We start from the raw sequence: 57,671 nt of genomic DNA on the forward strand, positions 1-57,671 counted from the left end.
AAGATGACACAAAGTCACTAGAAATTATGCAAGCACTATATAAAGGTATTCAAGCACCGTTCTTTCCTACAAGTTTAAATGAGGCGGAAATGATTAAATATGCATCTAATGCGTTTTTGGCTACGAAAATATCTTTTATAAATGAAATTGCTAGAATTTGTGACGCTTATCACATTGATATTACTGAAGTAGCAAAAGGAGTTGGGTATGACTTTCGAATCAATCCCCATTTTCTTCAAGCAGGACTTGGTTATGGAGGATCCTGTTTTCCAAAAGATTTAAATTCATTAATTTACACAGCAAATAGTAAACAAGTACCAGTCCCTATTTTACAAGCTGTACAATCTATCAATTCGACACAAGTAGATCTCTATATTGAAAAAATCAAAAACAATTTAAAAAATCCTTCTTCAAACAGATTAACAATTTTAGGGATTTCCTTTAAACCAAATACAGATGATACACGCTACTCTCTCTCTGTAACACTTATTGAAAAATTAATTCCGCTCGGTTACGAAATTCACGCCTATGACCCAATAGCCCTTCTCCCTTCTCATATGAAAAAACAAGTTACACAACATACTGAATTGGAACCTTCTATTACAAATTCGGATTGTATAATTATTGCCACAGAATGGGACGAATTTAAAACACTTGATTGGCAACAAGTAAAAAGATTAATGCGCGGATGCAAAATCGTTGATGGCCGCAATTGTATTAAACAAAATGAAATAGTAAAACACGGTTTACAATATATTGGGATTGGTCACCGATAAATACTTCGTAGGAAATGGGAGTTCTGGATAACCAGAACTCCCATTTCCTACGAAGTTGAATATCCAGCGTCTATCCCCTTTTTATCAATTGCTCAATATAAATAGCACCATTTCCCTTTGACTTTTATATAGGTTTCACCCATTTCCCAATATAGTTCTGCTCTTTTGTTTTTCTTCTTCCAAATTTGATAGATAAGTTTTTCCCCTCCATGAACCCATCGCATAATGGTTGTTGGCTGAACCGAGATGCTACCTTCCTTCAGAATTTCAGATATATCACGATAACTTAAAAAAACAACAATAGTTATGTAATTAAATTCCATTAATATTTATAAATAACTAGTCCAAAAAAATATATATGCATATCATGTTATAGTAAAGAACTTAGGAAATCCTAAAAAGGAGGCATTCTCATGTTTGAAGATAAATCTAAAATAAATTACCCATATGAATTTACCGAAACTACAACAATCCCCATAAAAAACCCAGTTTATAAACAATACAAAAACGGCACAGGTACACATAATTTTCCAATAACAAAACATTACAAAGAAAAAGTTCTATATACTGAAAAAATTAATAATAATAAAAACAAATAATTCTATAGAGCATCATTGCGACCATGCACAGTTACGTTTTAAGTAGTGTCTAAATCCTAATTTTGCAGCTCACACACCCTTTAAAAAGGAGAGTTTACTGGAAAACTTTCCTTTTTAAAAGTGCTGATATACCGTGCTTTTTTTATTCTTAGTAGGATTTGATAACAGGATAAAGTAACCATAGCCAAGAAATTAATTCCTTCAAAAATGAATACATACTAAAAAACAATATACCTTTATAGCCTCTTAAATACTCTTTCCAATTCTTATTTCAAAACTAAACTGCTTCACACTCATTGAACAATAACAAATCTACATAAAAAAAAGAGAGCAACTAATTAATCTGTACCCTTTGTAAAGGACATTTTTAAAAAAGTTAGGCAACATCAAGAAGATGATTTCTGTATCCAACAGGAGTCATCTTTTTTAAATTCCATTGATATCTATAGTGATTATAGTACGTCATATATTTCTTAATCTCTTGTTTCAACTCAGTAAAAGACTCGCAAGGTTTTATATGTGCTTCATCTTTCAGATGACCAAAAAATGATTCTTGTGGAGCGTTATCCCAACAGTTCCCTCTTCTTGACATAGATTGTCCGAGCTTTAGCTTTTTGACTAATTTTTGGTAGGTAGGGCTTGTGTAGTGGGCTCCTTGATCTGAATGAATATATGCACCTTCAGTCAATCGAATCTTCTTATTCCGTTTTAGTTTATGAAGAGTTGTTATTACGAGGTCTAATGTCATCTGTTCTGAAACATGGTAAGCTAAAATTTCATTGGTTGATCCATCTAAAATTGTAGATAAATAAGCTCTTTTATTCTTACCGTAAACTAAATAAGTGATATCTGTAAGAAGCGTTTTTCCTGGGGTGTTTTGTTTAAATTCTCGATTTAATTGATTCGGCACTACTCGATGTTCTTTTGAAGCTTTCAGCATTCTTTTATAAGGATTTGCTTTCCGAATCGGACAGACAATCTCATATTTTTTCATGATTCTACGGATACGCTTTAAATTGTAGACAACTTGAAAATGACCCACCAATGTCATTTTTATTTGACGAGCCCCTTTCTTTCGATTTCTAAATCGAAGTGCTTTTAATATGATTTCTTTCACGATTTCATCTTGATTGTTCTTTTGTTTCCGTTGTTCTTGAGATGAAATGGAAAAATAATTATAGTATCCCGAACGGGATACACCAGCTACTTTACACAAATAACTCACCATATTTCTTAAGTTATATTTTATGATGACAGAACGAATCAGGATATATTTCTGACTAGGTGATAACGTTATTTCCTTCTCATCCTCCCTTCCATAAGTTTGATCTTTTTTAACAATTCATTTTCTGCCTTTAGTAAGTTCCGTTCGGCTTCTAAACGAGCATACTTCTCTTCTAACGTAAGCTCTCTCTCAAGAGTTCTTCCCGCGTTTTGGGTGCGTGTATCTCGCAAACCAAATACACCATTTTTTCTGTAAGCAGCACGCCACCTACTTCCTGATGACATAATTCGTTTCATTCCAATCATATCTATATCAAAACCACATTCTTCAAAAATATTTCGAGGTAGTTTTCCTTTCTCATTTTCCTCAATAAAAATACGCTTAAATTCATCTGTATAAGTGATACCTTTCTGACTTACAGATTTTATGTAGGGGTTATTTGATAGAATTTGAATGTCTCTTTCTGTAAATAGCTTTTTTGTCATTTTGAACTTTCTCCGATCCCAATTTTCTCTCATTATACAAGAAATACCCTATAGAATAGACTTTTTTTTCAGTGTCTATTCTATAGGGTACATTTTAAATTACGGTTGCTCCCTTTTTAATCTAACTTTATCTTTATTAAATCCAAAACATTTTAGAAGAAAGCAATTTCCCCTACATAACCCTCTTAAACATCTTCTCCAACTCATAAGTAGAATGATGCACAAGAATCGGTCTTCCGTGCGGACATGTATATGGGTTTGTCGTCGTACGAAGTTCTTCAAGTAAAGCGAATATTTGATCGTTCGTTAAATATTGATTTGCTTTAATCGATGCTTTACAGCTCATCATGATGGCTGCTTCTTCTCGTAGTTTTTTAATATCTACTTTTTTTAGTTTGACAACTTGCTCCATCATTTCATCGATGATTTCTGTTTCTTGTCCTTTCGGGAACCACGTTGGGTGCGAACGGACGATAAAGGATTGATGGCCAAACTGCTCTAAAAATAGTCCAACTTTTTTTAATTCTTCTAACTGCTCTTCGACACGTAAAAATTCGGTAAGAGATAAATCAATACGGTACGGTACAAGTAACTCTTGCACTTCTTGCGTAACTCGTCCCACTTTATCACGGAAATATTCATAATTGATGCGCTCCTGCGCTGCGTGCTGGTCGATCATGTATAACCCTTTATCATTTTGAGCAAAAATATATGTTCCGTGCATTTGTCCAATTGGATAAAGCGGTGGTAAGTCATTCCCGTTCATTTCAATCTCTTTTATTCCCCCAACTTCTTCTTCCAATTCCTCTAACTCAAAGTCCTCTTCATTACTGTTCCATGATTTTTCTTCTCGAATCGGTTCTTCGATTATCGGTTTAGTAGTAGTTGGTTGCCAGCCTTCTTCTCTTACAAGTGACTGTGGTGGCTGCCATTCCTGCTTCGGTGGTTGCCAAAGTTGCGCTGGCTGTTTTACAGCCGTCGTTGTTTCTTCTTGTTTCTCATCCATTCCAGTTGGTAAAACGATGTTTGGCACCTGTGGTTCTTTCGGTTTTGTATGCTCAAACTGGAATTGCCCTTGCACACTTTCGTCTTTTTCTTTTTTCTTCGTTGTTACTCCAGCATCCGGAATAAGCTGTATTTTTTTAAATGCATCTTGTAACGTTTTTTCAATAAGCTGCAGTAGTTCTTGTTCCTTACTAAAGCGTACTTCTAATTTTGCTGGATGTACGTTGACATCAACAAGCATTGGATCCATTTCAATTGATAAGAAGCCGATTGGGTATCGTCCGATTGGCAGTAACGTATGATATCCTTGCTGAATTGCTTTCATTAATACGAAATTTCGAACGTAACGGCCATTTACAATCGTTGACATATAGTTACGAGACGCTCTCGTTACTTCTGGTAATGTTACATAACCTTTAATGGTAAAGTCTAGAGACTCAGCTTCAATCGGAATCAGCTTCTTCGCAACTTGAATGCTATAAATCGATGCAAGTACTTGTCTTACATCACCGTTTCCTGATGTATGAAGCAATTTCTTTTCATTATGAAACAGTTTTAGCGATACTTCTGGATGTGACATTGCAATACGATACACGATATCTGTAATGTTCCCAAGCTCTGTATGAATAGTTTTCATATATTTAAGGCGCGCTGGTGTATTAAAGAATAAGTTTTGTACTGTAATATCTGTTCCTTTTCGGCTCGCTGTTTTCTCTTGTCTTATAATGTCTCCACCTTTAATAATAAGGTGTGTACCAGGCGCATCACCTGTGCTTGTGATTAATTCTAATTCACTTACAGAAGCAATACTCGGCAGGGCCTCTCCGCGGAAACCGAGCGTTCTTATACGAAATAAATCATTTTCATCTTTAATTTTGCTCGTTGCGTGGCGTTCAAATGCAACGATACAATCTTCTTCTGCAATGCCATCTCCATTATCAATGATGCGAATTTTCGATAACCCAGCTTCTTCTAAGTGGATTTCAATAGATGTACTATTCGCATCGATGGAATTTTCCACGAGTTCTTTTACAACTGAGGCAGGGCGCTCTACTACTTCCCCTGCCGCAATTAAATTAGAGAGTTGATCATCGAGTTTGCGAATTTTCCCCATCTACTTACTCATCCTTTCTTTAACTTTTTCTGTAAACGATACAGTTCGTTCATCGCTTCTAAAGGCGTCATATCGAGTAAATCAATCTTTTTAATTTGTGCAAGTACTGCCGTTTCTTTTTGATCGAGCACAGGCTTGTCTTGTTTTTTCGAAGACTGTTCTCCTCCAAAGAAAGATAGTTGTGATTCTTCGTCTGTCTCTTCTTGTATTTTTGCCGGTTCTTCTTTTACAACAACTGGTTCTGGAGCAACTTCTTGCACTTTCACTTCTACTCGTTTCGGAATAATAATTTCTTCCTGTCCTTCTAGTTGCGCTAACACTTCTTTCGCGCGAGCGATTAAGCTCTCTGGAAGCTCAGCAAGTTGAGCAACGTGAATTCCGTAACTTTTATCAGCCGCTCCATCTTGAATTTTATGAAGGAACACTACTTTTCCATTCTCTTCAATTGCTGAAACATGTACATTCTTTAGTTGGTCTAAATTTTCTTCTAACACCGTTAATTCATGATAATGTGTAGAGAATAATGTTTTCGCACCAATTTGGTCATGAATATGTTCAATGATTGCTTGTGCAAGTGCCATACCATCGTACGTAGATGTACCGCGTCCAATTTCATCGAATAAAATTAAACTTCTTTCTGATGCATTTGCAATTGCATTTTTCGCTTCTAACATTTCAACCATAAATGTACTTTGACCTGAGATTAAATCATCTGCTGCACCAATTCTCGTAAAGATTTGATCGAAGACAGGTAATACGGCTTCTGTCGCTGGTACGAAGCAACCAATTTGTGACATAACAGTAACAAGTGCTAATTGTCTCATATACGTACTTTTACCAGACATGTTCGGTCCTGTAATTAAAAAGACATCCATCTTCTCCGGCATAATACAATCATTCGGTACATACAATTTCCCGTTCAATACTTTTTCAACGACAGGATGACGACCATCTTTAATAAAGATTTCGCGCTTAGTTGTTAAAACAGGTTTTACAAACTGCTCTTCTTCACTAACTGTCGCAAAGCTTTGCAGTACGTCTAGTTCACTAATTACTTTCGCTAAATGTTGTAATTTCGGAATAAATACTTTTACTTCTTCGCGAAGTGCTGTAAATAAATCGTATTCTAATTGTACAATTTTCTCTTCTGCTTCTAAGATTAATGTTTCTTTTTCTTTTAGTTCATCTGTTATGAAACGTTCTGCATTTGCAAGTGTTTGTTTACGCTCATAGCGCCCTTCTGGAAGTGCTGCAAGATTCGCCTTCGTCACTTCAATGTAGTAGCCAAAAATACGGTTGTACCCAATTTTTAATGATTTAATCCCTGTAATATCACGCTCTCGTTTTTCAAGCTCAGCGATCCACGTTTTTCCATTTTTACTAACGTAACGATATTGATCAAGCTTGTCATTATAACCATCTTTAATAATATCTCCATCTTTAATAGAAAGCGGTGGGTTTTCTTGAATACTTCTTCCTAGTAATTCAGTTAAGCCCTCACATGGATCCGCACCTTGAATTAACCTTGCTGCATAAGCATTATCTAAAAGACTAATCGCTTCTAAAATAGCTGGTACTTGCAGTAAAGAACGTCTTAACTGTAATAAGTCCCGTGCATTTACATTACCAAATGCAACTTTCCCTGCTAAACGCTCTAAATCATATACTTCTTTTAACTTTTCTTTTAAATCTTCACGTAAGAAGTAATCATTTACAAACGTTTCAACCATTTCTAAACGCTCTTCAACTTTTTCTTTCTGGATAAGTGGACGTTCCATCCACTGTTTTAACATACGCCCACCCATAGCCGTTTTTGTTTTGTCTAATAGCCATAATAATGAGCCTGTCTTTTCCTTCGTGCGAAGAGTCTCTGTTAACTCTAAATTGCGTTTTGAATGCACATCAATTTTCATAAATTGATTCGTGTAATAAATTTCTACTGGTTGCAAGTGATCTAACGAACGTTTTTGTGTTCTTATCACATAGTTAAATAAGCGTCCAATTGCTTTAATTAATTTTGCTTGGGAAACATTTTTCACAAGATGTTCTAATCCTTCTGGAATAGTTATTGCATCTTCATACGAAATCGTCATTTTTAATGTTTCAGTTAATTTATTTAATTCATCTTTTGAAAATGTAGAATCTACAACAATTTCTTTTGAACCAGTTGCATACACTTCTAATAAAATATCTTCTACTGAACCTGTTAACAACGTCACTGTATTTTGTCCAGTCGTTAAGTCATTGCAAGCTAGCGCATAAGATCCATCTTCGAAATGTGTTAATGCTGCTAAGAAGTTATTCTCTTTCTCGTCTATTGTACGCCCTTCCATCATCGTTCCTGGCGTAATTAGTTGTACTACTTCACGGCGCACTACACCTTTAGCTGTTTTTGGATCTTCCACTTGCTCACAAACAGCTACTTTATATCCTTTTTCAACAAGTTGTTCAATATAATTTTTAGCTGCATGATGCGGTACACCGCACATCGGTATACGATCACTACTACCACCATCTCGGCTCGTTAATGTAATTTCAAGTTCATGAGCTGCTTTAACCGCATCCTCAAAGAACATTTCATAAAAATCACCTAATCGGAAAAATAAAAAGGCATCTTGATAGTCTGCCTTAACCTTTAAGTATTGCTGTATCATAGGCGTATATTGCGTCATGTCTTTCCTCCATAATTCTTACATAATAATCTATATTCATATATGTCACACTTCACGGACACCCATATCTCCTATTCCAGGAGTCTTTCCTCATTATAGCACATTTCATAAGGAATCATGGTCATTCAGCACCACTTATGTACTGTAAAAAGCTAGGAAGAACTTCTCCCTAGCTTTCTCTTACTCTTCTTCTGCGTCAACGATAAAGTTCGGATCTAATTCTTCAAACTCATCATCATCGACTTGGAAATCCTCGTCTGATTCTACGCAACCTTCAGGATTTACACTTACACAAATTTTCGTTTCCCCAACTACTTCTGTTACAAATTCACGTTCTACCGTCACAACAATTTTATTACCATTTGGCGATACAAGAGCTTCTAAACAATTTGGTGGCTGAATTACACGAGCGATAATTTCTAAATCGTCACCAGAAAAGTTTTTGTCACGATAACCAATGCTTACTTCATCATTGTAGTTAACACGTTCTGTTACAACTTCAGTCTTTGTGTTTCCATCAAATGAATACCAAGTGTTTACATCATAGAAACCTTCAATTTCCACATGTTTCCCATTCTTTCTCGCTTCGTACGAATGGTTAATTACCCAGCACCCTAAAATACTTGTTGGCTCATTATTCGATTCACATGTATGCGTTGACTTTGTATACTTACGTCCTTTTCCAACCACTGCTTTTGTAATAATCTCTCTAAATTCGGACATTCGTAACCCTCCTCAATCACTATTCACTTAATCATATGCGTGACAATAGCGGAATGTGTCATTCTTTTTTTTGAGAAGAATTTACAATATAACTCACTAAAAAAAAGAGATGTCAATAAGACATCTCTTTAACAACCACAATTTCCTTTTTTACTTTCTACCGCTGCACCAGTTTCACCCTTCAATACATCGCCACCAGTTGAAACTAATATTTCATCTGTTACATTGTTAGAAATGGTACTAGCAACTAACTGTAGTAAGTCATTTACATATGTTTGTGAAGATTTAAACTCCTGTACAACTGGGATATTATCCAACTTATCTTGAAGCGCATCAATTTCAGCTTCTACTTTTTTCAAAGCTTCCCATTTCCCATAATGTTGCAAGTTTACTGCTTGTTTTTGCAAAGCTTTTATTTCATCAATTGCTCGCTTTACATTTTCATTTTTATGAATTTGTGCTTCTGCTCGCTTAAAAAAATCGACTTCTTCTGTTTCAGAGATCATTTTTGCTAATTCTTTCGCTTGCTCAACAATTTCATCTTTCGTATATACTTTCATCTATTATTTCACCTCAATCGGTTCCTTAACCAATTCCCCGTTAAGAGACCAAGTTTTTGCTTCCGTTACTTTTACTTTCACAAGCTGACCAATTAAAGATTTTGAAGCAACAAAGTTGACAAGTTTATTCGTACGTGTGTATCCTGCAAGTACTTCAGGGTTATTCTTACTTTCTCCATCAACTAATACTTCTACAATTTGTCCTATATAGCGCTTATTCTTATTAACTGCATATTCATTCACTAGTGTATTTAAGCGTTGTAATCGCTCTTTCTTCACTTCCATCGGCACATTATCCTGCATTTTTGCAGCTGGTGTACCTTCACGCGGAGAATAAATAAATGTAAATGCCGTATCAAATCCTACTTCACGATATAACGACATCGTCTCTTCAAACTGCTCATCCGTTTCATTTGGGAAACCAACGATAATATCAGTCGTTAGTACTGCATTCGGAATGGTCTCTTTAATTTTTCGTACAAGCTCTAAATAGTGTTCTCTCGAATATTTACGCGCCATAATTTTAAGCATATCTGTACTACCAGATTGAACTGGTAAGTGGATATGTTCTACTAGGTTACCACCTTTTCCAAGAACATCAATTAAATGATCATCAAAATCACGTGGATGGCTTGTTGTAAAACGAATACGTGCGATATCGATTTTACGAAGTTCATCCATTAAATCGCCAAGACCATATTGTATATCTTCAAAGTCTTTACCGTATGCGTTTACGTTTTGTCCAAGTAACGTAATTTCTTTATAACCGTTCGCAGCTAAATGGCGAATTTCTTTAATAATATCTTCTGGACGTCTGCTGCGCTCTTTTCCGCGTGTATACGGTACAATACAATATGTACAGAACTTATCACAGCCATACATAATATTTACCCAAGCTTTAATATCACCACGACGTACTTTCGGAAGGTTTTCAATTACATCCCCTTCTTTTGACCAAACTTCAACTACCGTCTCTTTTGAGAACATTGCGTCCTTTAAGATATACGGTAATCTATGAATATTATGTGTACCAAACACCATATCTACATGCTGATTTTTTTGCATAATTTTATTTACAACAGATTCTTCTTGAGACATACAACCACATACACCAATTAAAAGATCCGGATTTCTTCGCTTTAATGATTTTAAATGACCAAGTTCACCGAACACTTTATTTTCAGCATTTTCACGAATTGCACAAGTATTTAATAAAATCACATCTGCCTCTTCAGTTGAAAAAGTTGGCTCATATCCAAGTGTTGTAAAAATCCCAGCCATTACTTCTGTATCATGTTCATTCATTTGACAGCCGTATGTACGAATGTAAAACTTTCTTCCTGCGCCAAAATTGCGGAACTCTTCAGGTAAGCCAAAATCTCGTTCAATTTTAACTTCTTCTTTCCCACGCTTTTTCGCCAATTTCAAGGAAGGTGGTTGGTATACACTTTCAAAGTATTTACTATAATCTTTCTCTTCTTTTTTCGTAGAGGAATTTGCTTGTCGACTTGCTAATCGTTGTTGCTCGTTCATCGGTAATCTCCTTTCACCCTTAACTATACACACTCTGTAGTCCATTTTAATGCGCTTAGCCCCATCTCAATGATGTTAGATAGCTTGAGAGATAACTTGCCCTTTGAAACTTGAGTAATCGATCTAATCATCCGTAAGAATGAAGTCTTCCCCACACAAATAGACATTCCCTTTTATTATTTCATCTTGTCCTATTGAAAAGCATATTGCTTTATCCCTATACACATTATCATAGTATAGAGCCTTTAGCCAACTTTAACGAAGAAGAAGCCTTATCCTATATTACATTTCACAGTTAATGAACATGCTATTTTTATACAACGATTTATATATTATTTTATCATTCTGAATTTTCTAAGTAAACAAATCTATTAATTATTTTTATTCACTCAAAAAGAAGGTTGCCAAGTGGCAACCTTCTCTCCGATCATTACATAAATTCAGCAACAAGCTCATCAAACATTTTCTGATCCATATTTAAATCAGCTTGCACTAAAGGCTTTTCACTATAGTCTTTTACAAGCTCTTGGTAAGAAGGCTGCTTTGTATTTTGATAAATTAAACCTGTTACTAACCCGTTCTTTTCCATTAATGTTTGCATAGCCATCATGCGGTTAGATGGATCATATCCTTCTACTGTACTTAGTTTCGTTAAATTCTCTTTAAACCAATCATAAGTATTTACTTTATTGTAAGTAACACATGGACTAAATACATTAATTAATGAAAAGCCTTTATGGTTAATACCAGCTTCAATAATTTGCGTCAATTCTTTTAAATCACTTGAAAAGCTTTGCGCCACAAATGTCGCACCAGCTGTTAAAGCCATTTCCATAACATTTAGTGATGGTTCAATTGAACCTTGTGGTGTACTTTTCGTTTTAAATCCAGCTTCACTACGTGGTGAAGTTTGACCTTTTGTTAATCCGTAAATTTGGTTATCCATTACGATGTACGTAATATCAATGTTACGACGAATAGAATGGATCGTATGTCCCATACCAATCGCAAAACCATCACCGTCACCACCGGATGCAATAACTGTTAAATCACGATTTGCCATTTTCACACCTTGTGCAATCGGAAGAGCACGTCCGTGAATACTATGCAAACCATATGAATTAATATACCCTGAAATACGACCTGAACAGCCGATACCAGAAATAACAGCTAGCTCATCTGGATTTAAACCAACGTTAGCTGCCGCACGCTGAATCGCAGCCTGCACCGAGAAGTCTCCGCAACCTGGGCACCAGTTTGGTTTTACACTGTTACGAAAGTCCTTAAATGTTGCCATTTAATACAACCCCTTTTTTACATTCGTTGTAAATCTCTTTCGGCAAGAATGGATTTCCATCGTATTTTAAAAGATTAGAAATTTTCTCACCATTGCCAAGATTCATTTTCATAATGTTAGCAAGCTGACCAGTTGCATTGTTTTCTACTACTACAACACGCTTCGCTTTTTTCACAAGTGGATCGATTTCAGCTGTTGGGAACGGATGAATTAAACGTACATGGGCATGGTTTACTTTCATTCCTTCTTGTTCCAAACGCTGCATTGCCTCTTCGATCGCACCACGAGTTGAGTTAAAGCCAACTAACAATACGTCTGCGTCATCATGCTTAGCATTTTTGTAAATAGGGGTATTAAACTGCAAGTTCGCCATTTTACGGAAACGTTTGTCCATTTGATCTTTACGATTTAACGCTGATTCAGATGGTTTACCCGTTTCATCATGTTCTACACCTGTAACATGGTGAATACCATTTTTCATACCAGGTAAAACACGTGGTGAAACTCCATCTTCTGTTACTTCATAACGCTTGAAGTATGCTTTATTTTCACGTTCTGGTAATTCTATTTCTAAATCAAGCTTACCGCGACGAATTTCAACTTTATCTAACTTAAGTGGTTCTACTGTTTGCTTTCCTAAAGAAAGCTGTAGATCTGTTAAGAAGATAACAGGCACTTGATATTCTTCTGCTAAGTTAAACGCTTCTACAATATCATAGAAAGCTTCTTCAACTGTACTTGGCGCCATTACGATTTTTGGAATTTCACCATGCGTTCCGTAAATCATAGCCATTAAGTCAGACTGCTCTTGTTTTGTTGGTAAGCCCGTACTTGGACCACCACGTTGTGTATCAATGATAACTAGTGGTGTTTCAGTAATACCTGCTAAACCAATTGCTTCCATCATTAATGAAAGACCAGGACCAGCAGATGCTGTTAATGTACGAACACCAGCGTAGTTTGCACCGATCGCCATTGTACAAGCTGCGATTTCATCCTCAGTTTGGATTACTGTTCCGCCGACTTTCGGTAACTTTTTAATTAAATATTCCATAATTTCAGATGCAGGTGTGATTGGGTATGCGGACATAAAGCGAGCACCACCAGCTACCGCACCAAATGCGATTGCGTCGTTTCCAATCATAAACATGCGTTTCTTACCATCAGCTTTTTCAAGCTGCATCATGTTTACTTTCTCACCAAGCAATTCTTTCATATATTGAGAGCCGCGTTTAATTGCTTCCATATTCTTTTGAACGACTTGCTCCCCTTTACGACCAAAGATTTCTTCAACAACCTCTAAATAAGCTGTTTCGTCTAACCCTAATACCGAACTAGATGCCCCAACAGCAACCATATTTTTCATTAATGATGTGCCTAACTCTGAAGCAATATCTGTAAACGGTATCACATATAGATTTACATCTGTATTATCAGGTATTGTTGGATTAAATTTCGCATCCGCAACTACAATTCCGCCCGGACGTAGTTCGTGGAAGTTAAAATCAATTGTTTCTTGATCAAAAGCAATTAAAATATCTAAATCATCTGAGATCGCGCGTACTTCTGTTGTACTTACACGAATTTTATTATTTGTATGGCCGCCTTTAATACGTGATGAGAAGTGGCGGTAACCGTATAGGTAATATCCTAATCGGTTTAATGCAATACAGAAGATTTCCCCTGTACTTTCAATTCCTTCACCTTGTTGGCCTCCAACTTTCCATGAAAGTTGACTAATCATCTCCTACACCCCTTTTGGCTGCATTCATTGTAGTGTATTTTTTTACAGTATTAGTTTAGCATTTTTTATGCAAATAAACTACAATGGACGCAAATTATGCCTCTTCTGATTTCCCTTAATCTTTAGTATAATGCTATTTCGTTCACCATTCTAGTATTAGGTCTTAAAAAAATCAATAAATTACCGCGAGTAAAATTTATTTTTTCTGATTTTTTAGAAATTAATAATCAGAAAGTAATACAGTCAATAAAATTTTTATACAAAAAATGCTCTACCATTGATTCACTATACTTTTTACAAAGTTGGTTAATTATATTTTCATAATCCCTATATGCTTCTACACCTACAACAGTTTCTAAAATCCCATCAAAATCAGAACCAAACCCTATATTTTTTTCTCCACCTAATGAACAAATATATTCCACATGCCTTAATATATCTGCTATATTCGCTTGTCTTTCATTCGTTAAAAACTGTGGTACGAAAGTAATACCAATAATGCTATTTTTCTTTATAAGAGCTCTTATTTGTTCATCGGTTAAATTGCGTGGATGCCCACAAAGTTGATAACAGTTTGAGTGAGATGCAATTGGGTTTTCAGCAATTTCTATAACATCCCAAAAGCTTCTTTCATTTAAGTGAGACACATCCGTCCATAAATGTAACGTATTAAGTTCTTGTACAACCTGTCTACCAAATGTAGTTAAACCTGCCCCACGTGCCTCTAGCGCTCCATCCGCTAACAGATTGGCATAGTTCCATGTCAATCCAAAGGAACGTACACCTAAGCGATAAAACAAACGTAATTTCATCGCTTCTTTTCCAATTGCTTCGCATCCTTCTAATGTTAATAATGCTCCAATCTCGTCCTGTTTTAGCATGTTAATATCGTTTTTTGTCTGAATAAACTTCATTCCTGGTAGCGATAAAATTTCATTATGAAAAATATCTATCATTTGCAGCGCAACTTCAAAACGTTTTTCATACGCTACTGTTTCTGGTACATATATAGCAAAGCATTGTATACTTCCTTTTCTTTTCTTTAATTGTTCAAATGTAATATGTAATTGTGAATCGTTTTGAAAGTCTTTTTTCCCCTTTGCACTCCATAACTGAAAGAGTACATCGCAATGCGCATCAAAAATTTTCATTTTCATTCCTCCATTACAAAAACAACCTGTTTGCATACATGCAAACAGGTTGTTTCAACTTAACGAGGTTCTACAATTAATTTTATTGCTGTACGCTCTTCACCATCAATCATAATATCTGTAAACGCTGGGATACAAATCAAGTCCAAACCGCTAGGCGCTACAAATCCTCTTGCAATTGCTACTGCCTTTACCGCTTGGTTCAATGCACCTGCACCAATAGCTTGAATTTCTGCTGTTCCGCGTTCGCGAATAACACCTGCAAGTGCACCAGCTACAGAATTAGGGACCGACGTTGCTTTAACTTTTAATATTTCCATTCCGCGTTTCCTCCTCGTTTCTATAAAAAGTAATAGCAATTATTTCACTTTAACTTATATTCACGAGGAATGACACGTATTCCTGCTAAATCCCTGTAATTTTTCTAAAAAATTAAAATATAAAAAATTCTCTAACTTTTCGTTAAAAATCAATCAAAAAACGGCTGGTCATCATTAATTAAAATACGCTCAATTTTCTTCGCTTTCCCTGTATTAGGATCCACATCAATTAACACTGCACTTAATTGCGTTCTACCATTCGTCACTTCAAAACGTACTGGTAAGTTCGTTAAAAACTTCTTCAATACCGCTTCGCGATCCATACCTAAAATCCCATCATATGGGCCTGTCATACCAACATCTGTAATATAAGCTGTTCCGCTTGGTAAAATACGATTATCAGCTGTAGGAACGTGTGTATGTGTACCTACTACCGCTGTAGCACGACCGTCTACGTACCAACCTAACGCCTGCTTCTCACTTGTTGTTTCAGCATGAAAATCAACAAAGATAATGTTTGTACGTTTTTTTGCAATGCTGATCAACTCATCCACTTTACGGAATGGACAATCGATTGGAGGAAGGAAAGTACGTCCTTGTAAGTTAATAACTGCAACTTCTGTTCCATTACAATTTACAAAGATAAGCCCTTTTCCCGGCGTCCCTTCTGGGAAGTTAGCTGGTCTTGCAAGATATTTTGCATCATCAATAAACTCAAATACTTCACGGTTATCCCAAGCATGGTTTCCAAGCGTAACCGCTTGTGCCCCGCACTCTAAAAAGTTTCGATATATTTTTTCCGTAATTCCACGTCCACCCGCAGCATTTTCTCCATTAATAATTGTTACTGTAGGTGTATATTTTTTCTTTAAAGCCGGTACGTACTGTTGAATCATGTCTCTACCAGGAGATCCTACTACATCCCCAACAAATAATATTCTCATATGTCTTACCCTTTCTATGTACTACATTTTTTATTACCATACTATAACGTGAAGCTATTTTCTTACAACAGTTACAATTTATCTATTATAAGTTTCTTTCACTTGCATACTGCTCATAAAGTGAAACTATAATCAGTGGGGCGTTAACGGGCAGTTTATCCCCCACCTAATTTCTTTGCTCAAGCCGAATTTTGAGGTGGGAGTTTTACTACCCGTTAACGCGGGATAAATAGTTTTTTTATTTTACCCAATTCCAACACAAAAAAATAAAGTGGTGTTTCACCACTTTATTTTGCGTATTCCACTGCACGTGTTTCACGAATAACAGTTACTTTAATATGTCCTGGATAATCCAGTTCATTTTCAATACGTTTTCGAATATCACGAGCTAAACGATGAGCTTCTAAATCATCAATTGTATCTGGTTTTACCAGAATACGAACTTCACGTCCTGCTTGAATTGCGAAAGATTTTTCTACGCCTTCATAAGACTCTGAAATTTCTTCTAACTTTTCAAGACGACGAATGTAGTTCTCAAGCGTTTCACTACGAGCTCCCGGTCTTGCAGCTGATAATGCATCTGCTGCAGCAACTAGAACTGCAATGATAGAAGTTGGTTCTGTGTCACCATGGTGAGATGCGATACTGTTTATTACAACAGGATGCTCTTTATATTTCGTTGCGAGTTCAACACCAATTTCAACGTGACTACCTTCTACTTCATGATCGATTGCTTTTCCGATATCATGTAATAGACCAGCACGTCTTGCTAGTTTTTCATCCTCACCAAGCTCCGCTGCCATAAGTCCAGTTAAGTATGCAACTTCCATAGAGTGTTTTAAGACGTTTTGTCCATAACTTGTACGGTATTTTAAACGACCTAAAATTTTAATTAAATCTGGATGTAAGCCATGAACACCCACTTCAAACGTTGTTTGCTCTCCGACTTCACGAATATACTCGTCCACTTCACGTCTTGATTTTTCGACCATCTCTTCAATACGCGCTGGGTGAATACGTCCGTCCTGTACTAGTTTATCAAGAGCGATACGAGCTGTTTCACGACGAATCGGGTCAAATCCAGATAGAATTACCGCTTCTGGTGTATCATCGATAATAAGGTCAATACCTGTTAACGTTTCTAACGTACGAATATTACGACCTTCACGTCCGATAATACGTCCCTTCATTTCGTCATTTGGAAGATTTACAACCGAAACGGTTGTTTCAGCAACATGATCAGCTGCACATCTTTGCATTGCAAGAGATAAAATCTCTTTTGCCTTCTTATCCGCTTCTTCTTTCGCGCGAACTTCACTTTCTTTTACCATAACGGCAATTTCATGAGAAACTTCACTTTCCACTTTACCAAGAATAATTGCTTTCGCTTGTTCGCGGGTCAGATTGGAAATGCGCTCTAATTCTGTTTGTTGCTTTTGAACTAACTCTCCCACTTTGCTTTCCAACTCTTCAATCTGTTGTTGTTTCGCTACAAGAGATTCCTCTTTCTTTTCTAACTGTCGCTCGCGCTTATCGAGCGTTTCGTCTTTACGATCAAGGTTCTCTTCTTTTTGCATTAAACGATTTTCTTGTTTTTGTAATTCGCTTCTACGGTCACGAATTTCTAATTCAGCTTCTGTACGAAGTGTATGAATTTCATCCTTTGCTTCTAAAAGCGCTTCTTTCTTAAGTGCTTCAGCATCACGATTCGCTTCGTCTAGAATACGTTTTGCTTCATTAGCTGCACCATTAATCTTCGCTTCAGCAATAGACTTTCGAACAAAAAAGCCAACAACTGCACCGACTGTTGCAAGCAAAATGGAGATGAGTATCCAAACTGTACTACTCATGATTTCACCTCCCCTTGCTATGAATGAAAAAAGACTGTCGGCATGTACATTGAATTACAACGTACAGCAAAGACCGTCGTCCCGCTTTTTTAAGGGACTTTCTTCATTTCACAATTAAAATGTCATATTATTATTTCGGCAAGATTTAAGTCTTACTCCGAATATTACTTCTCTTCTTGAGAAGAGTGTATCGTATATAAGAAAAAATATACATTCTCATTGTATCTATCGCAATTTTCATTGTCAAGCGTTGTCTACTTTTACTTTCTTTACCTTCAGCCCTGAATCTTATATGGATTAAAAAAACAGACGGCATATTATCCTGGAAAACCTTAGAAAATCCCAATTCATTCACTTAAAATATATGAATATTCCCCTTTACACATAGCCTTTTGGACAGAATAAATATTTTATCTCCAGCTATATACAACGCTTTCATAGTGGATTAAAAAATAAAAGACACGGTCCCGTGTCTTTTATTTTTTAATCTTGACGAGTTGAATCTTCCGTGTCTTCAACACCAGAGTTTTCACCAATTCCGTGATGTTCACGAACAAAGAAGGCAATTTCCTCTCTTAAATCCGTATTCTCTTTTAAGAATTGCTTCGAATTTTCACGACCTTGCCCTAAGCGTTCTTCATTATAAGAGTACCAAGCACCGCTCTTTTGAACGATATCAAGTTCAGAAGCCATATCTAAGATTTCACCTTCTCTTGAAATACCTTCTCCGTACATAATATCAACTTCAGCAACGCGGAATGGCGGTGCTACTTTATTTTTAACTACTTTTACTTTCGTTTTATTACCAACGATGTCATTACCTTGCTTTAATTGCTCAGCACGACGTACTTCAAGACGGACAGTTGAATAGAATTTCAACGCACGACCACCTGGAGTTGTTTCTGGCACTATCTATAGATTTTCCATTTCTATAGTCCGGACTATCTCTTCATCTCTTTGCAGAGAGCCTTGCACTTCCAGCAGTAGCCTATCATCTGCCGTACCCTACTCAGTTAACTAAAAGTCCTTTTCGGTAGTCTCTACACCTTCCCCATATAACTATGGAGCTTGGCACGGTATTACCCTAATAAAATGGTGGGCTTCACCGTTAGCAACTATATGAATAGTTACACCCTTAGGCAATAAGGTTCACAAGGTTTTTTAACATGCTATCACTAGCAAGGGAAACCCAGAGTAAACTCCTTAATCTTTTGCAAGACTTTTTCTTTATTTGCTAACTCTTCTTCATGTATAACGAGATATTTATAGCAGCTCTCTTGCATAAATAAAAGTTTTCTTTTATCTCGTTCTTTTATTTTTTTGAGTGAGTGTGCCCATTTCCCATGGACATCTAAACAATATTTTCTACCTAAGTAGAAATCAATAGACCACTTATCGATTCTTTTTTGCTTAATGAATGCCAGATTTAAACTTAACAACATCTGTTCAACTTGTTGTTCAAGTAAAGTATCATAGTTTTTCTTCCTGACCCTCATATTAAGTTCTTTTCTTCTTTTAGCAACACACGTATCGGATACGCCATACTTAACAGCAATTTCAACATGTGATAAATATGGATTTCTCAACTCTTGTTCAACTTCTGCGGTTTTAGGCAAGTAAATTTTCCTGTGTCTGGTTCTTTTAATTCCAAGTAACTTTAAAATTTCACCTACTCGCCTTTCATCAAGATTAATTTCTTGACCTATATCTCTCAATTTTCTATCCGCATGTATCACAATAAAATCCACTTGCCATTGTTCTATGTTTCGATAAGTTCTATTTCCAATTGTCACTGCCACTTTAATCTCTCCTTATAAGAAATTCCTTATAAAGACTTAGTCGAAGAAGACAAATAAAGATTCAAGTACATTACTTTGATTAAGCAACTTGTGATTGATTTCCGAACATAACCCCAACTTTTTCACGAATTTGGTTGATAAAGATTGCGATTGTTTTTGATTTGTTGATTGCACCTGAAAGTTTACGAAGTGCTTGTGACATTAAACGTGCTTGTAAACCAACGTGAGAGTCACCCATGTCCCCTTCGATCTCAGCTTTCGGTACAAGAGCTGCTACAGAGTCAATTACGATAATATCAACCGCGCCACTTCGTACAAGTGCTTCTGCGATTTCTAGTCCTTGCTCCCCTGTATCAGGCTGTGATAATAGTAATTCATCTATGTTAACACCTAATTTTTGTGCATATACAGGATCCATTGCATGCTCCGCATCAATGAACGCTGCTTGTCCACCTTGACGCTGTACTTCCGCGATTGCGTGTAATGAAACTGTTGTTTTACCTGAACTTTCAGGTCCATAAATTTCAATAACACGACCACGTGGGTATCCGCCTACCCCTAGTGCCACATCAAGTGCTAAAGAACCACTTGAAATTGTAGAAATTCTACGCTCCGCTTGTTCTCCTAATTTCATAATTGAACCTTTACCGAATTGCTTCTCTATTTGTTTTAACGCCATATCTAATGCCGCTTGACGATCGCTCATTCAAAATTCCTCCTTAACTAAATTGCTAATCTTATTATACCTATTTTCAATTCAATTTGCCAACAAAAATCGAACATTTATTCGATTTTTTTATTTTAGATCGAATAAAACTAGGTTGTCCAACAAAAAAAACTAGAAGAAATTTATATCTCTTCTAGCTTTTTAAATAAATGATAAAATCCATATTTTGTAGAGCGTTCTCTAATTTGTTGACGACTTCCACTTAAATTAAGCGAGAAGACTACAGCTGGTTCATCTTTAATCGCCAATCCAATAAATACGGTTCCTGGTTCTTTATACTCTGAAGCATCCGGTCCTGCCACCCCAGTGAAACTAATCCCGATATCTGCTTTTAACAGTTTCTTTACATTTTCAGCAAGATAACGAGCACACTGTTTACTAACCGCGCCGTCAGTGCGTAACACTTCTTCAGGCACATGTAAAATTTGTTGCTTCACATCATTTTGATAACAAATGACACCGCCTTTAAATACAGACGAGACGCCAGCATTTTCTGTTACTTGATTTCCAAAAAGACCACCTGTTAAACTTTCTGCACATGCTAAAGTTAACCCTTTTTCCTTCAATAGCCTTATTGCCTTGTAATGAAGGAAATCTTGGTCATATCCGTAGAAAAATTCTCCTACTCTTTCTAAAATCAAATCTTCCACATACTGAATCAGTTTCTCCGCCTCATCAGCATTTTGATGTTTGGCAGTTAAACGTAATGTCACTTCTCCATCATTTGCGAGTGGTGCAATGGTTGGGTTCGTTTGACCATCAATTAAATCTTGAACTTTCACTTCTAATTGAGATTCCCCAATACCAAAAAAACGAAGAACACGAGAATAAATATTTTCCCCCGTTGTAAACTTACATAAAAAAGGCTCTACGTAACTTATATACATCGGCTTCATTTCTTTTGGTGGTCCTGGTAATAAAATATAAACTTTTCCGTTCTTATTTAACCCCATACCAGGCGCCATACCGTGATCATTCGCAAATACAGTCGATCCATTTAAAACGAGCGCCTGCTTTTTATTATTCTCCGTAAATTCACGGCCTGTACGCTTAAAATAATCGCTTATCGATGTTAATGCCTTTTCATCATACACAAGCTCTTCATCTAAATTAGATGCTATTGTTTCTTTCGTTAAATCATCTTTTGTCGGTCCTAATCCACCTGTAAAAATGAGCATATCAGCTCGTTCTTCAGCCAATTCAATTGCCTTCTGTAATCGCTTGTTATTATCCCCAACAACAGTATGGTAGTACACGTTAATTCCGATTGAAGCTAACTTTTCAGATAAAAACTGGGCATTTGTATTTGCAATTTGTCCAAGTAATAATTCCGTTCCAACCGCAATAATTTCAGCATTCATCCCAATTCCCCCATAAACTTCTATTTTGAGTTTACAAAAGCATCTTTATTTTTCCAGAAATAATCCCATCCTGAAATAACGGTAAAGAATAATGCAATCCATATGAAAATATCTGCAACTGGAATATGAAGTAAACTTAACGGTACATCATGTAATAAGTATGCTGCAATCGCAATAATTTGTGTCCATGTCTTAATTTTCCCTAGCTGATTTGCTGCAACTACTTCCCCTGTCCCAGCAAGCACAAGGCGTAAACCTGTTACTGCAAACTCACGGCTTATAATTACAATAACGATCCAAGCAGGTACATATTGCATCTCTACCAATGTGATAAGTGCTGCAGAAACAAGTAATTTATCTGCTAACGGGTCAAGAAATTTCCCTAAATTCGTTACAAGATTATATTTTCTTGCATAATATCCATCAATCCAATCTGTAGCTGAAGCAATTATAAAGATTAGTGCTCCTACTAAATGTTGAATTGGTAAATTGACATCACCAATTGTATATGAGCCCCAGTTAAAGGGCGCTAGCATAATTACCATAAAAATTGGAATTAAGCAGATTCTAGATATTGTAATTTTATTTGGTAAATTCACAGCTATTCCTCCATCATGTCAAAAACATTTGTTCATTGAAAAAAGTCATCGAAGCGATGACTGTTATTGCGCAGGTTGCCCTATCCCTTGGTTTTTTATCACCAATCTTTGGTGATATTCTTTTTCTGGATCTAATGGGAAAGTAACCACTTGGCCATTCAGTTTAATTTCAACATTCGGTGCACTTCCAATATTAAGCCGCACTTCTTTTACTGTTGATAAATCACGTTTTTCTGTTTGACCACTTTGTACTGTAGTGTTTAGAATTTCGTTACCCGCATCATCTTTAACATCTACATAGCTTGCACCCTTCGCTGAAATTTCCAGTTCTAATGTTTTATTATTATGAATTTCCAAAGTAGATACCTTACCACTCGTTCCAACTACCTTCACTTCTTGTTGTCCAGTTGGTTGCACTGGTTGTTCCTCTTTCTTTGGCTCTTCTTTCTTTGGCTCTTCTTTTTTTGGTTCTTCCGCTTTCACTTCATCTTTCTTCGTATCTAGCGGAGAATCTTTTGCTTTTTGAACTTCAATTTTCTCACTTTGAGCATTCGGAACTTGCCTATCATCTTTTCCAGTTAACGCTTGAATAACAAACCAGACTACCACTCCAAATGCGATTACTAACAACACAATCAAAATTTTTGGCATATGATCTGCAATTGGCCATGATGAAGATTTTTGCATTGTTTCTTGTGTTTTTTGTCCAGTTGATACTTGTGGAACTTCACGATTTTCAGATTGTGGTATCGTACTCTGATATTCTACAAGCAGTTCCTCTCCATTTAATCCAACAGCATCTGCATATTGTTTAATGAATGCACGCGCATAAAAAGCTCCTGGCAACACATCATAATTGCCTTCTTCAATCGCTACTAAATGGCGTTTTTGAATTTTTGTAATCTCATGCAGCTGATTAATAGATAAGCCTTTCGCTTCTCTTGCTTCTGTCAGCTTTTGTCCTAATTCCGTCACTACTAACACCTCAATATTTCTTTAAAAGTCGAACATAGAGAAATTGTTTTTCGTACCTTGCTCAATTTCATCTACTAAATTATATTGAATTTCTTCATCATAATCGTTACGCAATTCGATAATATAATCAAAATCATCCAATGTGTATTCTGACTGACTCACAAACACATCCGGATGTTCCACAACTTTCGTTGCAGGCAATCTCATGATTTCACGAACGAGCTGCCAGTGTCTTTCATTGGCACGCTTTGTCGACACAATTCCATCTAGTATGAAAATATTATCGTCGCTATACTCATCTTCAATCAATTGGCTACGAACAGTTTGCTTAATGAGAGTAGACGATACGAATAACCATCTCTTATTTGCACAAACACTTGCGGCAACAATAGATTCTGTTTTTCCGACACGAGGCATTCCTCGTATCCCAATTAATTTATGACCTTCTTTTTTCATTATCTCCGCCATAAAGTCTACAAGCAATCCTAATTCATCACGCACAAATCGAAATGTTTTCTTATCATCTGCATCTCGTTGTATGTACCTACCATGTCTAACTGCTAGCTTATCTCTAAGCTTTGGCGGACGATATTTCGTTACCGTTATATTATCCATCGTATTTAAAATTGATTCAAGTCTAGAGATTTGTTCTTGATTATCACACATAAGCAAAAGTCCACGTCGTGCATTATCTACACCATTAATTGTGACAATATTGATGCCAAGCATACCGATTAACGAAGAAACGTCACCAAGTAAGCCAGGTCGGTTTTTATGTATTTCATATTCAAAATACCATTCAATCATCCAAGATCACTCCCCTACGCTTACTTTACACCTACGTACTATATTATATGATTTCACCTTAATAGGGAAGCTAAATGTATAATCTATTCCTCCTAATTACTATACAAAAAAAGTAGAGAGGAGCTTCTCCTCTCTACTTTTACTTATGTTGTACAAACTTCACCATTAAATTTGCGATTGTATGTTGCTCTTGTTCATCAGCAACTTTCCAAAGCTCAGACAATAATTTTTCTTGATCGTTGCGCGCTTCTACTTCATTTGCTAAATAATCACCAACACGAAATGCCATATCTGATACGGCACCACCATCAAGCCCTTTTCCCCCCGCTTGTTCTAAACGTTCTCCTAAAAAGCTCTTCCACTGATCAAAATTATCTAACACTGACATGTTTAAGCACCTCACTATTGAGTAATAGAATCATGCTTAATTTGTGCATTTTTTTATTTTTTATGTAAGAAATTTTTAGCAATGCCAACCGCCATTCACTCCGATAATTTGCCCCGTAATATAAGAAGCTCCTGGCGAAACGAGGAAGGAGACTGTTTTTGCTACCTCTTCGGGTAGTCCTATTCTACCTAATGGAATATCTTCAGCAATTTCATTTTTATCATCTTCTGAAAATGCATGTAACATTTCTGTTTCGATTGCACCTGGCGCTACCGCATTAACGCGCAATCCACTTAAAGAAACTTCTTTCGCTAAAGCCTTCACATAAGAATTTTGTGCACCTTTTACCATTGAGTACAGCACCTCACAAGATGCTCCTATTTGCCCCCATATGGATGAAATAATGACAACATTACCACTTCTCCGCCCGATCATCGGTGGAAGCGCCATCGATAAAAGTCTATATACACTCTTCACTTGAAGCTCCACCATATAATCTAATTCTTCATTCGTAACATCTGTTACTAATCCAAAGATACTCTTTCCAGCTGCGTATACAATAACATCAATAGGATGTTCAATTTGTCCCCACAATTCCTCCGCTCCATCGATAGAAGCTAAATTTGCTTGCACAGGAATCACTGCATCAAATTCCTTTTGTAACTCCCTTACCTTCTCTTCGCTTTTATTGTAATGAATATAGACTGTATAACCATCCTCGATTAACTGCTTCGAAATAGTAGAGCCAATCCCTCCGCTTCCTCCAGTTACTAATGCATACTTTTTCATAAATTCCCTCTCTTATCTTTTTATGTATAAATAAATAATACCCTCATCTTACCATTTGGCAATAACCAAACGTTAGATGAGGGATATAGATACTGCGTTTTTCATTCACATATTACTTCACTTTTTTGGTAACACTTGGCAGACACTCATTTTCTCTTCAATTAATAATGTTTTTGCTGCTTGTTGTAGGTCTTGAACAGTTAATCCTTCTAACACTGTAAGAGCATCAAATAAACTAGATTCATTAAACGCATATCGTGTAAACTGATTTGCAATATATTCAGGTGAATTCAACGATCGTAAAAATCCGCCAATTTTCTTTTTCTTCACCCGTTCCAGCGCAGTCTCATCTAACTGATCATAATTCGTTTGTAGTAAAATACCTTTTAATCGCTCTGCCAATTCATCAGGGTGCTTCGTATCTCCACCAACCATTGCAAAACCGAAGTTATTTTCTTCAGTATAGTCATACGAGAACGAATCATCAATAAGACCTTCATTATATAAAGATTCGTAATGAACTGACCCTTTTCCAAATAAATAATCTAAAAGTAATGTAAGCGCAATTTCTTGTTTTAAAAGGGCTTGCCCTTTTTCTTTTAAATTCGTTGCCTTAATACCAACTAAACATTTTGGAGTTTGGACAGGCATTGAAATAATCTTTTTCTTTTCATTTACTTCTTCTGGTTCCTCTTCAAAAGAACGAACGATTTCCGGTTGATTTTCGTAATCTTTTTTCGCTTGATTTTCACGAACTAAATCCATTGTTTTTTCAGGATCAATCGCTCCAACAACAAATAATAACATGTTGCTCGGATGGTAAAAAGTCTCATAACATTCATACAGTAGGTCTTTTGTAATTTTACTAATAGACTCAATCGTCCCTGCAATATCAATTTTAATTGGATGTTTCACAAACAAACTATCGATTAACCCAAAGTACAAACGCCAGTCTGGGTTATCTTGGTACATTTGAATTTCTTGACCGATAATACCTTTTTCTTTTTCAACCGTTTTTTCAGAGAAGTACGGTTCTTGTACAAAGTCTAACAACGTATTTAAATTTCTCTCTACATTTGATGTACAGGAAAAGAGATAAGCGGTTCTTGTAAAAGATGTAAAAGCGTTCGCTGAAGCACCTTGTTTACTAAACAATTGAAACGCGTCATGGTCCTCTTTTTCAAACAATTTATGCTCAAGGAAATGAGCAATTCCATCTGGTACACGAGTCATGTCTTCTTTTCCAAGCGGAACAAATGTATTATCAACAGAGCCGTACTTCGTCGTAAATGTTGCAAATGTTTTGTTGAAGCCTTGTTTCGGTAAGATATATACGTCTAATCCATTCGGAAGTTTTTCATAATATAGCGTCTCTTTTAATTGCTCATACACAATTTTCTCCATTTATTCTCCCTCCGTTCCATGTAAAAAGTAAATTGTATCTAGTTCAATATTATTAGCAACTTTCACAATCTCTTCTTTCGTCACGCTTTCTATGCCCGTTAGCCATTCTTCAACTGGACGCGTACGCTCTGAGATTACCCCGTGATAAAGCATTTCAACAAAACCACGTGGTGTATCAATTGCCTCTAAGATTTGATTTTGAATTACACTTTTCGTTTGCTGAATCTCTTCCTCTGAAAAATCACCGCTTTGCATTGCTTTCATCTGTTCTTTAATAATTTCAACAGCTTTTTCAAAGTTCTTCGCTTCAATCCCAGACATAACGAAGAGCAAACCTTTATGACTTTCAAATCTCGATGCTGCATAGTACGCTAAACTATTTTTTTCACGGACATTTACGAATAACTTCGAATGAGAAAACCCTCCAAATAATCCGTTAAACAATTGTAATGCAAAATAATCTTCATCTTTATACGTAATGAATGTGCGATAGCCGATATTTAATTTACTTTGCTTTAGTTCTTGTTTTTCAACAATTTCTTTTTCTTCATTATTTCGTTTATGAAGAAGTACATTTCTTTCTTTCACAACACGAGGTGAAATCGAAAAATACTTATTTACAAGCTCCACAGCATCTTCTGAAATGTCACCAATGATATATAAATCCATTTCATCTTCAGCTAACACTTTTTGATAATATTGATACAAACTTTCATTTGTAATAGAAGCAACACTCTCTTTTTTCCCATTTGCACTTAAGCGATATGGTTCTACTTTGCACATTTCTTCAATTAAACGCTCGTTTGCATAACGCATTTTATCATCATAAGTAGCTTCAATTCGTTGCAAGAGTGCTCGTTTCTCACTTTCTACAATAGAAGATAGAAAACCGTCCCCTTCTGTTGCTGGATGTAAAACAATATCAGATAACATAGAAAGCGCCTTTTCAAATAACGGTGGTGCATCGCGTAAATATGTTTCATTTGCAATGTCTACATAAATAGAGATGATATGGTCTTCCCCTTTTTTACTTACATCTACCGCTAAAGAAGATCCATATAATTCTTCTAAATATTGACGAAGACGAATTACAGAAGGCAGTTTTTCTGTCGCACTTTGCAATACGTACGGCAATAGAGCACGCTCTGTCACCGTCTCCTCATTTAAAGGTGCTTTAAAACGAAATACAAAGGTATTTGTTTTAAATTTATCAGTCGGAATAATATGTACTCGCAAGCCACCTAATTCATGCAGTTGCTGTTCCATTAGTTTCATTAATAGCCCTCCTTTACGTATGTAGGAATATTCCTCTTCAATATACAGTTTTTAGAAATAAAAAATCAACTTTTCTTCCTTATTATGCTTACATTTGATTCTTTCTAAAAACTTTAATATGTAAGGAACATAGTAAAATTCCGTATTAAATATATTCTATGTAAAAAAGCCCGCACTAATGTGCGAGCTTTTCTTATACTTTCTAAATACTCATCGTTTTCCTTTTTCATAAGGCGTTCCTAATGCTTTCGGAGCTTCAGATCGTCCTACAAAACCAACAAGTGCTAATATTGTAAATACATACGGTAATATCGTTAAGAATACACTTGGAATTTCTTTTAATACAGGAATGGTACCACCTGTTATCCCAAGTGATTGAGCAAATCCGAAGAACAGCGCCGCTCCAAGAGCACCAAGTGGATTCCATTTACCAAAGATCATAGCTGCTAGCGCCAAGAAACCTTGTCCAGTAATTGTAGCACCTGAGAAGTTACCAGAAATCGACATTGCGAAGACCGCACCACCCACTCCTGCAAACATTCCAGATATACAAACTGCAATATAACGCATTTTATATACATTAATCCCCATCGTATCTGCTGCCATTGGATGTTCACCAACAGCACGAAGACGAAGACCGAACGGCGTTTTATAAATAATGTACCAAACAACAAAAGCTAAAATAATAGCAATATACGATGTTAACGGTACATTTGAGAAAAAGATTTTCCCGATTACCGGAATATCCGAAAGTCCTGGAACATCGATTTTTTCAATTCGGTATTGAATAAAATCAGTCTGTCCTTTACCAAAGATTTTCTTAATCGCAAATACTGTTAAACCGAGGGCCAAAAAGTTAATCGCTACCCCGCTTACTACTTGATCCGCGCGGAATGTAATGGATGCTACTGCGTGAAGAAGTGCAAATAACCCACTACCAATAGCTGCAAATAATAGTGCAATCCAAGGAGTCATTGCTCCCCACGTATCACCCATTAATAACGTTGTAACGATACCAGTAAATGCACCAAATAACATTAAACCTTCTAATGCTATATTTACAACTCCAGAACGTTCACTGAACACTCCACCTAACGCCGTAAAAATAAGTGGCGCTGCCGTATATAACGTACCAGTCACAAGAATGGCTAAAACATCTAAAAAGCTCATTTATTTTCCCTCCTTGCTCATGCGTGTAAGTGCCCAGCGTAAAACATAACTGCAAGCAACAAAGAAAATAATACATGCGATAATAACATTAATTAACTCAGAAGGTACATCTGCTTCAAAATTCATTTGTGGGGCTGCACTTTTCAAACCACCGAACAGTAAAGCCGATAATAATATACCAAATGGATTATTCCCTCCAAGAAGAGCTACCGCAATCCCATCAAATCCAATACCTGTAAACGAAGACATCGCTGTCATGTTTTGGAATGTACCAAGCCCTTCCATAGCACCACCAATCCCTGCAAACGCACCCGCAATCGTCATAGATAGCACAACATTTCGAGAAACTTTCATCCCCGCATACTGAGAAGCATGTTGATTAAATCCAACAGATTTCAATTCGTATCCCAATGTGGTTCTATCCAATAAGAACCACATAATAATCGCAATTAAAATCGCTACGATAATTCCCCAGTGCAAACGAGAACCATCCGTTAAAGAAGATAACCATTCAGAAGATAATGAAGCACTAGATTTTATGTCATACGATTTCTCATTCGCCTCATGTAAAAAGCGCTTAATTAAATCATACGTCACATAAAGTGCAATATAATTCATCATGATTGTTACGATTACTTCATTTACTTTAAATTTCCCTTTCAAATATCCCGGGATAAATCCCCACAAACCACCAGCTATCGCCGCTACTAAAATTGACAACGGAATATGTAAAATTGCCGGTAATGATACTGCATATCCAAACCAAACAGCAGCAAGCCAACCAACTAATAATTGCCCCTCTACTCCGATGTTAAAAAGACCTGTACGGAATGCAAATGCCACAGAAAGTCCTGCTAACACAAGCGGAATCATCGTACGTAATGTCTCACCAATTGCTTGCGGATTTCCAACCATTCCTTCCCAAAGCGCTGCATACCCAACAATTGGATCATATCCACTAACTAACATTACAATGGCACCAACAAGTAAACCAAAAATAACGGATAATACAGGAACTAAAATGTTAATTGTTCGCTCCGTTAAAAATTTTTTAGCCATTTGTATTCACCTTCTCTTTCTCCGTTCCGCCAGCCATCAACAAACCAAGCTGTTGTTCATTTGTTTCTTTCGCATCGACAATTGCTACAATTTTCCCTTCATATATAACAGCAACTCGATCACTTACATTCAAAATTTCATCCAGTTCTAGCGATAGAAGTAATACTGCTTTCCCATTATCTCTCTGCTCGATTAATTTTTTATGAATAAATTCAATCGCACCTACATCTAAACCACGTGTTGGCTGTGCCGCAATTAATAAATCCGGATTACGATCCACTTCACGTGCGATAATTGCCTTTTGCTGGTTTCCACCAGATAGTGCGCGAGTTAAGGTTTGTTCACTAGGTGTACGTACATCAAACTGTTCAATAAGCTCTTTTGCTTTTTGTGTGATTTTACTAAAGTTTAAAATCCCTTTCTTTGAGAATGGGTTTTTATAGTACGTTTGCAAAACTATATTATCTCTAACAGAAAAATCAAGCACAAGCCCGTGTTTATGACGGTCTTCTGGAATATGACCAATTCCTTCCTCTGTAATTCTTCGAACAGGCCAATTCGTTATTTCTTTTCCTTTAATTGCAATAGAACCTGACTCAACTTTTCGTAAACCAGTAATTGCCTCTATTAATTCACTTTGTCCATTTCCATCAATCCCTGCAATACCAACGATTTCTCCTGCACGAACAGTTAAGTCAAGGCCTTTTACAGCAGGTAATTGGCGTGCATCATGAACGACAAGATTCGCAACAGACAGAACCTCCTCTTTCGGTTTGGCCCCTATTTTTTCTGTTTTAAAATTCACTTGACGTCCGACCATTAATTCTGCAAGTTTATGTTCATCCATTTTCGCAACGTCAACTGTACCAATTCCTTTACCTTTACGAATAATTGTGCAACGATCGCAAACTTCCATAATTTCTTTTAATTTATGTGTAATAAGAATGATAGATTTTCCTTCTTGCACAAGCTTTTTCATAATTTGAATCAACTCATGAATTTCTTGAGGAGTTAACACTGCAGTCGGTTCATCGAATATTAAAATCTCCGCACCACGATAAAGCGTCTTTAATATTTCAACCCTTTGCTGCATCCCAACCGAAATATCTTCAATCTTTGCATTTGGATCAACAGCTAAACCGTACTGTTCAGATAATTGTTTAATTTCTTTTGCAGCCTCTTCAACAGCTATTTTCCCTTTTCTCTTCGGCTCATTTCCAAGAATGATATTCTCTGTAACTGTAAAATTATGAACAAGCATAAAGTGCTGATGGACCATCCCAATTCCAAGGTCATTTGCTATATTCGGATTTGTAATTTTTACAGGGTTTCCTTTAATTTTAATTTCGCCCTGTTCCGGTTGATACAAACCGAACAGTACATTCATCAACGTTGATTTCCCTGCACCATTTTCTCCAAGTAAAGCGTGTATCTCTCCCTGTTTTACTTGCAGCGTAATATCATCATTCGCTACAATGCCTGGGAATACTTTTGTAATATTGTTCATCTCAATTACGTATTCCATTTTGTTCCTCCTTCTAGCAGGGAACACTCCCTAATTACACTCTATTAAAAGTATTTTTATATATACAAAGGTTAGTTCTAAGAACTAACCTTTGCTATTGCTCTATCATTATTTCTTTAGAGCAGCTTCGTATGCTTTATATTCATCATCAGTCGCAGGTACTTTAATTTCACCAGCAGTGATTTTCTTCTCAAACTCTTCTACTTTTGTTAAAATTTCTGGGTTTACTTTTTTCACATTATCAGTTGATTTCGAGATACCAACACCATCATCTTTTAAACCAAACTCTTCTACTTTACCGCCTTTTAACTTACCATCTTTCGCTTCTTGTGCTACTTTTGCAACTGCAATATCAACACGTTTCACCATAGAAGTTAAAGTTACGTTTTCAGGCATACCTTCTTGATTTTGGTCACGGTCAACACCGATTACCCAAACATTTTCACCTTTTTTCTTACGGTTTTTCGCTTCTGTGAATACACCGTTACCAGTTGCACCTGAAGCATGGTAAATTACGTCAACGCCTCCACCGTACATTGCTGAAGCTAATATAGATCCTTTTTCTGGCTTATCAAATGCATCAGCATATTGTGATACGATTTCGATATTTGGGTTTACTGCTTTTGCACCAGCTTTGAAACCTGATTCAAATTTTGTAATTAATGGACTCTTCACGCCACCAACAAATCCAACTTTATTTGATTTTGTTGTCATTGCTGCTACAGCACCAACTAGGAATGAACCTTCATGGTCTTTAAATGTAATACTTGTTACATTCGGTTCTTTCACAACAGTATCTACAATTGCAAATTGCTCTTTCGGATATTGTTTTGCAACCTTTTCAATCGAGTCTTGCATTAAAAATCCAATACCAAACGTTGTATTATAATGATCTTTCGCAAATTTCGTTAAATTCGGAATGTAATCAGCATCTTTACTTGATTGAAGGTAACGATATCCTTCATTTTTCTTTAAATCGTTGTCTTTACCAAATTTCGTTAAACCTTCCCAAGCTGATTGGTTGAATGATTTATCATCAACGCCCCCAACATCTGTAACCATACCAACCTTAAACTCTTTATCCCCTTTTTTGTCACTATCCGCTTTATCCGAGTTACCACATGCACCTAACACTGTACTTGCTGCTAACGTTAACGATAATAAAAGACCTGTTTTTTTCTTCATACTAGAAACCCCTCCTGAAATGTTTTGTCTAATGATTCATACGCTGCTGTCCCTTACTTCTTGCTGTCACCTCCCTAAAAAGGAACTTCCCTACATACGCTTTCTTAATACGTGGAAGCTAAACTTATCAGCTCTAAAGTAATTAATAGAATATAAGATTGGCTCATCATTTTGATCATAGTGCATTTGTTTTAAAACTAGCAGTGCCGTTTCAGGTTCACATTCTAAAATCGGTGAAATTTTCGGGTGATAACCAATCGGTTCAATGTGAGCAACTGCGTACGTGATACGCTTGTGCGTATTATTATGTATTACTGTAAGCAGCGATTCCTCATTGTATCCCGATAAATCTGGTAATATCTCTTTTGCCAGTTTATCAATGCAATATACAACTGGTTCCCCATCCGCTGTACGAACACGTTCAATCATTACTGCGCTAAAACCATCTTCACAATCAAATTTCTCTTTTTCTTCTTCTGTTAAAGTTGTTGTAGATGATGATAAAAAGATTGTTCCTGGTGTTTTCCCCACACTAGAAATCATATCTGTAATACTAGAAAGTTGCTCTATTCCAGAAGAAAATAACGGCTTCGCATTTACAAATGTCCCTACACCATGTCTACGAATAACAACATTTTCTTCTTCTAAAATACGTAGTGCTTCCCTTAAAGTTGCCCTACTTACACCAAGTTCTTTCGCTAGATCAAACTCTGAAGGTAACTTTTGTTTTTCTTTGTAAGCCCCATCTTTAATTTTTCCTTTGATGTGATCAATCACCCGCAAATATAGGTGACGACTATCGGATTTTACTGACATAAGACTCCCCCGCATTTCAATTATTCGACCTCTGATGTAAGACTTCTTTTCTCTTTTTTCAACTTACAACATAGTATAAATTACTAAATACTAAAAATAAGCGTAATTATCGAATAAATATTAATAATTTTTCAAGATGAAATTTTCACACTTTATTCCATAAAAAAAACTTTGCACCATAAACATTCCTCATATCGAGAAAAAGTTCGGCACAAAGATTCCTTACATCCTTTGTTACACACTTTTCCCCTCATAGTCTAGCAATTCATGGTTGCCAGGTAGAAACTTATGGACCTTATCTCCAAGATTATATGAGGTAGTGGTTCTTTTCGAAGTAATCTTACCACTTGCTCCCATATGTGTCAACAGAATTCAACATTTTTCTACATTAAATATCGAACGTTTAGAAAATCAAAACGATAAGCATTCGTATTCTAAAGAGCCCTCCGTTATGTAAGCACTTTCTTTTCTATTGACTATAGTATATAACAAAAACAGCATATAAAAAAGCCTAATTGTAAAAACAATTAGGCTTTTTTTAAGAACTTTTTTCTTGCACATCTTTAATGAGTACTCCCCTTGGTTTACTACCTTCATAAGGACCTACTACACCATTCATTTCCATGGCATCAATTAAACGAGCTGCTCGCGTATATCCTACCCTAAATCTACGTTGTAACATAGAAACAGATGCTGTTTGCATTTCTACTACAAGCTGAACCGCTTCATCGTATAATTCATCTTCTACTTCCTGCTTTGTTTCAGGAACATCTTGTGGAATCATATCCTCTTGATATTGCGCTTTTTGCTGCGCAATAACAGATTCTACGACTCTCTCAACTTCATCATCTGATAAAAACGCCCCCTGTACACGAACAGGTTTCGATGCACCAATTGGTATGAACAACATATCTCCACGACCTAGCAACTTCTCTGCACCACCACCGTCAAGAATCGTTCGAGAGTCTATTTGGGAAGATACAGCAAATGCAATACGCGATGGAATATTCGCTTTAATAACACCCGTAATAACATCAACTGACGGACGCTGAGTCGCAATAATTAAATGAATACCAGCAGCACGTGCCATTTGTGCTAAACGCATAATCGCATCTTCTACATCCGAAGAAGCAACCATCATTAAATCAGCTAACTCGTCCACAATTACCACAATATATGGTAATTCAGGTTGTTTCGCTTCCGATTGGCTATTATGTTCTTTAATATAATCGTTATACCCTTCAATGTTACGCGTACCGCTATGCGCAAATAATTCATAACGACGCTCCATTTCACTCACAACTTTCTTCAAAGCCTGTGACGCTTTTTTCGGATCAGTTACAACTGGTGTTAATAAGTGCGGAACACCGTTATATACATTTAACTCTACCATTTTCGGATCAATCATCATTAATTTTACTTCATGCGGTTTCGCACGCATTAAAATACTTACAATAATTCCATTAATACATACACTCTTTCCACTACCAGTCGCACCAGCTACTAATAAATGGGGCATTTTATTTAAACGTGCCAATACAGCCTCTCCTGTAACATCACGTCCAAGACCGATTAATAACTTCTCTTCTGGGTGGTTATTCGCCTTTGAATCAAGAACTTCTCTCAGCGTTACCATAGAAACTTCTGAATTCGGAACCTCAATCCCTACAGCTGATTTCCCGGGAATAGGTGCTTCAATACGAATGTCTTTCGCTGCTAAAGCAAGCGCCAAATCATCACTTAAACTAACAATTTTACTTACTTTTACTCCCATATCAGGATACACTTCATACTTCGTAACTGCAGGACCTCTATGTACTTTTGTTACTTTCGCTTTCACACCAAAACTTTGGAATGTACGTTCCAATTTACGAGCATTTTCATAAATTTCCGCATTTTCATTTGTAACTTGCTTATTTTGGGGAAACTTTAATATATCAAGCGAAGGAAGCTTATAATCTTTATTTTCCACATTAGAAAATTGCATAGGAGGTGCTTTCGTTTCACCTTCTAGCGATTCAACGATTTTTTCTCCTCGTTTCTTTTGAGATTGTTCTTCTGGCGTAGGTGGAACTGCCTCTTCAATAAACGGAGGAGTGATTAAATCATTTTCTTCTATCTGCTTTTCCGTCTCTTCACTTACTGGATAATTCTCAGTAAAATTTGAAATAATTGGTGGACCAATTTCTATTTCTTCTACTGGCTCAATAGCTTCTTCTTGTTCAGCAACACGTTCACGTCTCTTGCTTCTTGTTGTTTTTTTCTTTTCAGTTTGCTCGGCGACCCTTTGAGATTTCCAATCTTTATAATCCCCTTGCATTACTTGAAATTGACTTCTAAGAATTCTCCCTACCGGAGCAAGTACTTCTCCAATGTGCTTATTTGTTATACAAAGTATTCCAAGAATAACTAAAATAATTCCAATGATATATGCCCCTACTTCGTCAAATAAGAAGTAGCACGTTGCGAACATCAGTGCACCGAACATACCACCACCTAAATGAACACTATCCGGGCCCTTTTTCATTTCAAGGAAGAAGTAATCTTTTGTACTAACAATTACAGAAGTATTTTGCACAGCTCCATCTTTCGTAAGAAGGTTAAATAATGTAATATGACTAAACATTAATATTGCTAGTACAATTAAATAAACACCTATTAACCGTTTATTTAAAAGGTTTGGCCATCCACGCTTTATTACAAATGCAACAGATAAAGCTATTACACCTAACACACCAATTATGTACCACTCACCAAAGAAGAAGCGAAAAAATAACACAAACGATTTACCTACAACACCTAGCTGTAAAATCGTAATAATTGAAAGTGCAAAAAGAGTCAACCCGACGATTTCATAATACAAAGTTGGCTTTATCGTACGTCTTGCCTTTGCCTTCGTCCCTCTTTGCTTTTGTTTTGCCATTTCTTCACCTCGTGTTCTAAAAATTAAGTACAACTTCCTTATAAAAAAGTTCTACTTATATGTCTTTCTCTCTATTTTTCAGGTCTTTATATCTTCTATTTTTACACTTCTTGTAAAATGTTAAATAAACAGAAGAAAGCAGCCTACTCATGGCTGCTCAACCGTCTTGTTTTGTATATTATACCATAGCTCCTAAACAAAATCCTTCTTTTTGCTAAAAGGTAATTTTCTGTCCAGGCTCAAAATCTAGGTAGTGAGACGGATTCGTACTTAATACACGTACAATAGAGTAACATTGATTATCCTCCTCAGAAACCACTAATTCCACGCCATTTATATTCACAACTTTTTGGCTTTCGCATTGTGAATAATCGGCCGGATACACAAGTTGCTCCGGCATAATTGTATATAAAATCATTGTAGCATTGTCCCTTCTGCACTATTATCCATGCGTTCATCAATTAATTCGTTTAATTTTCGAAGTGCGCTACCAATACCACCGACACCATCTATAAGACCATACTTCACTGCATCTCCACCTATTACATTCGTCCCAATATCTCGCGTCAAATTCCCTTTTGCAAACATAAGCTCTTTAAAACGATCTTCCGTTACTTTCGAATGCTTTGTCACAAATCGAATGACTCTTTCTTGCATTTTATCCAAATACTCAAATGTTTGCGGCACACCTATAACAAGACCTGTTAAACGAATCGGATGAATTGTCATCGTCGCTGTTTCGGCAATAAATGAATAATTAGTCGAGACCGCAATCGGTACACCGATTGAATGCCCTCCTCCTAAAACAAGAGATACAGTTGGTTTTGAAAGCGAAGCCACCATTTCAGAAATCGCTAACCCAGCTTCAACGTCACCTCCAACTGTATTTAATATTAACAGTAAACCTTCAATTTTTGGATTTTGTTCAATCGCGACAATTTGCGGAATGATGTGTTCATATTTTGTTGTTTTATTTTGTGGTGGCAACTGAATATGACCTTCCACCTGCCCAACAATTGTTAAGCAATGAATACGCGATTCATTCATTTGTGGTACATTCGTCTGTCCAAGTTGCTGAATTTTCTCCACTATAGAAGCCTCTTTTGGAACTTCTTTCGGCTCAGCTTCTTTTTCTTCATTTGTATAACGATCACGTTCTGTCATATCGCATCCCCTTTCACTCGTATATAACTATTATTTCTTAAGTTATAAATTTCATTCGATAGGGTTAAAAAAGAAAAAGATCACCTGTAAAGGTGACCTTCTTTATACTTCCATAATAATCGGTAAAATCATTGGCTTTCTCTTCGTTTCTTCGTACAAGAACTGCCCTAATAATTCACGAATATTTTGTTTCAACATAGACCATTCAATTGTATACTCTTTAATTGATTGTTCAACAATCATACGTACAATATCTGTGGATCGTTCGATTAATGCTTCTGATTCACGAACATATACAAAGCCGCGTGAAATAATTTCTGGACCAGAGATTATTTTCTTTTCATCCTTACCTAGTGTTACAACAACAACTAAAATTCCATCTTGAGATAACATCTTTCTATCTCGAAGAACGATGTTACCGACGTCACCTACACCTAATCCATCAATCAAAACATTGCCAGCTTGCACTTTACCAACTAATTTTGCTTCATCGTCATCAAAAGCAATTACATCACCTTTTTCTACGATAAAGATATTCTCTCTCGTAATACCTACATCCTCCGCTAAATATGCATGTGCTTTTTGCATACGAAACTCACCATGTACGGGTACAAAATACTTCGGCTTCATTAAATTTATCATCAGCTTTAATTCTTCTTGGCTACCGTGACCTGAAACGTGAACTTTTCTTTCACCGTAATAAATAACCTCAGCACCAGCTCTAAATAACAAGTCAATAATTTTTGATACAGATATTTCATTTCCTGGAATTGGAGAAGCTGCAATAATAACAGTATCACCTTTACGAATTGAAATTTGTTTATGAGCTTGCTTCGCCATTCTAGAAAGGGCTGCCATCGGTTCCCCTTGACTACCAGTCGTTAAAATAGCTACCTTTTTTTCCGGGAAATTGTCTATTTCTTGTAATGAAATAACCATACCTTCTGGAACATCTAAATAACCAAGACGTCTTGCAATATCTACCACTTTTACCATGCTACGTCCTACTACTGCTACCTTCCTTCCAGTTTCAGCAGCTGCATCAAACACTTGTTGAATACGATGTACATTGGAGGCAAATGAAGCAACAATAATACGTCCTTCTGAACTATAGAATACTTTAGAAATCTCTATACCAACTTCTTTTTCCGAACCTGTATAACCAGGACGTTCAGCGTTTGTACTATCAGATAACAAGCAAAGCACGCCTTCATTTCCAATTTGCGCCATTTTCCCAATATCTGCTCCACTATTTCCGATTGGAGTTTGATCAAATTTAAAGTCTCCTGTATATACTACAGCACCTTTTGATGTATGGAAACAAACACCCACAGAATCCGGAATACTATGTGTCGTTCCGAAGAATGACACAGTTGTTGAATTAAACTCTACTGTTGAATTCGAGTCAATTGTTTTTAAGTCTACACGGCCTAACATTCCTGCTTCGCCAAGCTTTTCTTGTATAAGTCCTACCGTTAATTTCGTCGCATATACTGGAATAGATAATTTACGAAGCACATAAACAATTCCACCAATATGATCTTCATGACCATGGGTAATAAATAGTCCTTTTACTCGCTCTTGATTTTCTACTAAATATGTAATGTCAGGAATAACAATATCAATCCCAAACATTTCATCTCCCGGGAACATCAATCCTGCATCTACAATAAAGATTTCAGAATCAATTTCAACACAGTACATGTTTTTTCCGATTTCACCTACTCCGCCAAGCGCAAATACTTTAACAGACTCATTCTCTTTTCTCTTCATGTTGTTGCCTGGTTTAAAAATCTTGCAAACACTGATTTCACTAAAATTGCAGAGACACCAGGGGAAACTCTACAACCACCATATATTCACCGTCCAAGACGAATGTCCTTACCGTTATGCGATATCATGTCCTTGTTAATTTTTTAAACCAGGTTTCACCTCTCTTTCATTATATAAATCAAATATCTTATTCGATATGATATGAAAATTTCATTGAATCGTAATTTTTACCAATTTTGCTAAGCATACCCGTACTAAGCTACTTAGCCATATTATACCTGATACAAGAAATAGAACACAAGTTAAATTATGCGAAAGACAAGAGAAGACGCTAAAGTGAGGCTGTAATTTTCGGGGGGGATTTTCATATCATACTCACTATTTTTCCTACGTAATAGGAGTTTAATGGAAAAATATTCATGTGAGTTCTTTACATAAACATGAAACGATATTCACTAAAAAAATCTTATCTCTGTAATCCGTTTCTAACTAATCCTACACTCTGCCATCGCCTTCTTATTACAGCCTATTAACTATAGCTAATTTTCACCACTTACATATAGTTAGTCAAAATAAAAATGACCTAGTTTCACACTAGGTCATTTTTATTAACGAGGAATAGATTGCATTACAGATTGTAACGTTACTCTTTCTTCTTCCGTTAATGGAAGAAGTGGTAAACGTACAGAACCTACATCTAATCCAACCATTTGTAATGCTGTTTTTACTGGTGTTGGGCTTGGCGCCATAAATAGTGCATCCGTTACTTTTACTAGTAATTGATGTAATTTCTGCGCTTTTTTGAACTCTCCAGCTTGGAATGCAGCAATCATTTCTTGTATTTCATTCCCGATAACATGAGATGCTACAGAAACAATACCTTTTGCTCCAATTGCCATAGCTGGTAATGTTAAACCATCATCACCGCTGTATACTGCAAAGTCGTCCGCTGTTTTTTCAATGATTTCTGTCATTGTTAACACATCGCCGCCTGCATCTTTAATCGCAACAATGTTTTCTATTTCTGATAAACGAACAACTGTATCAACGGAGATTTGTACAATAGATCGCCCTGGAACATTATATAGCATTACCGGAAGCGGAGTACTTTCAGCAATTGTTTTAAAGTGCTGGTACATCCCTTCTTGACTCGGTTTGTTATAATACGGTGCCACTAGCATAACTGCATCAACACCAACTTCAGTTGCCTTTTTTGTTAAATCAACAGAAGCATGCGTATTATTGCTACCTGTTCCAGCGATTACGGGCACCCTTTTATCGACAACAGATACGACATGGCGATATAACGCTACTTTTTCTTCTGATGTTAATGTAGGAGATTCTCCAGTCGTTCCTCCTACCACGATTGCTGTTGTACCGTTATCAATTAAATAATTTACCAATTTCGTTGTCTTTGCAAAATCGATATTATCGTTTTTATCAAACGGTGTTACCATCGCGGTTGCAATTGTCCCAAAATCTATCATGATCTCACTCCTTATTGTTCCAGTTGCTTTTCTTTTGAAAGCTCAAATGCACTATGTAATGCATTCACAGCCTCCACTAAATCGGCTTCTTTTACAAGAACCCAAATTGTCGTATGACTATCTGCTGATTGCAGAATTTGAATACCTTTTTCCGCTAAAGCTGTGACAATTTTCGCTGTAACCCCTGGAATACCTGCCATTCCAGCACCAACGATAGAAACCTTCGCACAATGCTCTGTCACAACTGGATCATATCCAAGTTGCTTTAAAACCTCAACTGCACGCGCTGATACACTATCCTTTACTGTGTAAGCTACACCGGTAGGAGAAATGTTAATTAAGTCCACACTAATCCCTTCATTAGCCATTTCTTTAAACACGTGTTGTTGTAAATCATATGCAGTTTCTTTTGCAAGCACTTTAATTTGCGTTACATTTGACACATGGGCAATCCCTGTAACAGGACGCTCTTCTACATCCTGCCCTTTTGTAGCACCATCATATGCCGCAATAAGCGTACCTTCACTATCAGAATACGTAGAACGTACACGAAGTGGTACTTTTGCATGCATCGCAATTTCAACCGCACGCGGATGAACAACTTTCGCACCTTGATAAGCCATGTTACAAATCTCGTTATATGTTACAGTTTGAAGATGACGCGCATCTTTTACGATACGAGGATCCGCAGTCATAACACCTTCAACATCTGTGAATATATCGATATATTCAGCATGAAGCGCAACACCTAATGCTGAAGCTGAAGTATCACTACCTCCGCGGCCAAGTGTTGTCGTATCTCCATTTTTCGTTTGACCTTGGAATCCAGTAACGACGATAACATCTACATTTGCTAACTCTTCATGTATACGATCGCAATTCATTTCAATAATCTTAGCATTCGTAAAGTCATTATTCGTTACAAAACCAGCTTGTGCACCATTTAATGCTGCTGCTTTTATACCATTCTCATTCAACATGTTAGAGAAAACAATTGCTGAGATTAATTCTCCGCATGATAATAATAAATCTTGCTCACGTTTAGAAATATTAGATTCCTCTTGATTTACAAGACTTAATAACGTATCAGTTGCGTACGGTTCACCTTTACGGCCCATTGCTGATACGACAGTAACTACTTTATAACCAGCAGCTAACGATTTTTTTATATGGTGAAGCGCATGCTTACGCCCATTGTCATCACGTACTGATGTTCCACCAAATTTTTGAACAATAATTTTCATATTTTGCACCTTCTCTTAGCCGTTTACACTAATTGTAATTTTACTAAGCGCTCTGCAATTTGAACAGAATTCCATGCAGCGCCTTTTAATAAGTTATCAGATACGACCCAAAGATGGAATCCTTTATCATTATTTAAATCTTTACGGATTCTTCCAACGAATACTTCGTTTTTACCTACTGCAGTAGCTGGCATTGGATATAACTGCTCTGCTGGATTATCTTGCAGTACAATACCTTCTGCATTTGCAAGTAAGTTTTTCATTTCTTCTACTGTTACGCCTTCTTTATCTACTTCAATGTACACAGACTCGGAATGACCCGATACAACTGGTAAACGTACACATGTCGCAGCTACTTCTAATTCAGGCATATGCATAATTTTTTTCGTTTCATTAATCATTTTCATTTCTTCAAATGTAAATCCATTATCTTGGAATTTATCAATCTGTGGAATAGCATTAAAAGCGATTTGGAAATGCTTTTCGTCACCTGATACAGGTAAAACATTCGCCTTTACTTCTTCGCCATTTAAGATTGCTTGTGATTGTTCATGAAGTTCTTCAATAGCTGCCGCACCAGCACCTGATACAGCTTGATATGTGGAAACGATTACTCGTTTTAAACCATATTGCTGGCGAACTGGCTCAAGAGCTACTACCATTTGAATTGTAGAACAGTTTGGATTTGCAATAATACCATTATGTTCTTTTAAATCATTTTCATTTACTTCAGGTACAACAAGTGGCACGTTTTCTGTCATACGGAATGCACTTGTATTATCAACAACAATTGCACCGCGCTTTGCTGCTTCTGGCGCTAATTGTTTCGATACAGATCCACCTGCACTAAATAGTGCAATATCTACTCCTTCAAAACTTTCAGGAGTTGCCTCTTGAACTGTAAATTCTTCGCCTTTAAATACAAGTTTCTTACCTGCAGATCGTTTAGATGAAAGTAACGTTAACTTCCCAATTGGAAATTCTCGTTTCTCTAAAGTATTTAACATTTGTTCACCAACTGCGCCGGTTGCTCCAACTACAGCGACATGAAAAGTTTTTTGCTTTTCCATCACTATGCCCCTTTCTAGATACCAATCCTTCTATAACTTAGAATTAGAAGGAGCTTACAATGCCCCCTCTAATCTTAATAACGTTAATTTTATCATATTCTACAGTAAGAATGATGGTTTCAACAAAAATTGTACGTTTTTTTTCGTTTTTTAATTCATATATCTGAATTTTTCTACAACAACAGGTTGTAATTGTTTTCCTTGTAACGCTTCTAATACTGTATCTTCAAGTAACTCCATACGAGCTACCATTGAGTTCGGTTTTTTCTCTGGTGCATCTTGGCCGAATGGTACGAAGTAGATGTCTTTTGTAGCCATTAGGCGCATTAGGTTGACTCCAACAGGGTGATGACAAAACCAATAAACATTTTCATTCTTCTTCTATTATATATAGTACATCATGAAGAGTTGAATTTATTTAATTATCAAATCCCCATATGAGCTGTATAAAGTATATCACATCATTTAGTGTAGCTTGTATTACTGTAGTGTATTCTTTTGCAAAGATAATAAATTCAAATGTCTTCTTTTTGTTTTGAATGAATTTAATTTATTTTAAGTGTGTGGTCATTTTTGTGGTCAGTGGTCAAGTGGATCATTACTTTTCATACACTCTATAAATTGGTATGATTTACTTAATTTAAGGGGGACGATTATATGAAGGTTGTTCGGTCTGTATTTAGGGGATTCCGTTTATTAAGTAAGATGATTAATCCTATATTAAAGGCATTATCTAAAAGTAAATTTTAATAATAAAAAAAGAGCCATCAAATGACGGCTCTTTTTTTACCAAACTATTCTTTTGTTAAAAAAACACTTCACATATTCATAGGCTTCATTTATGGTAACATAGTATATTTTACCTTTGCTATTATACATTTTGTATTGCCACTATCCATTAACACTCACTTTTGCATCAATTGTAAATCCTAATCCCACAAAACCTTAATCCCGCCCGTACTAAAGATTATAGAAACATAGGTTACCCACATATAGAAAGAATTAAAATTCTTTGTCAAAACTATATAAATTCAAGATTTTATATTGCCATATTATACATAATGATACATAGTTAATACAATAGCACAATTAGTAACTAATTAAGGGGGGCTATTGTATGTTTTTAAGTGATAAAGACTTAATGTTCCTTGCACAAAATACTAACTTAATTAAACCCTACATCCCAGAAAACTGTGAAGGTGCAACTATCAATTTAACTTTAAACAATCATATTAAAGTCTATGAATCACAAGATCCTATAATACTTGGTGCTGAAGTTCCTATAGAATGTTATAGAGAAGTTGATATTAGAACTGAAGAATTCTATTTGCAACCCAATCAGTCCATATTAGTCCAAACGAATGAATATTTTAAAATCCCGACAAATATGGCAGCTCAAGTTTTAGAACGTTATAGTGTCAAATTACTTGGCTTTATGATCAGTCCAGCTAGTTACATGAATCCAGGATACGAAGGAAGATTAAGCTTTTTAGCTATAAATCATTCAGCGGTTCCTATACGGTTAACACCTGGGATTAAATTTTGTCAATTAGCACTAATTAAATTAACTTCCGAAGCTTTAAAGCCTTATAACAAGCAAAGTAGTACTGTTTATTATCAATCTGAAAGTGTAAATACATCTAAATTGCATCTGGATACTGAAATTCAAAGCTTTCTTACAGATAGAGGCGTAAGTAATGTATCACTTGAAACTGCTAAAGAACTTGGTGATCACTTAATGACTCATATGAACGAAGCGGCTAAAGAAATAGCCAACATGTTACGTAAGGAGTATAACGGGTCAAATAATGAATAACTTACGAGCTATTGTACAAAGATATGTGGAAGAAGAAACCTTACGGCAATTTTTAGATGTAAACTATGCAACTACTTCAGCTGAGGAAAAACAAAGGATTCTAGACTTCGCAAGAGAAATGACTGAAACTAAAGTACAACAAATTTTAGATATTTTTCTAACAGAAGTTACTCAAAATTCTCCTGAACGCAAAAGGGCTAAAAGACTACATATTTTCACGGCTATTTTAACACTCGTCGCAACAACTGGAATTGCTCACGCTGTTAATTTAGAAAATATGGGGTATATTACTGTATGTGGACTTGTCCTTTTAGCTGTACAAATATATCCAATTGTTAAGGATTAACAGGAGGGCATCATGAGAACATTCAGACATTTCAAAGGTACAATTTACAAAATGATATGCACTGCACAACACTCAGAAACAAACGAAAAACTTGTTATATATCAAAATGATTCTGGAGATATTTTCGCTAGACCTTATGACATGTTTTTTGAAACAATTGAACGTGATGGAGAATTAATTAAACGATTTACGGAAATAGAAACAAAAGACGATTCTAAATAAGAATCGTCTTTTGTTATTTAAATTTCATTTTGTTTACTTCACATACACATAGGCTTCATTTGCAGTAACATAGTATGCTTTTCCTTTACTGTTGTGAACTTTATATTGTGGTGAACCATTTACGCTTACTTTCGCATCAATCGTAAATCCTAATCCTACATCTACAGAACCAGCCACATCTTTATCCTGCCAAGATGGAGCATCATAGAAACGTAGATTTTTAACTTTTGAAACAACACGCTTCCCTACAATAGAAGAATCCACTGTGCTTTTCTTTTCAAACTTCACATAAAATGGATCATTTTTAATCCATTGCTCACCACCAAGATTTAACCAACCATCTTTTTCGCCCCATACAACGTAAGCTTCTGGTTTGTTTAATTGACGAATTTTAGAGTAGCTTGTACCTGGTCCTTTACGCAAATTAATGTTGTAACCTTCAATATAAGCGATACCGTCTGTTACAGCTGTTGGTACATCTGCTGGCTTAGATGGTTTTTCAGGAACAGAAACGTCCACACTAGAATTATTGTATGCGCGTTGTACATCTGCTCTAAATTGAGCTTCTGAAACGCCATGAGACTTTAAGTAGTCAAGTGGATCTTCATGATCTGTACCACCAAGGTATTTCGTTACATCGTAGTGAGTCCATAATCCTTTTTCTACAGATAAACCGCGGTCACGAAGGATTTTAGCAAGTAGCTTCACGTATTTATCATAGCTGCGTTTGAACTTATCGTAATCAGCTGTTTCGCAAAGTTCAACATGTACAAAACGTTTATTAGCAGAAGGTCCACCACCATAGGCGATGTATTTTGTGTCAGCGATTTGGATTGTTTCATTCCAATCTACTGCATAATGAACGAATGCGTTTCTCCATGTACGAGACTCATATTTTTGGATATTGATAGCTGGCGCTTCAGGAGTGGCTGTAGAATGTGCTACAACGCCCTCATAAGCACCTACACCATTGCGGTATGGTTGTTTCGGTAAATCAGGAATAATAAGTGTTCTATCAGCAAAAGCACTTGTGGCAAAAGAACTAGCAAGTACTAGAATCATAAGGACCGAGGTAATATGTTTCATTGTCTTTTTCATTTAGCATCAACATCCTTTTTCATAATTTTTGTATGGTCAAATAATCCACTTGCTGACAGTCCAATGATGATTCCTTGAAATACATTTGTTTTGATATCTCCGTCCAAAAATAAAACGCCTAGCACAATGCCAAGCGTTAAATTTAATAACGGAACATATTTTGTTTGTAATCCAATTGTTTTTACGATCTGCGAAAGACCAACTACAATTCCAATCATTACAGTAATTTCAAACATTACATACCACCTCCTTTCAAGAAGAAAGTAAGAGCTGCTCCAACAAGTTCACCCACAATAAGTCTTAAAATCCAGGTAGTATTGGCGCTGATTTTATCCAACTGCTTGTTGATATTATCAATATCTTTCTCGTTACCTGTTGTTCGTATTTCTAAACTCTTAATCTCTAAACGAATGTCCTTTATCTCTCGTTTAATTTCTTGAACATCGCTTCTTACTTCTTGTAACCCTTCCACTTTGACCACCTCATTTCAAAATAAGAAGAGAGACATATATTTGTCCCTCTTTTGTTATAAAAGCCGTATTTTGTTCAAAATAAAAAACAGCTTATAGCTGTTCGGTTAGTATTGTTTCAGTTGTTGGAATTTCTTGCGGTGGATTTTTACCTGTCAGTTTGAAATAATCATCTGCACAAATATTTTTTTTCGCAAATCCCATATCTAACTCATAAAGTCTTGCACCACGTCCACACAATTCACATCTTGTTGCAATTCTGAAACAGATTGTTCCGTCAGACATTTCTCTCCATACTTCGACCTTACTAGTGCCATCAGGAATGCCCGCATTATTTAACATATCAGCAGGTATTTGGACAGAAATTCCTGTATCAGTTCTTTTTGCATCTACCAGCCTCCCCATAAAAGGAAAGCTTTCACCTGCTTGAAGTGGCATCGTTTGAATGTCATACTTATTCATTTATATCTCTCCTTTTTTATCCAAGGGCATTAAATTTCCAACCATTCGCACTGCTCACATAAAAACCCGGGCCGAGATTACCGTCTGTAAAACGGATATGCCCCCAGCCTTGAAATGCATTTCCACCAAGACTTACACCTTGTGCAGCTCGTATATTAGTAGAAAACTTAACATCTTTTTCTGTTGATATATCAAACGTTTGGCCATCAGGTGCTGGACCTACATTGTTATTTACACTACCTATTGCAATACTATTAAATGGTTGAATACCAGCGGCTCTTTCTGCTGCCGCTCGATCCCAGTTATACATAGATGCATATTTACCACTGTATAGCGTTACACCTGATACACAAACCGCTGTTTGTGCACCGGTTATTTGTCCATTTGCAGAATAGACTTTAATAATTAACGCATGTTCTTGAGGTATATAGTTTGTCGGCACCTTAAAAGTGAATGAATATCTTCTGATTTCTCCATAAAATACAGATGGCTCAGCGAAGTCCATTTTTTGCTCATTCCATATGTCATAAGAAACATTGTCCCTAAACTTCACACAGCATACATGCAAACGTGGTTTCGCTGTTTTACGCACGCCATTTACCATAGCTGCTCTAAAATGTGCAGATACAGTATATTCGTTACCAGGATGTATCCCATTGTTAACCACTGCTTCTGGATAGTTGTACATATCTACCCTTGACGCATTAACCATTTGTTCGTAATCAAATACAGATGTATTTTTTTCTATCACTACATTGCCCTGCGACTTCCAAGTAAGACCATATCCACCTTCAAATCCATAATAATCGCTATTCCCAATGTTTTTCTTTCCAACAGAAGAAAAGTCGGGATCTGCTATTAGATTTCGTCTTGATACTGCGGTTGTTTTAGTTCCCCATTCATCTTGGAATAGGAAATCTAGCATTTTAACGGTTACACCATTTTTATCAATGGTAATCTTATCACCAATAACGTTAATGACATTCGTATCAATACCTTTTGCCGTTAACCATTTCACCATTGTATCTGCATTAATAGCTACTTTTGAAACATCGATTTCTAATTTTTCCGATGAGAAGTTAATAGCTGCAATGATATTACCGTTTTTAACTTCAGCAAGAATTCCTTTATCTAGTACTTCTAACTTTGAGCCTGTTTTCTTTACATAAGCATCAAAAGTCTCATTTATGAAAGTTTCTTGTTTTTCAGAGACGATTGTAACGCCTTTTTCATTAGCGCTGATACTTCTTTCTAACTCTGTAACTTTCTGATTGTATTTTTCAGTTGCTACCTTATCCGCTAAGTCATCCATGATTTTATCTTTGTCGACCATATCCGCTGGGTTTTCAATGTAAGAACTTGCTTTAGTTGCTTTTTGTAACATAGGATGTGCCATCCACATTGTGCCATTTCGAATAACATAAGCTCTTAAACCTACTTTTGTAGCTTCTGGAGGAGCAACAACACTGTATTCCTGTCTCACCCATGTATCATTCGGAATAGTAAAGTTAAGAAAATTACCAGATGATAATTGAGATCCATCTGCTTTCCAAAAGACAATTGCAATTCGCGTGTATTTACTTTCGTGTTCATCCATATTTTTTGTTTTGAAATATGCTGATACCACAACATTTTCTCCAGTAGCAACTGATACTCTATCAGATGTTATATTGCGGAATGCATTATCAGTATTTCCACTAACTGAGAGTTTGAGAGACGAATCACCCCAGTGGGTTTCAGCATTGTCAACAAAGAAGGAAACTGCACTAGACCAATATTTTGTACCTTGCTTTAAACGAGTGTTACGAAGTTCATTCGTTACTCCAATTCCGCCCACATAATCCTCAACTTGTTTAATATCGATTTTAGCTTCAAGCTTTTGTGAAGTCTGTTCAATTTTATTGTTAGCTTCAAATATTTGTTTACCTTGTTCTGTTGTAGTAATAGATAGTTGTTTGACATCACTTGTCATACCATTCATTGATATTTCAAATTTAGCCGTTCGTTCATCAAGATTTTTTACATCTTTTCCGTAATCAGGTATAAGCACTTCCCATTCTGTACCTTTCCAGATTTTTAAGATACCTGGTTTACCATTTGAGATATCACGCCAAAGTGTTTTACCAGGCTCTAATCCTGTCTTCGGCGGGTTTTTGCTTTCAATAATAGTAGTTTGATAGTTTTTAAGATTTTCTTGGACTTTTTCAGCTAACAGTTTCGCTGCTTCTGATTCTTTCTGAGCAGTTTCGGTTTTTTGATCATTCTCTTTTACTAGTTCTTCTAACTTATCCAATAATTCTTTATTGGCTTTACTGCCCAGTGTAGCTAATATTTTGTTGAACATTTTCCGTAATTCTTCGTTTGTATCCACAATCTCGCGATAATCACCAAACACATATTTATCTTGTATAGGATCCGTAAAAGATTCATCACCAGCAATCGCACGAGCTTCAAGATATAATTTCGGTGTAAATCCAGTATCCTTAATTTTTAATGTATCGCCTTCATTAATTAGTTCATGAGCTAGTCCAAATACACGACCGATAGACTGTGCTTGAACATCATAAGAAATAGATGTATTAATACGTTTTTTATGCTCAGTTTTCATAAGAGTCATTAAACGTTGTGGTGTTATATCTTGTTCAGTCTCCGGAGTATAGAATCCGAATTTATGTTGCCCTCGTTCATTCCATCGCTGAAATGCATCATTGTCTACAAGATAAGGAACTCCATTATTAATACTAGAGATGGTTATAAAGTCCCCACCTTCTTTTTTTACGAACCCCAATAAGGCTGTACAAATGTTTTGGGAATTCTCAATTCGTTTGATACCCATCAAGTCTTTACCAAGAGTTACTTCTTTACCGGTATCACGTCCTCGCTTTTTTACCATATCTACATAGCGACCGACAATTTGAGAACCTACGACTTCCGCACGGTATTGGATTTCTAATTCAAACAAGGAAGCAATATCTTTTAAAAATTTCAATGGATCTATAAACTCATCAATTGTCATCGTGTGGAAGCCGGCGTATTCGGTTTTTCCTCTTTTCCACTTTGTCCCCACAAGTGCCATATCAATAAATTCATTGACTGTCTTACCTTCGATTTTCTGTGGATTGATAATTCCTGCTTTTGCAAGTTGAACCCACTCGCCAGAAGCATAAGCAATCATTGATCTATCGTCTGAATCTTTCTCAATTTCAGTAATAACGTATGGAACAATCCGCCCATCCCTTACTTCTTTTAACACTAGATTTTGCTGCATGAGTGTAGCTGCATGGTCCGTATTATCAAATACTTTAAACTCTAATGTATCAATGTTATTTTTTATCTCCCAATGTCGTTTATCGTCCCAATAATCTTTTGGTTGTATATTGGAAACGATTTGACTTGTTTTAAAATCAACAACATGTAATATTCCACTTGGTGTTCTCATCTAAATCGCTCCCTATACGCTACTTTAGCTATTCCAACAGTCGATGGCATTATTTCTAGCTTGTTTGAGCCTTTATTTATAACTGGATAATCACTAAATATATCCTTTAGATTAATCGCGCTCTTACCATTTATCGTTACAAGACTTCGTTCCGTATCAATTACTACTTTATCTCCAACATCAAAAATATATGGTGGATTATCTTGCGTGTTCATATTAACTTTCCATATTTTTAAATCATCGATAGACATTTGTGAACAAAACATATTATTTGAAAACTGAGAAATACTGATTTGCACTTGGGCGACCTTATTCATATTGACATTATTTTCATCTATCCACACTACAAAGCGCTCTGAGTCATCAATCTCCGTACCTAATATAAATTTAGAAATATATGCTTCCCATCTGTTTCCAGTTCTAGCAAGCCATAAGCGACCTCTGAAGTTTGTCCATGTGTCTGCATGGTCCCCATGTTCATTAATGAATACCTGTCCACCTGGTTTTTTACTATTACCAACACTAGCAAATCCGCTGTTTTGTTCCGCTTCCCATTGAACATCAGACATGGATATACGGGCCACATAATCGCTGTTTTCATCCAACAATCCTATTTCAACCCGCCCCATTTGGTCCCAGTGAAAACTATTAATACCTACATAGGCTTGCATGATAAAGTCCTGCAATGGACCTTGTGGAATGTTCTTCTTTGCTATGCAACCATGCCAACCTTTTACTGTAGGTTCACCTAGATATTCAGCCATAAAACGATATCCGTCTGTTTTAAACTTTCCTCCACCAGTCATATCTTCTGTTTTAGGGACATTTGTCCATCCTACAGTGGTCCCCATTTCATCCCACAATACACGCTGATTCCTTTCGACAGGAACTTGATCAGCTTTCAGTGGATATCCAATGCGAAAGTAATTCGTTCCATTCCATACATCAAGAAATGTGGAAGGTTTCTCCACTTCAATTTCAAAAATCGGATTAGATTCCACACTACCCTTATTTTGTACGTTTGCTATTAGACCTCGACCATCATTCATAAAATCAACTGTTTGTATCTGACCTAATTTATAAGGCATTGGGCAAATAAATTTAAGTGTTCCTTTACCAAGGGTAACGAATTCATCTGGATCAAATCCTTCGTCCACAATTGCTAGATATGTTCTATTTGGTTCTACATCAAAAATAAGCTCCACTGGTTGTTCTGTAATTAACCAAGCTGCTATTTCTTCTTTTAATAGTTCTAAGTCGCCACCATCAGGAACTATAATTCCTACAGGAATCGAAAGAACACGGATATCAGTTTGTGTGTTTAATAACCTTGCTCCTGGATAACCTGGAACACTTAGAAAATTCCGTTTTAACGGTGCCCATGTAGGTCTTTTCCATCCTTTTTCAATTTGAATAAAATCTTTACGTTGATTGTTAAATGTAAAAGAACTCATGTTAACACCTCTTTTCTTTATAAAATAAAAGAAACCCAAACCTAAAAGGCTGAGTTTCTTGCTGTTTCTCTATCTTGATACTCGGTTGTATATCGATAAGTACCACGTGCCACATCTCGCCCCTCTAAAACAATAGGAACCTCAACTACCAAGTCACCACCAAGCATTGGAATTGCTCCGCCACCAGATGATCCAGACGAGTAATTAAACACTTGATTTGATACACCGCTTGTCATTGCTTGTTTGCTGTTTGACATACTTCCATATACACCACTCATCACAGTCTTTAATCCTGATAACTGGCTCATAGAACTATCCATCATGCGACTCATATCACCCATTAATTGACTCATAGATCCGGTAGTACCAATCATAGTTTTAGCAATACCTTCACCAATATCTCCAAGTGTCTTTTTATTTAATGGTAAAACCGCTTCTTTTCCAGCTTCTCCTGCTCCTTGTAAATTACCACCATTCATCCCGAATATTGTCGGTTTAGTGAAGATACCACCTTTCGCACGCCAATCAATATTGATTCCGGAAGGATAAGTAACATCTTTACCTAAAACGTTTTTCGTGCTTGTTTCCAAGCTGAAATGTGGAAGAGGTGGCATTTCAGGTTTTGGAATTTTTAACTTCAAGTCACTAAAGAATCCCTTAATCTTCCCAATAAATTCTTCTACTTTGCCAACCGCATCTTTTATTGGGTCAATAATAAACCGTTTTGCCTCTTCAAATTTTTCCTGTGCTGCATTCTTCACAGAATCAAATTTTTCTTTTGCTGAGTTATATAAATCGGTAAATTTTTGTTTCGCTGAATTATAAGCTTCAGTTACTGGATCAATCACATATTTCTTCACCGCATTCCACGATGAGAGTGTAACGGATTTTATAGATTCCCAGTTCTCCAATATCCAAGATTTCAAAGCACCAATTTTTTCTTTTGTCGTATTCCACAGATCTTGAACAGGTTGAATAACATACTGTTTGATTAAGTTCCAAGCTGCTAAAGTAAAGGATTTTATCTCTTCCCATTTCGAACTTAACCAAGATATCAAATCGCCAAATTTTTCTTTTACAAAGTTCCAAGTGTCTAGGACGGGTTGAATGATATATTGTTTAAATAACCCCCATGCAACTTGTGCCACAGCTTTTGCAATTTCCCATTGTGTACCAAGCCACGTAACTAACTCGCCGATTTTTCCACTTACCCAGTCGTAAGCTTCTTGAATCGGTTGAATAATATATTGAGATATTGCCGCCCATGCAATTTGTGCACCTGCCTGTATTAACAGCCAACCCGCTTCTAAAATGGTAGAAACCGCCGAAATAATTGGATCTAAAACAGTAAGAATCGTATTCCAAGTTTCCTGCCAAGCTTGAGTTAACGCCCCCCACAATTCGGAAGCTGTTGTAACTAAAGAAGACCACCAAGAAGAAGCCGTTTCGACAATCCCGGACCATAAACTACTAAAGAATTCGCCTACTGGATCAAAGAAACTATGCATCATTTCTGTGAATGAAGCCCAGGCCCCCGAAAAGAATTCCACTATGGAATTCCATGTATCACTACATATCTGACCTATACCTGTCCATAAATCACTAAAAAATTGACCAATGGGATCAAAAAATGCATGCATTGTTTCTAAAAGTGAAGCCCAAACTTCACTAGATAATTGAACTATACTGTCCCACAGTCCTATTAAGTATTCTTTAATAGAATTCCAGGTTTCTATTGTCCAATTTTTGATATCGTCCCAGTTTTTATAAATGGCTACACCTAAAGCAACTATAGCGGCTATGATAATTGGAACAATGGCAACTATACCAGCCGCTGCAGCCGCTCCAATCCCGAAGATACTCATGACCGTCACAACTATAGGCGCAAGTGCCATAATCGCACCGGAAATTATACCAATGGCAGTTGCTACGGCTGCAAGCGTTGCTGCCAATGCTGGATTATTAGTAACCCATTCAGCAAATTTAGATACCAGATCAGCTACAACTGATAACACTGGTTCTAGCGCCATCTTTAAATCACCTAAAGCCTTTTGCATTTTAACAGCTGGATTCGCATCCATTTTCTTTATTGAGTCATTTAATTGATCTTGATTTTTTTTGAAATCGACTGTTTTTTCTTTCGCTCCTAGCAAAGTATTAATGATGTTTTGCCCTTGATCTTCATACATTGTCATTTTGTTATCGTAAAGGCTTTTTATCCTCTACTTCTTACAGTTCATTTCCTGTAAGTTCGGCATACGTTTTCACTTATAAAGTGTCGCGGTCTCGTGGAGGGATTATATCTTTTCACCCTCTATGCTCTGCCCCTGACTATATTTTATATAGCCTTCGGTTCAAGTTAGGAATCGCACCCTCCTTGCTTCATACCGCAATTTTACTTCGGCACAATTTATCATCTACCGAAAAGCTTTACCCCTAATTCGTTACGTTTCGTTTCATCTTCTACTTGTGATAATGCTAGAGCAATATCAGTCATAGCTGCCGAACCTTCTTTACCACCATTAGCTACAGCTTGACCCCATTTTTGCAATTGTTCAGCTGAAATATTAGTACCTTCAAGGGTTTCTTTCATTGCTTTATCGATACCTTGACCAAACTCAGCGGCTTTAATACGCCCCTCTTTCAAACCATCTAAGAGATTATCAATGTTCCAAGTACCAGTTTCAACACCAGCTTCCATAATAGCTTGTACTTCCTCTGCATTATATCCAGCTCGTGTTAATTGCCCTCCATATTCGGCGATTATATCCAATTGTTCAGAAGGGAATCCGACTTTTAAAAGAGAGTTTGTTAAAACTAATGCGGCATCATCGGTTATTCCTAATTCATTGCCAATTTCATGTGCTTCTTGAATTAACTCAGTAAAATCTATACCAGAATAGGCTTGTGAAATAGCTGCCGCTCCTTTAACAACTGCTGCATTCGCTTCATCACTTACACCTTTATTCAATGCCCACTGCCTACGCACACCTTCTAAAGCCGCTTCCCCATCAACACCATAGGCTTCGATACCTCTAACTGCTTCTTCTACGGATTTTTTCGAAGACTCAGGGACATCAAAAGTTATATCAATTTTTGTTTTTAATTTAGACATATCAAGTGCTTGTTCAATGGTTCCTGCAATACCACCACCAGCAACCATCGTCCCAAGTACATTTTCTAAACCAATATCTAATTCTTTAAATTCCTTTTGTGTTCTTTGGGCTTCTTGTTGTAAATCTTTTAATTCATTTCGCACTTGTTGAATGGAGTTCCCATCATCCACAGATCGAAGCGCACGTTGTAACTTTTCAATATCTGCTTCTGTCCCTAATGCTTCTCGACCGATAATTCCAATTGCCTGCTCTAACTGTCTACTTGTAGCCGTTCCACTTTTAATTGCATTCACAAGACGATTTCCTAACGCTCCTGCAAAATCATCAACACTTTTTCCTGTAGCCCTAAATAATGTTTCTAATTGTCTAGTTGAACTTGCTACATTTTCTTGCTCGGCTTTCATGTTTCCTAATTTATTTTTAAGACCATTAAGTGACCCTTCTGTAAATTCAATTTCACGCCTAAACGCTCGATATTGTTCTTCAGAAATCTTACCGTTTTGAAATTGTGCTTGTACTTGTTGTTCTGCTGCCTTTAACTTATCTAGTTTTTCAGTTGTATTTTCAATTTGTTGAGTAAGTAATTTTTGCTTCTGAGCTAATGCTTCTACATTTCCAGGATCAAATTTCAAAAGACGTTCTACATCTTTTAACTCTTTTGCTAAATCATTACTACGTTTATTAACATCCTTTAAGGCGTTTTGTAAACCAACGGTATTACCGCCAATCTCAACCGTAATTCCTTTAATTCTTCCTGCCATATTTTCACCTCATTTCTTAGAAAGAATCGTAATCTTTTTGATTCGCTTTTCTTACTTTTTCTTTATCTGGATTTTCCATTTCAGCAAATTCAGAAATATAATCAAAACAATCACCGATTGTCATATCTTCTAAATCCCAACGTGTTAATTTTGCTTTATAACAAAGAGCAAGGAACGTATCGGTTGTTAATTCTTCATCACCGAAAGTTCCTTGCTCGTCATCATTTCCTGTTATTTTTTTTTTGCTCCCATAGTGAGTTGAACTAATTCCATGATTTCTGGCATGATTTCTTCAATAGGGAATTCTTCAAATTCATCCAACCACGTCATAGGATCAGGAATGCTTGGATCAGCCGTTTTAGCGTATAACCAAGTCAAGTCATAAATAAGTTCAAAGTCCACTTTACTTATATCAACATTAGACATATCAATAGGTTGTTCTGACCCATCTGGTGAAGTTAAAGCATTAATCGCTCCTAACCCCATCATATCTGCAAATAAATTTCGTCTGAATTGTGCTTTATATCGTTTAACTGTTGCCGCTGTAGCTTTTAATCGAACCTGTTTACCATCAATTATGATTGTCTTTTCCACTTAATTACGCCCCCTGTGATACTGTTTTTTTCACGTAAACTTCTTTGTACCAATTATCATAAATTGCTTGAGTTGTTTTAGATGTTGTTTTTGTTTTAACCATTGGTCTGCCACCAGGCGCTAAAACAATTGGACTAGAAACGAATTTCAATTCATTTGTATTTGGCTCAGCAGAATTTGTTTTTGTTTTAGATGCAATTGTTGGACGACTTGCTGCACAGTTATACATAACATGTCGAGTTGCGTTCACATCGCCATCGAATTCAAATAGTAATGCAAATGATTTTCCTTTGGCATCAGCTAACTCATTTAATACACCGTCTGTTTCATCTAATTGCTCACCTAATGCATCGAT

Annotated in this window: 48 protein-coding genes, 4 pseudogenes and 1 riboswitch (2 of these 53 only partly in view); of the genes and pseudogenes, 5 read left to right on the forward strand and 47 right to left on the reverse strand. The window is 36.4% G+C overall.

Translation table 11 applies throughout. From position 1 onward, the window contains the following. Positions 1-776, forward strand: the 3' portion of a protein-coding gene (locus MHI07_RS17205) for a UDP-glucose dehydrogenase family protein (protein ID WP_340825354.1). Its footprint begins 520 nt before the window's first position; 776 of the gene's 1,296 nt are visible here — the last part of the coding sequence; the start codon falls outside the window, past its left edge; it ends in the stop codon at positions 774-776. A 95-nt stretch (positions 777-871) separates the two neighbouring features. On the opposite strand, the pseudogene MHI07_RS17210 reads toward MHI07_RS17205, so the two are convergent. After that, positions 872-1,066, reverse strand: a pseudogene (locus MHI07_RS17210) (IS6 family transposase); the annotation flags it as partial. A 123-nt stretch (positions 1,067-1,189) separates the two neighbouring features. Here MHI07_RS17210 and MHI07_RS17215 point away from each other — a divergent pair. Then, a complete protein-coding gene (locus MHI07_RS17215; RefSeq protein ID WP_002111324.1) occupies positions 1,190-1,375 on the forward strand; it encodes a hypothetical protein in 186 nt (61 codons plus the stop codon). Positions 1,376-1,751: 376 nt separating this feature from the next. Here the strand turns inward: MHI07_RS17215 and MHI07_RS17220 are convergent. From MHI07_RS17220 to spoVFB, 36 genes and pseudogenes are all read right to left on the reverse strand, one after another. Continuing rightward, a protein-coding gene (locus MHI07_RS17220; RefSeq protein ID WP_215579587.1) for an IS3 family transposase occupies positions 1,752-3,085 on the reverse strand; the annotation gives its coding sequence in 2 pieces (ribosomal slippage) (positions 1,752-2,698 and positions 2,698-3,085; 1,335 coding nt in all). 172 nt (positions 3,086-3,257) lie between these two features. Continuing rightward, a complete protein-coding gene (gene mutL, locus MHI07_RS17225; RefSeq protein WP_340825358.1) occupies positions 3,258-5,204 on the reverse strand; it encodes a DNA mismatch repair endonuclease MutL in 1,947 nt (648 codons plus the stop codon). Between the two features lie 8 nt (positions 5,205-5,212). Next, positions 5,213-7,876 carry a DNA mismatch repair protein MutS gene (gene mutS / locus MHI07_RS17230; RefSeq protein WP_340825360.1) on the reverse strand — a complete coding sequence of 888 codons (2,664 nt, stop codon included), beginning with the start codon at positions 7,874-7,876 and terminating at the stop codon, positions 5,213-5,215. Between the two features lie 180 nt (positions 7,877-8,056). Further along, positions 8,057-8,599, reverse strand: coding sequence for an outer spore coat protein CotE (gene cotE / locus MHI07_RS17235; RefSeq protein WP_002014610.1), 543 nt, complete (start codon positions 8,597-8,599; stop codon positions 8,057-8,059). Between the two features lie 128 nt (positions 8,600-8,727). Continuing rightward, positions 8,728-9,159 carry a RicAFT regulatory complex protein RicA family protein gene (locus MHI07_RS17240; RefSeq protein ID WP_002033698.1) on the reverse strand — a complete coding sequence of 144 codons (432 nt, stop codon included), beginning with the start codon at positions 9,157-9,159 and terminating at the stop codon, positions 8,728-8,730. Positions 9,160-9,162: 3 nt separating this feature from the next. Then, a complete protein-coding gene (gene miaB, locus MHI07_RS17245) occupies positions 9,163-10,692 on the reverse strand; it encodes a tRNA (N6-isopentenyl adenosine(37)-C2)-methylthiotransferase MiaB (RefSeq protein ID WP_016100344.1) in 1,530 nt (509 codons plus the stop codon). Positions 10,693-11,122: 430 nt separating this feature from the next. Continuing rightward, positions 11,123-11,989 carry a 2-oxoacid:ferredoxin oxidoreductase subunit beta gene (locus MHI07_RS17250; protein WP_002088040.1) on the reverse strand — a complete coding sequence of 289 codons (867 nt, stop codon included), beginning with the start codon at positions 11,987-11,989 and terminating at the stop codon, positions 11,123-11,125. After that, positions 11,976-13,733: a 2-oxoacid:acceptor oxidoreductase subunit alpha gene (locus tag MHI07_RS17255; protein WP_002160764.1), complete on the reverse strand. Its 1,758-nt coding sequence runs from the start codon at positions 13,731-13,733 to the stop codon at positions 11,976-11,978. The genes MHI07_RS17250 and MHI07_RS17255 overlap by 14 nt, the downstream gene beginning before the upstream one ends. Before the next feature lie 227 nt (positions 13,734-13,960). Beyond that, a complete protein-coding gene (locus MHI07_RS17260; protein ID WP_340825363.1) occupies positions 13,961-14,884 on the reverse strand; it encodes a dipeptidase in 924 nt (307 codons plus the stop codon). 59 nt (positions 14,885-14,943) lie between these two features. Further along, positions 14,944-15,204, reverse strand: a complete 261-nt coding sequence (gene spoVS, locus MHI07_RS17265) for a stage V sporulation protein SpoVS (protein WP_000404341.1) — start codon at positions 15,202-15,204, stop codon at positions 14,944-14,946. Positions 15,205-15,353: 149 nt separating this feature from the next. After that, entirely contained in the window at positions 15,354-16,148 is a 795-nt protein-coding gene (locus MHI07_RS17270) for a TIGR00282 family metallophosphoesterase (RefSeq protein ID WP_002014601.1), read from the reverse strand. Positions 16,149-16,435: 287 nt separating this feature from the next. After that, positions 16,436-17,998 (reverse strand): ribonuclease Y, encoded by a 1,563-nt coding sequence (rny, locus tag MHI07_RS17275; RefSeq protein ID WP_002160762.1) that lies wholly within the window; start codon positions 17,996-17,998, stop codon positions 16,436-16,438. Between the two features lie 483 nt (positions 17,999-18,481). Further along, positions 18,482-18,907, reverse strand: a complete 426-nt coding sequence (locus MHI07_RS17280) for a recombinase RecA (RefSeq protein WP_002111333.1) — start codon at positions 18,905-18,907, stop codon at positions 18,482-18,484. Between the two features lie 266 nt (positions 18,908-19,173). After that, positions 19,174-19,797 (reverse strand): topoisomerase I, encoded by a 624-nt coding sequence (locus tag MHI07_RS17285; RefSeq protein ID WP_340825367.1) that lies wholly within the window; start codon positions 19,795-19,797, stop codon positions 19,174-19,176. A 97-nt stretch (positions 19,798-19,894) separates the two neighbouring features. Next, a pseudogene (gene recA / locus MHI07_RS17290) lies at positions 19,895-20,503 on the reverse strand (recombinase RecA); the annotation flags it as partial. Between the two features lie 143 nt (positions 20,504-20,646). Further along, positions 20,647-21,885 (reverse strand): competence/damage-inducible protein A, encoded by a 1,239-nt coding sequence (locus MHI07_RS17295; protein WP_215579428.1) that lies wholly within the window; start codon positions 21,883-21,885, stop codon positions 20,647-20,649. Positions 21,886-21,905: 20 nt separating this feature from the next. Further along, positions 21,906-22,484, reverse strand: coding sequence for a CDP-diacylglycerol--glycerol-3-phosphate 3-phosphatidyltransferase (pgsA, locus tag MHI07_RS17300; protein WP_016105953.1), 579 nt, complete (start codon positions 22,482-22,484; stop codon positions 21,906-21,908). A 63-nt stretch (positions 22,485-22,547) separates the two neighbouring features. Then, positions 22,548-23,459, reverse strand: a complete 912-nt coding sequence (locus MHI07_RS17305; RefSeq protein WP_340825370.1) for a helix-turn-helix domain-containing protein — start codon at positions 23,457-23,459, stop codon at positions 22,548-22,550. A gap of 21 nt (positions 23,460-23,480) precedes the next feature. After that, positions 23,481-24,266: a DUF3388 domain-containing protein gene (locus MHI07_RS17310; RefSeq protein WP_002066761.1), complete on the reverse strand. Its 786-nt coding sequence runs from the start codon at positions 24,264-24,266 to the stop codon at positions 23,481-23,483. A gap of 139 nt (positions 24,267-24,405) precedes the next feature. After that, positions 24,406-24,654, reverse strand: coding sequence for a DUF3243 domain-containing protein (locus MHI07_RS17315; protein ID WP_000114449.1), 249 nt, complete (start codon positions 24,652-24,654; stop codon positions 24,406-24,408). Positions 24,655-24,729: 75 nt separating this feature from the next. Then, positions 24,730-25,443 carry an elongation factor P 5-aminopentanone reductase gene (gene ymfI / locus MHI07_RS17320; protein WP_002160757.1) on the reverse strand — a complete coding sequence of 238 codons (714 nt, stop codon included), beginning with the start codon at positions 25,441-25,443 and terminating at the stop codon, positions 24,730-24,732. Between the two features lie 117 nt (positions 25,444-25,560). Next, positions 25,561-26,847, reverse strand: coding sequence for an EF-P 5-aminopentanol modification-associated protein YfmH (yfmH, locus tag MHI07_RS17325; RefSeq protein ID WP_002014592.1), 1,287 nt, complete (start codon positions 26,845-26,847; stop codon positions 25,561-25,563). After that, positions 26,848-28,122: an EF-P 5-aminopentanol modification-associated protein YfmF gene (gene yfmF, locus MHI07_RS17330; RefSeq protein WP_078172938.1), complete on the reverse strand. Its 1,275-nt coding sequence runs from the start codon at positions 28,120-28,122 to the stop codon at positions 26,848-26,850. A gap of 210 nt (positions 28,123-28,332) precedes the next feature. Beyond that, positions 28,333-29,292: an ABC transporter permease gene (locus tag MHI07_RS17335; protein ID WP_002111342.1), complete on the reverse strand. Its 960-nt coding sequence runs from the start codon at positions 29,290-29,292 to the stop codon at positions 28,333-28,335. Continuing rightward, entirely contained in the window at positions 29,293-30,351 is a 1,059-nt protein-coding gene (locus tag MHI07_RS17340; protein WP_002111343.1) for an ABC transporter permease, read from the reverse strand. Then, positions 30,344-31,876, reverse strand: coding sequence for an ABC transporter ATP-binding protein (locus MHI07_RS17345; RefSeq protein ID WP_002111344.1), 1,533 nt, complete (start codon positions 31,874-31,876; stop codon positions 30,344-30,346). The genes MHI07_RS17340 and MHI07_RS17345 overlap by 8 nt, the downstream gene beginning before the upstream one ends. Before the next feature lie 108 nt (positions 31,877-31,984). Beyond that, the gene (locus tag MHI07_RS17350; protein ID WP_002111345.1) at positions 31,985-33,061 is read right to left on the reverse strand and encodes a BMP family lipoprotein; all 1,077 of its coding nucleotides are present in this window, start codon (positions 33,059-33,061) and stop codon (positions 31,985-31,987) included. A 90-nt stretch (positions 33,062-33,151) separates the two neighbouring features. Continuing rightward, positions 33,152-33,877 (reverse strand): GntR family transcriptional regulator, encoded by a 726-nt coding sequence (locus MHI07_RS17355; RefSeq protein WP_002160754.1) that lies wholly within the window; start codon positions 33,875-33,877, stop codon positions 33,152-33,154. 233 nt (positions 33,878-34,110) lie between these two features. Continuing rightward, positions 34,111-34,212, reverse strand: a riboswitch (purine riboswitch). Positions 34,213-34,415: 203 nt separating this feature from the next. Then, positions 34,416-36,800 carry a DNA translocase FtsK gene (locus tag MHI07_RS17360; protein ID WP_002160753.1) on the reverse strand — a complete coding sequence of 795 codons (2,385 nt, stop codon included), beginning with the start codon at positions 36,798-36,800 and terminating at the stop codon, positions 34,416-34,418. A gap of 214 nt (positions 36,801-37,014) precedes the next feature. Next, positions 37,015-37,218, reverse strand: coding sequence for a YlzJ-like family protein (locus MHI07_RS17365; protein ID WP_002111349.1), 204 nt, complete (start codon positions 37,216-37,218; stop codon positions 37,015-37,017). Then, entirely contained in the window at positions 37,215-37,964 is a 750-nt protein-coding gene (gene tepA, locus MHI07_RS17370; RefSeq protein WP_002146116.1) for a translocation-enhancing protein TepA, read from the reverse strand. The genes MHI07_RS17365 and tepA overlap by 4 nt, the downstream gene beginning before the upstream one ends. A 102-nt stretch (positions 37,965-38,066) precedes the next feature. Beyond that, entirely contained in the window at positions 38,067-39,737 is a 1,671-nt protein-coding gene (locus MHI07_RS17375) for a ribonuclease J (RefSeq protein WP_215579434.1), read from the reverse strand. A gap of 608 nt (positions 39,738-40,345) precedes the next feature. Further along, positions 40,346-41,224: a 4-hydroxy-tetrahydrodipicolinate synthase gene (gene dapA, locus MHI07_RS17380; RefSeq protein WP_340825384.1), complete on the reverse strand. Its 879-nt coding sequence runs from the start codon at positions 41,222-41,224 to the stop codon at positions 40,346-40,348. 11 nt (positions 41,225-41,235) lie between these two features. Next, positions 41,236-42,468, reverse strand: a complete 1,233-nt coding sequence (gene dapG / locus MHI07_RS17385) for an aspartate kinase (protein WP_002160751.1) — start codon at positions 42,466-42,468, stop codon at positions 41,236-41,238. A 23-nt stretch (positions 42,469-42,491) separates the two neighbouring features. Further along, positions 42,492-43,538 carry an aspartate-semialdehyde dehydrogenase gene (gene asd, locus MHI07_RS17390; RefSeq protein ID WP_002014577.1) on the reverse strand — a complete coding sequence of 349 codons (1,047 nt, stop codon included), beginning with the start codon at positions 43,536-43,538 and terminating at the stop codon, positions 42,492-42,494. A gap of 150 nt (positions 43,539-43,688) precedes the next feature. After that, positions 43,689-43,877, reverse strand: a pseudogene (gene spoVFB / locus MHI07_RS17395) (dipicolinate synthase subunit B); the annotation flags it as partial. A 778-nt stretch (positions 43,878-44,655) separates the two neighbouring features. Between spoVFB and dcd the strand changes: the two are divergent. Genes dcd through MHI07_RS17410 form a run of 3 tightly spaced genes read left to right on the forward strand, consistent with a single transcriptional unit; the run spans position 44,656 to position 45,922 of the window. Beyond that, positions 44,656-45,354, forward strand: coding sequence for a dCTP deaminase (gene dcd, locus MHI07_RS17400; protein ID WP_340825386.1), 699 nt, complete (start codon positions 44,656-44,658; stop codon positions 45,352-45,354). Continuing rightward, positions 45,347-45,700: a hypothetical protein gene (locus MHI07_RS17405; RefSeq protein WP_097818164.1), complete on the forward strand. Its 354-nt coding sequence runs from the start codon at positions 45,347-45,349 to the stop codon at positions 45,698-45,700. Before dcd ends, MHI07_RS17405 begins: the two co-directional genes overlap by 8 nt. Before the next feature lie 12 nt (positions 45,701-45,712). After that, positions 45,713-45,922, forward strand: a complete 210-nt coding sequence (locus MHI07_RS17410; protein ID WP_340825390.1) for a DUF1653 domain-containing protein — start codon at positions 45,713-45,715, stop codon at positions 45,920-45,922. A 33-nt stretch (positions 45,923-45,955) separates the two neighbouring features. Here MHI07_RS17410 and MHI07_RS17415 read toward each other — a convergent pair whose 3' ends face one another. The 10 genes and pseudogenes from MHI07_RS17415 to MHI07_RS17460 form a co-directional block, all read right to left on the reverse strand. Next, on the reverse strand, positions 45,956-47,020 hold the full coding sequence (locus MHI07_RS17415; protein WP_340825393.1) for an N-acetylmuramoyl-L-alanine amidase: 1,065 nt from the start codon (positions 47,018-47,020) through the stop codon (positions 45,956-45,958). Continuing rightward, positions 47,017-47,256: a holin gene (locus MHI07_RS17420; RefSeq protein WP_286118892.1), complete on the reverse strand. Its 240-nt coding sequence runs from the start codon at positions 47,254-47,256 to the stop codon at positions 47,017-47,019. The genes MHI07_RS17415 and MHI07_RS17420 overlap by 4 nt, the downstream gene beginning before the upstream one ends. Beyond that, positions 47,256-47,492 (reverse strand): hemolysin XhlA family protein, encoded by a 237-nt coding sequence (locus MHI07_RS17425; protein ID WP_340825395.1) that lies wholly within the window; start codon positions 47,490-47,492, stop codon positions 47,256-47,258. Before MHI07_RS17425 ends, MHI07_RS17420 begins: the two co-directional genes overlap by 1 nt. A 91-nt stretch (positions 47,493-47,583) precedes the next feature. Then, complete coding sequence (locus MHI07_RS17430) at positions 47,584-47,952, reverse strand: hypothetical protein (RefSeq protein ID WP_340825397.1); 369 nt, start codon at positions 47,950-47,952, stop codon at positions 47,584-47,586. Positions 47,953-47,968: 16 nt separating this feature from the next. Next, on the reverse strand, positions 47,969-51,391 hold the full coding sequence (locus tag MHI07_RS17435; protein WP_340825399.1) for a phage tail spike protein: 3,423 nt from the start codon (positions 51,389-51,391) through the stop codon (positions 47,969-47,971). Beyond that, on the reverse strand, positions 51,388-52,845 hold the full coding sequence (locus MHI07_RS17440) for a distal tail protein Dit (protein ID WP_340825401.1): 1,458 nt from the start codon (positions 52,843-52,845) through the stop codon (positions 51,388-51,390). The genes MHI07_RS17435 and MHI07_RS17440 overlap by 4 nt, the downstream gene beginning before the upstream one ends. Positions 52,846-52,886: 41 nt before the next feature. Next, positions 52,887-55,040, reverse strand: coding sequence for a phage tail tape measure protein (locus MHI07_RS17445; RefSeq protein WP_340825403.1), 2,154 nt, complete (start codon positions 55,038-55,040; stop codon positions 52,887-52,889). Between the two features lie 224 nt (positions 55,041-55,264). Beyond that, a pseudogene (locus MHI07_RS17450) lies at positions 55,265-56,722 on the reverse strand (DUF2207 domain-containing protein); the annotation flags it as partial. 231 nt (positions 56,723-56,953) lie between these two features. Next, the gene (locus tag MHI07_RS17455; RefSeq protein ID WP_340825406.1) at positions 56,954-57,316 is read right to left on the reverse strand and encodes a hypothetical protein; all 363 of its coding nucleotides are present in this window, start codon (positions 57,314-57,316) and stop codon (positions 56,954-56,956) included. Positions 57,317-57,320: 4 nt separating this feature from the next. Beyond that, on the reverse strand, positions 57,321-57,671 hold the 3' portion of the coding sequence (locus MHI07_RS17460) for a major tail protein (protein ID WP_340825408.1). The gene runs 243 nt beyond the window's last position; only the last 351 of its 594 coding nucleotides appear in the window; its start codon lies off the right edge, out of view; the stop codon is at positions 57,321-57,323.

It is taken from the genome of Bacillus sp. FSL H8-0545 (assembly GCF_038006105.1).
GTDB classification, from domain to species: Bacteria; Bacillota; Bacilli; order Bacillales; family Bacillaceae_G; genus Bacillus_A; species Bacillus_A cereus_U.

Excerpts from the sequence above, each read along its gene's own strand:
- MHI07_RS17215 (WP_002111324.1), top strand. The coding sequence starts at position 1,190 with ATGTTTGAAGATAAATCTAAAATAAATTACCCATATGAATTTACCGAA.
- mutL (WP_340825358.1), bottom strand. The coding sequence starts at position 5,204 with ATGGGGAAAATTCGCAAACTCGATGATCAACTCTCTAATTTAATTGCG.
- mutS (WP_340825360.1), bottom strand. The coding sequence starts at position 7,876 with ATGACGCAATATACGCCTATGATACAGCAATACTTAAAGGTTAAGGCA.
- cotE (WP_002014610.1), bottom strand. The coding sequence starts at position 8,599 with ATGTCCGAATTTAGAGAGATTATTACAAAAGCAGTGGTTGGAAAAGGA.
- MHI07_RS17240 (WP_002033698.1), bottom strand. The coding sequence starts at position 9,159 with ATGAAAGTATATACGAAAGATGAAATTGTTGAGCAAGCGAAAGAATTA.
- miaB (WP_016100344.1), bottom strand. The coding sequence starts at position 10,692 with ATGAACGAGCAACAACGATTAGCAAGTCGACAAGCAAATTCCTCTACG.
- MHI07_RS17250 (WP_002088040.1), bottom strand. The coding sequence starts at position 11,989 with ATGGCAACATTTAAGGACTTTCGTAACAGTGTAAAACCAAACTGGTGC.
- MHI07_RS17255 (WP_002160764.1), bottom strand. The coding sequence starts at position 13,733 with ATGATTAGTCAACTTTCATGGAAAGTTGGAGGCCAACAAGGTGAAGGA.
- MHI07_RS17260 (WP_340825363.1), bottom strand. The coding sequence starts at position 14,884 with ATGAAAATTTTTGATGCGCATTGCGATGTACTCTTTCAGTTATGGAGT.
- spoVS (WP_000404341.1), bottom strand. The coding sequence starts at position 15,204 with ATGGAAATATTAAAAGTTAAAGCAACGTCGGTCCCTAATTCTGTAGCT.
- MHI07_RS17270 (WP_002014601.1), bottom strand. The coding sequence starts at position 16,148 with ATGAGAATATTATTTGTTGGGGATGTAGTAGGATCTCCTGGTAGAGAC.
- rny (WP_002160762.1), bottom strand. The coding sequence starts at position 17,998 with ATGAGTAGTACAGTTTGGATACTCATCTCCATTTTGCTTGCAACAGTC.
- MHI07_RS17295 (WP_215579428.1), bottom strand. The coding sequence starts at position 21,885 with ATGAATGCTGAAATTATTGCGGTTGGAACGGAATTATTACTTGGACAA.
- MHI07_RS17310 (WP_002066761.1), bottom strand. The coding sequence starts at position 24,266 with ATGATTGAATGGTATTTTGAATATGAAATACATAAAAACCGACCTGGC.
- MHI07_RS17315 (WP_000114449.1), bottom strand. The coding sequence starts at position 24,654 with ATGTCAGTGTTAGATAATTTTGATCAGTGGAAGAGCTTTTTAGGAGAA.
- ymfI (WP_002160757.1), bottom strand. The coding sequence starts at position 25,443 with ATGAAAAAGTATGCATTAGTAACTGGAGGAAGCGGAGGGATTGGCTCT.
- yfmH (WP_002014592.1), bottom strand. The coding sequence starts at position 26,847 with ATGGAGAAAATTGTGTATGAGCAATTAAAAGAGACGCTATATTATGAA.
- yfmF (WP_078172938.1), bottom strand. The coding sequence starts at position 28,122 with ATGAAACTAATGGAACAGCAACTGCATGAATTAGGTGGCTTGCGAGTA.
- MHI07_RS17335 (WP_002111342.1), bottom strand. The coding sequence starts at position 29,292 with ATGAGCTTTTTAGATGTTTTAGCCATTCTTGTGACTGGTACGTTATAT.
- MHI07_RS17340 (WP_002111343.1), bottom strand. The coding sequence starts at position 30,351 with ATGGCTAAAAAATTTTTAACGGAGCGAACAATTAACATTTTAGTTCCT.
- MHI07_RS17345 (WP_002111344.1), bottom strand. The coding sequence starts at position 31,876 with ATGGAATACGTAATTGAGATGAACAATATTACAAAAGTATTCCCAGGC.
- MHI07_RS17350 (WP_002111345.1), bottom strand. The coding sequence starts at position 33,061 with ATGAAGAAAAAAACAGGTCTTTTATTATCGTTAACGTTAGCAGCAAGT.
- MHI07_RS17355 (WP_002160754.1), bottom strand. The coding sequence starts at position 33,877 with ATGTCAGTAAAATCCGATAGTCGTCACCTATATTTGCGGGTGATTGAT.
- MHI07_RS17360 (WP_002160753.1), bottom strand. The coding sequence starts at position 36,800 with ATGGCAAAACAAAAGCAAAGAGGGACGAAGGCAAAGGCAAGACGTACG.
- MHI07_RS17365 (WP_002111349.1), bottom strand. The coding sequence starts at position 37,218 with ATGATTTTATATACAATTATGCCGGAGCAACTTGTGTATCCGGCCGAT.
- tepA (WP_002146116.1), bottom strand. The coding sequence starts at position 37,964 with ATGACAGAACGTGATCGTTATACAAATGAAGAAAAAGAAGCTGAGCCG.
- MHI07_RS17375 (WP_215579434.1), bottom strand. The coding sequence starts at position 39,737 with ATGAAGAGAAAAGAGAATGAGTCTGTTAAAGTATTTGCGCTTGGCGGA.
- dapA (WP_340825384.1), bottom strand. The coding sequence starts at position 41,224 with ATGATAGATTTTGGGACAATTGCAACCGCGATGGTAACACCGTTTGAT.
- dapG (WP_002160751.1), bottom strand. The coding sequence starts at position 42,468 with ATGAAAATTATTGTTCAAAAATTTGGTGGAACATCAGTACGTGATGAC.
- asd (WP_002014577.1), bottom strand. The coding sequence starts at position 43,538 with ATGGAAAAGCAAAAAACTTTTCATGTCGCTGTAGTTGGAGCAACCGGC.
- dcd (WP_340825386.1), top strand. The coding sequence starts at position 44,656 with ATGTTTTTAAGTGATAAAGACTTAATGTTCCTTGCACAAAATACTAAC.
- MHI07_RS17405 (WP_097818164.1), top strand. The coding sequence starts at position 45,347 with ATGAATAACTTACGAGCTATTGTACAAAGATATGTGGAAGAAGAAACC.
- MHI07_RS17410 (WP_340825390.1), top strand. The coding sequence starts at position 45,713 with ATGAGAACATTCAGACATTTCAAAGGTACAATTTACAAAATGATATGC.
- MHI07_RS17415 (WP_340825393.1), bottom strand. The coding sequence starts at position 47,020 with ATGAAAAAGACAATGAAACATATTACCTCGGTCCTTATGATTCTAGTA.
- MHI07_RS17420 (WP_286118892.1), bottom strand. The coding sequence starts at position 47,256 with ATGTTTGAAATTACTGTAATGATTGGAATTGTAGTTGGTCTTTCGCAG.
- MHI07_RS17430 (WP_340825397.1), bottom strand. The coding sequence starts at position 47,952 with ATGAATAAGTATGACATTCAAACGATGCCACTTCAAGCAGGTGAAAGC.
- MHI07_RS17435 (WP_340825399.1), bottom strand. The coding sequence starts at position 51,391 with ATGAGAACACCAAGTGGAATATTACATGTTGTTGATTTTAAAACAAGT.
- MHI07_RS17440 (WP_340825401.1), bottom strand. The coding sequence starts at position 52,845 with ATGAGTTCTTTTACATTTAACAATCAACGTAAAGATTTTATTCAAATT.
- MHI07_RS17445 (WP_340825403.1), bottom strand. The coding sequence starts at position 55,040 with ATGACAATGTATGAAGATCAAGGGCAAAACATCATTAATACTTTGCTA.